Consider the following 53,282-nt stretch of genomic DNA (forward strand, 5'->3'; position numbering starts at 1 on the left):
AATTCTTACAAGAATCTCGACAGCGCCTTGATCAACACGCTGATCAACGGCATCTGCTACCGGCCGCGCTTTCCTGCGGGCCGGTTGGTGCTGCAAGGTTTGCTGGGGTTGGTCTACAGCATCCTCGCCTCGCGGCTTAAGAACTATGTCACCAGCTATGGGCCCGATTTATTGGTCGCCACCCAGATGTACCCCAATGCCCTCCTCAGCCGCTCCATCCAGAAAGGCGTGATAACGCAACCCATTATTGGCGTACCCACCGACTACGGCGCCCACGGCGTCTGGGTCCGGGATACCACGCATCTGTACTGCGTCGGCCATGAGCGCGTTGCCCAGTCCCTGATCGAGCAAGGCGTATCCGCGGGGCGCATCCAGGTGACCGGCATTCCACTGATGCCCGCGTTTGAAAACCCACCGTCCCAGGCCCGCGCACGCCAAAACCTCGGCCTGGACGACCGCCCCACCATTTTGATTACCGGCGGCCAATGCGGTATCGGCACGCTGGATGCCGTGCGCCAACTGGTACTGGATGAGAGCCGCCCCTATCGTGTGCTGGTGACTGCCAGTAACTCACTCGGTGGCCAGAGTGAGCTGGAATACCTGGCGCGCATCAACCCGGACCGATTCAGGTTGTATTCATGGACCGATGATATGGTCAGCCTGCTGCGCGCCGCCGACGTGGTGGTCGGCAAGCCCGGCGGACTCACCGTCAGCGAAACCCTCGCCTGTGGCCGCCCGTTCATCGCCACCTGTTGCCTCGGCGGTCAGGAAGCGCACAACGTGCAATTCCTGAAAGAACACGGCGCTGGTTTACGCGTGGAGCTGCCCGATTTGCCCGGCGCCCTGCACACCCTGTTTGATAATCCGGACGAATTGCGCCAGATGAAAAAACGTGCGGAACAACAGGGCCATCGCTACGCCGCCAAAACGGTCGTGACGCAGATTGAAAATCTGGAACGCGAAAAACGTATCGGCCGCTGGCAACGCCACTCAGCACAGGAATAGACAATGTCAGGGAACTGGTTTAACCGCATCATGACCTGGTACGACACCTTATGGCGCCGCCTGCACCGGGTAGAAAAAATTGATGAGCTGTTGAGCTTGTCTTACGAAGTTTACAAAGGCGAACGCAAGGCGATGAACGACGATACCTGGCTGGAGCCGGGTGACGCGCTGGCGATCCTGCACTTCAACCACGAATGTTTTAATGCCGGGAATAACCCGCGCGAATATGCTCGCGGCGCCTTACGTTTTCGGCGGCTGCTGGTGAAATCGCTGAACCACCTGGCATCACGCATCAACAACGAAAAAAAGTTTAAAGACATTAAAGCGTTACACGGCGTGACCTGGATTGCGCCCCACGGAGAAAAAGTGGGCTTTATGATTGAACGCCTGCCCACTACCTGGGGCAACCGGATGCGCCAGTTTTATTTTCGGTTGTTACTTAAAGCGTTTTTTCCGACCCTGGCCGCACGCGAAAATGATCGTTTGCAACCCCATGCGTTTTGGTTAACTCGCAACAACTTGCTTAATTATTTTTCCGAGGAGTCTCACACTGATGAATTCCGAAATCGCAAAGCGCGTAACAGTGAATCCGGTGGTTTTGAATCCGAGCCAACCCCGGCAGTCCAGCTCGCCGACTATCCTTAAAAACCTCAAGCATGTGTCTGGCTACCTGCACAGTCCGCTGGTATGCCTGACCTTCGACGACGGCCCCGACCCGGTCTACACACCGGCCATCCTCGACCTGCTCGCGCTGCATAAAATCCGCGCGAGCTTTTTTGTCCTGGGCGAAGCCGCCGAACGTTTTCCCCGCCTGGTGGAGCGCATGCTCAACGAAGGCCACACCGTCGGCAACCACACCTACAGCCACCGCCACCCCTGGATGATCTCCCCCAGCCGCGCAAAAGACGAGGTGGCACGCGGCTCCGAAGCGATTCAAAAAATCACCGGCCAGGCACCCCGCTGGTTCCGCCCGCCCCACGGCCGTTTACGCCGCGCCATGCTTAAGCAGGTGCAGGCGGAAAATATGACGACGGTGTTGTGGAGTCATAGCATTATTGATTGGGGGCCGATGGGGACGGAGACGGGTGTTGCGCAGCGGCTGCATGATATTAAGTTCGGGGATATTGTGTTGATGCATGATGGCCAGCGGCAGCATAACCATCCGCATTTGATTGTGCAGCAGTTGCCGAAGTTGGCGGAGTGGTTGGTGCAGCGGGGGATTACGGCGGTGACGTTGGATCAGGTGGCTTAGTTTTTTTGGTTGGTGTTTGTGTTTGGATTGGGGTGGTTGGTTAGTGCCAAGGATTGGGTAGCGGGGTGCGAGACACGCCGTAGATACGTCCCTGTAGGCTCATCACCGACATCCATGTCGGTGATGGTCTCGCACCCCGCTACCCAATCCTGCCGGAACATCAACTGAAGCTGAAAGAGTGGAGAAAGCAAAAGCGCGGCCTTAGCCGCGCTTTTTAGTGCTTATTTAATCAACCACTTGCAGCATTATGCTATGTGAGTTTTGTTTTGCGGGCTTTATTGTGAAACCCTCAAGTCAGGGACGACTTGAGGGAGCTACACGGACGTATTCATGCGTTTTCACAATAAAGCCCGCAAAACAAAACGGTGTACGAAGTGCCTACAAAACCTGATTATTCTTCGTCTTCCACCACACTACGATAATCATCCGCATCCAACGCATTCTCAAGCTCAGACAAATCATCCGGGCGCACACGGAAAAACCAGCCGTCGTCATAGGGAGAAGCATTCACCGTCTCCGGCGCATCCTGCAACTGCTCATTCACCTCAACCACCTCGCCCGACACCAACGAATAAATATCCGACGCCGCCTTCACCGACTCAACCACACCCGCCTCTTCACCCGCGGTCACCGTGCTGCCGACTTCCGGCACTTCCACATACACCACATCGCCCAGGGCATCCTGTGCGTGGTCAGTAATACCGATGGTCACGGTGCCATCTTCTTCCACCCGCGCCCACTCGTGACTGCTGAGATATTTGAGTTCTTTGCGAATTTCGCTCATTGCTAAAGTCCTGTGAAAAATAATGGATGACGTAATCTTGTTCGACGTTACACCAGCGGCTGACCGTGGCGTACAAAGTTTGGTTTAACCACTTCAACCGTGACCAGCTTGCCGCGCATTTCAACCTGGCAGTGGCTGCCGATGCTGACCGGGACACGGGCTAAAGCAATAGAATAGCCCAAGGTTGGCGAGAATGTGCCGCTGGTAATCACACCGCGCGCGTCGGTGCCTTCGACGACCACAACCTGCTCAGCACGCAACACGCCGCGCTCGCGCAGGACAAGTCCCACCAGTTTCTGTGGAACACCAGCGGCTTTTTGCGCTTCGATCACCGGGCGGCCGATAAAATCGCGGCTCGCCGGTTCCCAGGCGATGGTCCAGCCCATGTTGGCCACCAGCGGTGAGGTATCTTCGTCCATCTCGTGGCCGTACAGGTTCATGCCGGCTTCCAGGCGTAAGGTATCGCGGGCGCCGAGCCCGCAAGGTGCGACGCCGGCGTTGGCCAGGGCTTGCCAGAAAACGGGGGCTTCGCCGTTGGGCAGCATGATTTCGAGGCCGTCTTCACCGGTGTAACCCGTACGCGCGATAAACCAGCTACCGCTCTCTTTGCCCTGGAAGACCGCCAGTTGGTCAATCAGTGTTGCGCGCGGCTCACCAACCAGCTGCTTGGTTAATGCCATGGCGTTGGGGCCCTGGATGGCAATCATGGCGAGGTCGTCGCGCTCTTGCAGCTCTACGGCGAAGTCGGCGGCAATCCGGTTCATCCAGGCCAGGTCTTTTTCGCGGGTGGAGCAGTTGACCACCACGCGGAACCAGCCACTCATGTTATATGCGATCAGGTCATCGATAACCCCGCCCGCCTCATTAAGCATGGCGCTGTAGAGGGCTTTGCCCGGCTGGTTTTCGATGCGGGTTACGTCATTGGCGAGCAGGCGTTGCAGGTAGGCTTTGGCATCGGCGCCGCTAACATCCACCACGGTCATGTGGGACACATCAAACATACCGGCGGCACGGCGCACCTTGTGGTGCTCTTCCAGTTGCGAGCCGTAATGAAGCGGCATGTCCCAGCCGCCGAAATCCACTAACTTGCCGCCCATGGCCTGGTGCAGGGTAAAAAGTGCTGTCTTGTGTCCCATGAGGTTCGTCCTGTTCGGAATGCAACCGCCGTTCAAAAGGCGATCTGGAGGCATGTCGTGATCGGGTGATAAGGCCGCGTATTCTAGCGGCGAGGGCGGGTTTCTGCCAGCGCCGGCGACACCGGCAGAAATTGGAGGTGCTTAGATGCCCGGGATAATATGGGCGGTTTTTTCCAGGGTAGCTTCGTTGTTGTCGATAAATTTGAACTGATTCCAGGCGATGCGCACCTGGTCGTTGTGATGCAGCCGCTGGGTACCATTGATGCGCTGGTCGTTGATAAAGGTTCCGTTAGTGCTGTTAAGGTCGATCAGGTAGTACTCGTTGAACTGCGGAAAATGTTCATTGGGTTTTACCAGCAAATTCGCGTGGCGCGCGCTCACGGCGGAATCATCGATCTGGATATCGCTGGCAGGATGACGGCCAATCTCCAGGGTGCCCTGGCGCAATTCAAATTTGTTGGCGACCACGTCGTCGATCAGTTGTACGAGCATTGCCATAAAGAGTCCTCGCGGGTTGTAAAAAGAGTAAAAAAATCAGGCAAAATCTTTTTGTAATGCCTTGCGTAGCGAACGCGCCATATCGGCCGCATTGCCGTAACGATCACCCGGTTCCTTTTGCAGTGCCTTGTTGATTATACGGCTGGCACTGGTGGGAATTTGTGAACGCAGATCACGAATGTTTTTATGTTTGCCGTGAATAATTTGATAACTCAAACCGGCAATATTATCGCCGTGAAACGGCAGCTCACCGCTGAGCAATTGAAAGAAGGTCACCGCCAAACTGAATATGTCGCTGGCCTCGCCGACCTTCTGCCCTTTCACTTGCTCGGGCGACATATACAACGGACTGCCGACAATCTCACCGGTTTGCGTGCGCGCGTCGCTTACAATGCGCGCGATACCAAAATCCGTTACCGTCACTTTTTTGCTGTCGGGATGATAGAGAATATTGCCCGGCTTGATATCGCGATGGACAATTTGCCGGCTGTGCGCATAGGCGAGTGCTTCGGCCACATCTGCCACGATGCGATACACCTGGGCCATCGGTAATAAATTTTTCGGCGTAATAAAATTACTCAAGGGTTGGCCCGCCACATAATCCATGGCGATAAACGCCAGATCATGCTCTTCACCCACATCGTAGACCGTCACAATATTCGGGTGACGCAAACGCCCGGCGGCTTCCGCTTCACGAAAAAAACGCGTTTTTACCGCAGCAAGTTCACCCGTGTCGTAACGGGAATAATCCAGGGTTTTAATTGCCACCCGCCGCGCAATCTGCGGATCGTGACCGAGATACACCACCCCCATGGCACCGCGCCCTATTTCACGCTCAATGTTGTAACGGCCAAATTGCGGGCGACTGTGGGGATCGGCAAGCACCACCGTTTTACTCAGTGTCAGTTCGATATCTTCGGCGGGCGAATGTTGTTTGTCGGTTAATTGTTTTAACCGTTTGGTCACGTCTTTAAATGAACGATGGCGTTTGTACAACACGCGATAAACCGCCAGCGCATCGCTCAGCCGCCGTTTGCGCTCATGCTGCCCACCAATGTCATACAGCAATTGCAAAACGCGTTCAGACGTTGCGCAGTCCTCCAGGGCTTTTACCGCTTGATCGAGTTGCCCCTGCTGCATCAGTTGCTGACTTAACTGGCAAGCCACATCCTGATGGCGTTGCTGCAAACGCTTGTGCGGCTTTTGTTGTTGCCGCCACAACGCCATCACCAAAAATCCCCACAGCACATATTGCATGGTTAATCCCAGCGGCAACCAACGCGACTGGGTAATTTGTCCACCCAACTGCACCACCAGCAGCAACAATAAACACAGCAGGGTGGCCAGCAAAGCGACACCACCGCTCATACGCGGCAAGATCCACAACAGATAAACCAGCATCAACAACAGCAAGATTTTTTCTGCACCGTAAAACCACCAGGGCGAGGTGTGATAATTATCGGTGTACAGGCTTTGCATTAACCCCGCCAGGGACAATAGCGATTTATCGTCGGCAGTACCGATCAGCAATAAGGGGGGAGATTCTTCACTGGGCTGCTGCAGGAAACGCTGCAAGGTGTAATGACGGGTGACCGGCGGAAAGGGACCCTGTGCCTGGAATACCGGTATCACGCTGCCGTCAATATTCGTGTACAAACGCCCTTGGGTTGCGCCATGTAATTCGCTTCGGCCACGCCAGGCCAGGTTGTCCTGTAACGGCAACAATGCCAGCGCCATACTCGGATACCAGGCGCCCTCGCGAAACCAAAGCAACGCCTGCTGTAAATTATTTTCCTGAGAATTTATGACAGGTGCTGGAAATATTTGCCACGGCAGGTTAGCGGATTCCAACAGCGGCGCAGCGGGAAATAGCAGCGGTTGCATACTGGCAGGCAACCATTGGTAGTACATCGTCCAGCGCGGCTCCCTCGCCATCACCTGTTGTGTTGGCGCAAGCGTGGTCGATAATGTTTTGCTACCAACAATGACGTCCGGCGAGGTAAGCCAACGCTGTAATCTTTGCTGCGCTGCAAGGCGCGTTTGCCAAGCCGCATCGGCAGGTGGCGGCGTGACATCCGAGGGTGGTGTTTCAGTAACTGGCAAGGCAACAGGTGGGACAAGCGGGCGCGGTAAATCGTTGAGGATAATGCCAGTGCGTTGTTGTTTTTTACTCAAGTACTCGATCAGTGACAGCACGTCCGGGTCCTGGCCTGGATCATCCATCAACTGCTGCATCTGCGTCGACGAAAGTTCCAGAATATCGATAACCGGGGGGCGCTGGATGCCGCGCGATAAGGACGCGCCAGTAAAAAATAATTGTCGATCAAGCTGGGTCAGAAGTGTTGGCGTAACCGCGCTCAGGATAAGCCACAGCCCTGGCACCCACACCAGTAAACGCAAATCAAAAAAATTAATAATCGATTGTAAAAGAGATCGCATGGATTCAGCGCATTAGCGGTCCGTGTAATAAATACCGGGAATCCAGCTTTTCTTAATGCGCACGGTTTTTTCCAGCTCGTTGGGCAAGCTATCCACCACGCGCAAATTATGTGTACCGATCACAATATTATCGGCCGCCTGAATGGGGCTGATGGTTAACCGTTTGCCGTTCACAAACACACCGTTGGTGCTGTCAAGATCGCGAATCTGATATCCGGATTCGGTTTTCTCAATAATGGCGTGTTGCGCACTGACCGTCGCGTCGTCAATCACAACCTGATTACTGGTGCTGCGTCCGATGGTGATGTGTTCGGCGAGTTCGTAATGAGAAATATTCGACCCGCGCAACTCATGCAGAATATAAGGCATGATGTATTCCCCAAGTTTATGGTGGTGTACTGCCCTGAGCGGACATTCCCTTGGTGTCGCTTGTGTGTCACAGCAGGTCTACCCTGGCGACTGCGATCAAATTTTGAACCACAACGCAGAATAGCACAGCCTCCCCATACAAATTGTGACGCCAATCCGCTCTGTCAGTATGGAATACCCAAAAGGGCTCCTATCCGCCATGGCAAACAAAACTTTAGGAATAGCTTTGCGTATTTTTATACTCAACTCCCCAACTGGCCTCGACTGATTCATTGGTGCCGGGGCACTTTCGATTTACACTGGACTCTACATTTTTCAAGGCGCTATCTGATTATTTACGTTGCGATCCAGTTATTTAAGGTGCTATCTAGTGCCCCCTCTACAAAAAACCGGCTTATTGCCATTGTCATTTAATGAGTTGCCGCTGCTGGCGTAAGGAGCCCGTTGTGAAGTTGTTACTCAAAAGTCTTGCTGTGCTGATCGGATTGGTATTGCTGGCGCTGATTCTGCTGGTATTGTTGTTCGATCCCAATGTCTTTAAACCGCGGATTGAAGCCCTGGCGCGCGAGCAAGGTGTGGCCTTGAGCATCAACGGCGACCTGGGCTGGACCTTATGGCCCAGCCTCGGAATTGATGTCAATGATGTACGCCTCGCTGCGCTCAATACACCAAATCAACCCATCGCCCGGCTGAACGAAGCCAGTTTGTTACTGGCAATCAGACCCCTGTTCAGCGGTGAGGTTATTGTGCATCACGTATTGGTCGATGGTGCCGTTATTGATCTCAGTGTGGATGAACAAGGCACCGGCAACTGGGAAGCCTTGACCACCGACGACAGCACAACCGCTGAGACACCGGCTGTGCCGGGCGCTAGCACAGCAACTCCCACTGGCGACACGGCAAGCACCGCTGATACGGGCCAGCAGATGCAACTCGCCATTGAAAAAATCAGCCTGAACAACAGCGCCCTCACCTATACGGATGCCCAAAGCGGACAGCAGATCGCCGTCGAGGATATCGCACTGATCGTCGAACAGTTTAATTTGCAAGGTGACCCGTTTGACCTGCAATTGTCCCTGATGACCCGCATCAGCCAAGCCGAGCAACCGAGCCAGACGTTGAATTTGGAAACCCGTATGCAACAGCAAGTGTTGTTGTCCGAAGACTTCAATAATCTGACGTTACGCGCTGGCCAACTTACCGTGAACATTAAAGGTCCACAAACCGCCGAGCTGCGGGCCGATTACCAGGTCGCATTGAGTGATCTGCAAAACGCACCACGCGTTGAAGGTGACATCACTGTTCCCTCATTTAATGCACGCAAACTGTTGGCCGCGTTAGGTACTGAGCTGGAAACCGCTGAGGCTTATGCCTTGAGCGATGTTTCACTCGAGACCCGCTTTACCGGCAGCCCGGAGGCGATCACCTTTGAGCCATTGACGATCAAACTGGATCGCACCACCATCAAGGGGCGTGCGGCGATAACCGATATCACTACTAGTGCCATTAACCTGGTACTCACTGGCGACACTATCAATGTTGATCACTATCTTGCCCCCGCCAGCGACACCGAAACGTCTGCCGCCGCCGATAGCACAAGCGGTGATGAAGAACTGATTCCACTGGAAACCGTCAAGTCTTTGAATGCAGACATCAGTGTCGATTTTGCGCAGGTTACCGTCGCCGACATGCCACTGAAAAATATCAGTCTGCGCACGACAGCACGCGATGGCCTGGTCAAAGTCAGCAAGGCACAAGCGACAGCTTATGAAGGCATCATCTCGGCCACCGGTACACTCGATGGCCGTGGCGACACAGCTGCAATCAAGTTCGACGGCAAGGTCGACAGTTTTCAGCTGGAACCCTTCCTGAGCGATATGGCGCTGAATGAAAAAGTGAATTTCACCGGTGCGATCAACGCCACCACCACCGGCACCACACGGGGGGTTACGATGAACCAATTGTTGGACACCCTAGTTAACGAAACCAACATTACCGGTGCACAGGTGCGCTTTTTCCCGCTAAATATTGAACAGAAATTCTGTCAGTTGGTGAACCTGGTCAACCGGGTGGATGACCCGCAAAAAGCCTGGGAAGATTTTACCGAGATGGAAGATCTTTCCGGCAAGATCACCATGGCCAACCGGGTGGTTACTGTTGAATCCTTTAATGCAGGCATCGAGCAATTGATGCTCGGCGTCAATGGCAAGCTTGATTTGGGTGATGACCGCTATGATTTCCGCCTGCCTTTAAAATTAATCCCCACGGCCACTACAACTGAAACTACCAGCGACGGCACTACGGTAGCGGCAACCAGCACGGAAGGGTGTATCATCGGCAGCAACTACTGGTTAAACCGCAGCCTGTCGCTCTTGCGTTGTCATGGCTCGCTGACCGATTTAAACCCGGTGCGCGACTGCCGCCTGGATAGCAAGGCCCTGGCTTCGCTGACCAAGGATTTTGCAGAATATAAATTGCGCGAAAAACACGGCGCCAAGATCGATGCCGCCGAGCAAAAGGTGGATGCCAAAAAAGACGAGTTGCGGAAAAAACTCGATGAAAAACTGGGCGGTGAAGGCACCGGAAAAAAAGCCGAAGACCTGTTAAAAAATATCTTCAACAAAAAGAAACAAGATGAGCAATGATTTTTCCCGCGCAGTCCTTACCTGGTTTGACAAACACGGTCGCAAAACCCTGCCCTGGCAACAGGGCATTACGCCTTATCGCGTGTGGTTATCCGAGATCATGTTGCAACAGACCCAGGTCACCACGGTTATTCCTTACTTTGAACGTTTTGTGGCGCGTTTTCCGGATGTAGCCAGCCTCGCAGCCGCACCGATTGATGACGTATTGCATTTGTGGACCGGGCTGGGCTATTACGCCCGGGCGCGCAACCTGCATCGCTGTGCTCAAACGATCGTGCACGATTATGCTGGTGAATTTCCTGACAGCGTCGAGGCATTGGCGGAACTACCAGGCATTGGCCGCTCTACTGCCGGCGCCATTGTGAGTATTGCGTTCAAACAACGCGCCGCAATCCTCGATGGCAATGTCAAACGCGTACTGGCTCGCCACCATGCGGTCGCCGGCTGGCCCGGCGAAGCCAATACCCTGAAAACCTTATGGACCCACGCCGAAACACATACTCCCGAAAAACGCGTCAATGATTACACCCAGGCGATGATGGATCTCGGCGCTACCCTGTGCACACGCAGTAAACCCGCCTGCGAACGCTGCCCGGTGATGACTAGCTGTTTGGCCTATGCAACGGGCAAAGTGAGCGTGTATCCCGGTAAAAAGCCGAAGAAAACCTTGCCAGAAAAAGCCGTGCAACTGCTGATGCTGCGCAATCCGTCCGGCGAGATCTTATTGCAACAACGCCCGCCGCAGGGCATCTGGGGTGGGCTGTGGAGCTTTCTGGAGATTGCGTTGGATATGGATGCTGAAGGCTACGCGGAGGACCGTTTTGGCAAGGTTGTCGCCAGTGAAACCTGGGATGCTTATCGCCACACCTTTAGCCATTATCATCTCGATATTACCCCGGTCTTAATACAATTAAAAAAAACACCCACTAATATTGCCGAAGCGCACCAGACGCTCTGGTACAACCCGCACCAACCCGGCACCATCGGATTGGCCGCGCCGGTTAAAAAACTTCTGGAAAAATTAGCGGAGTTTGACCCGCGACGATAATTTTTCATCCTCCAGCGGACTGTATTTATGGACTCAACCCTACCGGCGCCGCTCTCCCGCCGACAGATTTTGCTGGACCTGCTGCGCCCCTATCGAGGGCGCATCGCGCTTGCGTTGATTGCACTGGTCGTCGCGGCGAGTTGCATCCTGTTTATCGGCCAAGGCTTGAAGCAAGTTATCGACCACGGCTTTATTGCCGGCAGTGAAGCGTTATTGGATTACGCCCTGCTCGGGTTGCTGGGTGTGATAGTGGTGTTATCTCTCGCGACCTTCAGTCGTTTTTATCTCGTGTCCTGGCTAGGTGAACGCATCACCGCCGATTTACGTCGCCGCGTGTTTGCCCACCTGTTAACCCTGCCCCCGGCCTTCTTCGAACAAAACCGCACCGGTGATGTGCTGTCGCGCTTAACTAACGATACAACGCAATTGGAAACAGTGATCGGCTCCAGCGTTTCCATGGCGTTGCGCAACGTTCTGTTGTTGATCGGCGGCTTGATCATGCTGGCGATCACCAGCCTTAAATTAACCGCGCTGGTGTTATTGGCTATCCCGTTTGTCTTGGTGCCCATCATTACCTTCGGGCGTCGATTGCGTAAGTTGGCGCGGGCCAGCCAGGATCGCGTCGCGGATGTCGGTGCCTACACCGATGAAGTCATCCACGAAATTCGCACCGTGCAAGCCTACGGTCATGAAAGCGCATCCACAGCAGAATTCAACGCACGCGTGGAAGATACCTTTAGCACCGCCGTAGCTCGCATTCGCCAGCGCGCCCTGTTGGTTGCCGCGGTGATTACACTGGTCTTCAGTGCGATTGCATTAATTTTATGGGTCGGCGGCCACGACGTATTGGCCGGGCGCATTAGCGGCGGTGAATTATCCGCCTTTATTTTCTATGCTGTGGTGGTTGCCGGCGCGATGGGTACTATCTCCGAGGTGATTGGCGATTTGCAACGCGCTGCGGGCGCGACTGAACGCTTGGTTGAACTGCTGACTACACCATCCACCATTATCATTGCACCACAGCCCACGCCTTTACCCCAGCCCGCGCGTGGCGCCGTGAGCATGCACCAGGTGCGTTTTGCCTATCCCACCCGCCCGGACACACCGGTATTCGACGACTTTACCCTGGAGATAGCTGCCGGTGAAAAGGTGGCATTGGTCGGCCCCTCGGGCGCCGGGAAAACCACGGTGTTTCAGCTTCTGCAACGCTTTTACGATCCCTTGGTCGGCAGGGTTTGTATCGATGGCATCGACTTAACAACAGCTGACCTCAATGACGTGCGCCGGCATATTGCCCTGGTGCCGCAAGACCCGGTGATCTTCGGCACCAGCGTGCGCGATAACGTGCGCTACGCGCGGCCGGATGCCAATGACGATGACGTCATCGCTGCATGCGAGGCGGCTTACGCGATGGAATTTATCCAGGCGCTGCCGGAAGGCCTGGATACGTTTCTCGGCGAGCGCGGTATTCGGTTGTCGGGCGGACAAAAACAACGCCTCGCCATCGCCCGCGCTATCCTGGCAGATCGTCCGATCCTGTTGCTCGACGAAGCCACCAGCGCACTGGACTCCAACAGCGAACTCGTCGTGCAACAAGCGCTGGAACATTTAATGAAAAACCGCACGACGCTGATGATCGCGCACCGTCTCTCCACGGTGGTGAATGCGGATCGCATCCTGGTGCTGCAATCCGGGCGGATTGTGGCCAGCGGCACGCACAATAGGTTACTGGCAGAAAATCCCCTCTACCGACAACTGGCGCGCTTGCAATTCCAGTTGGATGCGCCGGCCATATAGGCAGGGATATTACACACTGGTGTACTTGCGTTGCAGCGATGCACCCTTAAGCCGATAGGGGCCCTCATTACGTTGATAAAAATAAGTTTGGTAAAAAAATTTCCCGCCACAATGCCTGAGCTGTTAGGCTTTGTGGCCTATTGATCTCTGCCTAAATTGATACCTGCACAAGCCCCCAGCAGAGGGGCGAGAACATCCGCACAATAACCCGATAATAATGGGAGACTCACTGTGAAAAAAATCATTCATAGCCTGGGGTGGCTTGCCGTGTTGTTCAGTGGCATCGCGAGCGCTGCAGACACCGCGCTACAGGTTTATACACGCGACACCCACTCACTCAATGGCGAGTGGCGCATCATTGTCGATCCTTACGAGAACGGTTTTTATAACTACCGTTATGAGCCTTTTGATCAACAGGAAAACCCCTCCGTTAACGCCTTCTTCACCGACTCGAAGATGCAAAAGTCCACCGACCTGGTGGAATACGATTTTGATAAGGCCCCCACGCTGCAAGTCCCCGGCGACTGGAATACGCAAAACGAAAAGCTCTATTACTACGAAGGCAGCGTCTGGTATCGCAAAACATTTGATGCGCCGGCGATGCAAGATACCGATCGCGTCTTTGTCTATTTTGGTGCAGTTAATTATCGGGCCGATGTGTATCTGAATGGAAAAAAACTCGGCGTCCACGTCGGTGGATTCACGCCCTTCCACTATGAAGTTACCGACAAGATAAAAGCGCAAGGCAATTCGCTGATCATTAAAGTCGACAACAAACGTCACGCTGATGCTGTGCCCACATTGAACACCGACTGGTGGAACTACGGTGGCATTACGCGCACCGTGCAATTGGTGGTTGTGCCGGAAACATTTATTCGCGACTACACCATTGCACTGACGTCATTGGAAAATAAAACCGTGTCCGGTCGCGTATTACTTGACGGTGCCAAAGGCGGCGAAACTGTGCAGCTGACACTGCCTGAATTGAACATCAAGCAAACACTCACAGCGGATAAAAGCGGGCAGGCAAGTTTCCGCTTCTCGGTACCCGATGCGCAGCTCTGGTCACCGGAAAACCCCAAACGCTATACCGTTGAATTTCAGTCAGATGCAGACAAGCTGACCGACAAGATCGGCTTGCGCACCATCACCACCAAAGGAAAACAATTGCTGCTTAATGGCGAGCCATTGTTCCTGCGTGGCATTTCCGTACACGAAGAATATTCAGCCGAGAACGGCGGGCGTGTGCGCAACAAAGGCGAAGCAAAACAATTGCTCCTCTGGGCCAAAGATCTGAACGCGAATTTTGTACGCCTCGCCCATTATCCGCACAACGAAGATATGGTGCGTCTCGCCGATGAAATGGGTTTATTGGTCTGGTCGGAAATTCCCGTGTACTGGACCATCAACTGGACCAACGAAGCCACGTACCAAAATGCCGAAGACCAACTCAGCGCGATGATCGAGCGCGATAAAAATCGCGCGGCTATCATCATCTGGTCCCTTGCCAATGAAACCCCCGTGTCCGCTGCGCGCAACCGTTTTCTCGAGCGCCTGGCTAAAAAAGCCCGCTCACTGGATAACACGCGCTTACTCAGCGCCGCGATGGAAAAACATTACCGCAGCGACAACCCCAACATCGCGGTGGTGGAAGATCCGCTCGCCGAACTTGTCGACCTGGTGAGTTTTAATCAGTACATCGGCTGGTACGATGGTCTGCCGGAAAAAGCAGAGCGCGTCACCTGGGAAATCCCTTACAACAAACCGGTGTTTATCAGCGAATTCGGCGGCGGCGCCAAGCAGGGTTACCACGGCGATGCCAACACCATCTGGACCGAGGAATACCAGGAAAGCATCTACCTGAAAACCCTCGCCATGCTCGATAAGATCGACGGCTACGTCGGCACCTCGCCCTGGATTCTGGCAGACTTCCGCTCGCCGCGCCGCCTGCTCAACGGCATCCAGGACGACTTCAATCGCAAGGGTGTCGTGTCCAACAAAGGCATCAAGAAAAAAGCATTTTATGTACTGCGCGATTACTACCAGGCAAAAGCCAAGCCGGTGACGCAGGAATAGCTTCACCTTAAAAGCTTGATTCGTTATCTTTTGAAGTGGTAGCCACAAATCACTTGATGTGAGCCGTACAGTCAGGGCTTTTCATCACAGGAGGATAAAGAGGACCGGTTTACGTCTACGGATGCGTGAAGAGTTGGAGCAACGCTATAACAAGTTGCGGCTTGATGCTCTAAATAGCGCCAATCAAGTGCTTGATGACCCGAACATTCGACTCAAGCTGGTGGATAGCGGCACCTACGCTGCATTTAAGCAATGGGATAAACAGCCAGATCGCATCAAAGATTGGAACTGGCCAAGTGCTCTACAGGAATGGAAATTAAAGTTTCCCAAGCGTTTTGAAGCAGCTGCATGGAAAAACAATAAGCTGGCAGGTTTGTCACTTGGTAGACCCACTTATGCAGGAACAGGCTTGAGGCTGGATTACATTGAAAAAGCACCCGTTACGGACATTCGCCTGGTTGAAACCATGCTGGTGGCATTAACCGCCTATGGTGTACTTCTGGGAGCAAATCACTTAAAAATTATGCATCCAGTGAACACAACCGTAAGGGATTATTATGTGAGCTTCGGTTTTACTTATCTACGTGGGCAGGATTGCTGCATCAGGAGATTATGACATGGGGCATATTAAACACATTAAAGATAAGCAGGATGAAAAGCTAAAGAATAAATCCGATGAAGAAAAAGCCCTCGCGGCTGCGCGCCGTGCCATGGAGGAAATGCGACGGAAACGCCATCTTAAAGAGCCGGATCAGTTGGCCTCCGGCAAGTCGGACAAAGATGGAAATATGGTGATTGAAGAACTGACGCCTGATGAGGAAATAGATATTGATGGCGTTGAGACCAAGGAGTCCAAAGATGACTGAACCCCAAAAAGTGAAAAGCCTGTCACCACAAGAAAAGCAATATGCAGTACTACCCAATGAAGCTGACCCAAAATCTTCCTTACCCAAGGCAATGGCAGCAGCACTCAAAGCCAGCGGCATGGCGAAGAAAGCCAGAAAGGCTAAATAGACAACATCACGTTAATTGGATGGCGCAGATAATATAAAGCAATCGCTGGCATCCACCGGGCTGCGCCGTTATCCTGCGCGCTCCCGAATGTAGCAGGAGGATTCACCATGCCTCGTACCGTTTTCTGTCGCAAATACAAGCAGGAACTGGAAGGCCTTGACCAACCGCCGTACCCCGGTGCCAAAGGCCAAGACATCTACGACAACATCTCCAAAAAAGCCTGGCAGGAATGGATGACACACCAGACCATGCTGATCAACGAGAAACGCCTCAGCCTGATGGACATGGGCGCCCGGACGTATCTAGCGGAACAAATGACACGCTTTCTCTCCGGGGAAGACTATGATCAGGCGGAAGGTTACGTGCCGCCGAGCAATAAATAACCAACCGGCATAAAGATCGCGGAGAAAGAGGACAAAATTGCTGCCGCAGGCTTGACTCGCTCTGGCCGAGCAGGTTTAATACGCGCCTCTTGCGCAAGCAAGATTCCAAGCCCAGATAGCTCAGTCGGTAGAGCAGTGGATTGAAAATCCTCGTGTCGGTGGTTCGATTCCGCCTCTGGGCACCATACAGAAAACCGATACAGTCCGATATCGTCCAAAGGCCCGCGTAATTGCGGGCTTTTTCGTTTATAATCCGTCCATTACTGTCCTATCCAATCCATACGAATCCGGCGTTTTTTTGGGGTACATTTCGGGGTACATCAGATACCCCAACTACCATGTACCCCAACCGGCGTAAGAGGTAGACGCAATGGCACTTACCGATACCAAAGTCAAAAACGCAAAGCCAGCCGAGAAGGATTACAAGCTCTATGATGAGCGCGGCCTGTTCGTATTGGTGAAAGTGAACGGCGCAAAATACTGGCGCCTTAAATACATGAAGGACGGCAAAGAGAAGTTGCTCGCCCTGGGTGTATATCCTGAAATTACCCTCAAGGATGCCCGCGATCTACGCGATAGAGCACGCACCCAAGTAGCCAAAGGCATCGACCCCAATGAAGCCAAGCGTGCAAGCAAAGCCACTCAAAACGGTATCGACAGCTTTGCGGCAATTGCACGGGAATGGTATGAAAAACAGTTGCCAACCTGGGCACCCGCTACCGCTAAAAAGCGCTTGGCTCTGCTGGAAAATGATTTATTTCCCTGGATGGGCAACCGCCAGATTGATGAACTTACTTCAAGGGATTTATTGACTGGTTTGCAACGAATCGAAAACCGGGGAGCAAAAGACACCGCCCACAATGCCCGCCAAGTACTCTCACAAATATTCCGCTATGCGCGCGTAACCCAGCGCACCACCAATGATCCGGTACAAGATTTAAAAGGCGCACTCGCTCCCAAACTTGCAAAGCACCGCCCGGCCATCACCGACCCGGCAGAGCTGGGGCGTATGCTGGTAAAAATCGAGCAGTACAACGGCAGCTATATTGTCCGGGCACTTCTCGCCCTGTGCCCGCTGCTATTCCAGCGCCCCGGCGAAATGATCGCCATGCAATGGAGCGATCTTGACCTTGAGGCCGGGGAATGGCGTTACACACCCCCAAAGACCATCAAGAAAACAACCTGCCCCGACGGCACGCCGCACACGGTCCCGCTCAGCAAACAAGCCATAGGCATCTTGCGCGAACTGCATCCGCTAACGGGACAAAGCCCTTTTGTGTTTTCCAGCCAGCGGCGACAAGGCAAACACGCCAGCGAAGGCACCATTAATAAAGCGCTGCAAATCATGGGGTACGACACCAGCAAAGATCATTGCGCCCACGGCTTCCGCTCCACTGCCCGCACCATACTTGATGAAGTGTTGGGCTTCCGCGTGGAGTGGATCGAGCACCAATTGGCGCATGCGGTGCGTGATGCCCTGGGCCGTGCATACAACCGCACTACTCACTTACCCCAACGCAAAGAAATGATGCAGAAATGGGCCGATTACCTTGATGGCCTGCGCCTGCAAGCCCAATCCCCCAACGTCATTACCGCGAACTTCGGTAGAGCTGGGTAAAACGTTTCGGCTACGGCGGTTTTGCAGTGGGGAACGTGGGGACACTGGGGAACGATTACTCTCTCACGTAAGAAAATCAAAGAGTTATAGATAGTTTTATGGGTAATAGTCGTTCCCCACTTACTTTTCGTAGAGCGGGGAAAGCGGGGAACGTTTATGAGCTGGGCCAACGGTCCGCACCCCAACGAATGATAATCATTATTGATTAAGTGGCCGTTTGTGCATTCACCGTAGAGGTCGTACCAGCATGACTGAAAAGAAAATTCAAATTAAGCGTTATCGCCCATTGTGGGGAGTGCTAGATCCTATCTGGGATGAAAACTGGGACGAACTCAGAAAAATGGTGGCCATCCTTACGGGCGGCGACAATGCAAACCATATTAGGCATTGCGTTAAATATGATTTTCTTAATGTCGAATTGGTTTTAGATCGAATAAGAGAATTTACAGATAAGAAAGCTCCTTTTCCTTATCAAATAAAAGATGGCGACGCAGTTTACGATGACTTGAATCGCACTATAGTATTTTGCAAAGAGGGGCTAAATAAAATTACTGACAGATCAAAACCTGTCGAGGAACTTTTGCTCTTGATGTTTGAGCTAGGAACTCAAGTCGGGGCTTTAAATAATCAGGATCTTATTCAAACAGGCCGTACGTCTATAATTGACAAACATCGCGCCGGCGCAAAGGGAGCGGAGCAGAGAGAAAGGCAAGGTAAAGCGCGACAAGCTGCGTACCTGGCATTGATGCATACAGTCAAAGAATCAGGTAACAAACCGACAACAAAGCACTTAAAAGCTTATCTTAAATCAAATACAGGGTGCCGCTTTCAAACAGGCATTGAAGAGTGTCCTGAAATCTGGATAGAGAATAACGGTTTTGTTGACTCCATTGGCAATTACAGTGATTCAGCAGTATCTAAATTAAAATTCAGTGAGTAATTTTTTGCAGTAACCATGCTTCTTGCATAATTTCTTGCACTAAGCATGGTTACTGCAAAAAATTATTGTTCCCTACTCCAAATTCAACCTATTAAATACATAACCATCTAAACAAAGCCTATGGAGGCCGATAGATGGTTAATTCCTCTAACATTCAAAACCAAGCCATTGGTTTTTACCGCGTCCAGCAAATCACAGAATTACTGTGCATCTCCAAAAGTACCTGGTGGTTATGGGTTCAGAATGGGCGCGCGCCCAAAGGCCGCAAGCTCTCCCCTGGCGTTACCGTCTGGAATAGAGCCGACATTCATGCCTTGATTGAGAATCCACCCGGCGAAGCTTCACATGGTGGGCCAGATTCACCGGAGGCAGCTTGATATGACCTCCCGCACCCAATCCCATTACACCCCCAGCCAAATCATTGACCGTTGCGCCCGTATTACGCTGGATGATCTTTTGTCACGCGGTTCCAATGTCCGCAATCCTATGTTTAAGCACCTTGCAGGCTTTATGCACAGTACGACTGTTGGTGCGCATTTGTTGGAATGGCCTGACGGTACTTTGGTGCTTGTAATAAGCCGGCGCGCGTCCGAGTTTTCACAATTGACAGCCGAGGTAATCACCGCCGCCTACCGTTGGGCAGCGAATGGCCATGGCCTTATCTATCGTGATACCGGGGGAGAATGCCGTGGACAGCATGCCGTTATTTGATCTGGAATTGCTGGAGGTTGAAATGGCGACCCCCTACTTTTGTTCAACCGTGGCCGAGTTGAAGCACTTGCTTAAACAGCAGGGAGTATTTCCTACATCACAGCAAGAGCTTGGTTGCCAGATCGCCTGCCGCAGATCGCGATCACGCGCCCCATTTACCACAGTTCTTGCCGCCTGGCGGGATGGGAATTGGAGCTGCCTTCATGAGGAATTTAACCGTGATACACCTATCGCACCGGGACAATACCAAAAGGCCTATTACGCCAGCCGCGATGAAGGAAAGCATTTTTACCACCTGGAGACAGACACAGCCCGTGATCTGCTCTTGCACGCATAGGGGTAAACAAATGCCTACCGTTATTCCACCAATGGAAGCAAGGTTTTATTTTCATGAAGTAACGCCCCACATGATGAAAAACCCGGCCTTTCCACAATCAATTGCCCTGGCTTTTCGTCGAGCTATCCAAGACGACTTTTATCAAGAAAAACACCTGGCGTTTGCCAGTTTTAGCGGCATGCACTTTGTTTTATTAACAAGTTTTTTTGAATTTTCCCCGTGTGATCTAAGCAATTCTGAGCTGATAAAAATACTCGATATTTGTCAAAACGACATGTGTTATGCAGGTGGCTCACCTTCGGAAATAGATTTGGATCGGTTACACAAATACCGCTTGGAACCGGCTTAGGCCGCGCGCTGAATGCCGCTCTTATCGGGTGCGGGAAATACGCTTTTTAATTTGAATTAATGAGTTTTTTAGAATGGGTAAAAAACTGGATTTCAAGAGAATAAATTCACTGGCCTTGGCGCAAGCCGAATCCATCGTGAGCCACTACGCACCGGACGGGAAACTAAACGGGCGTGAATGGGTGGCCCGTAACCCCAACAGGAACGACAGCAACACCGGCTCCTTCTCCATCAATGTAGATACCGGCGTTTGGTGTGATTTTGCCACTGACGACAAAGGCGGCGACCTGGTGAGTTATGTGGCTTATGTCTTGCGCTTAAGCCAAGGGGATGCTTGCAAAACCTTGGCGTACTATCTGGGGGTGAGCAATGAAACCTTGGGGGAATTTGAGCATGTGAATACCACCACTCCGACACCCCCAAAGGCTCCCAAAGAACCCACCTTTAAGCCGATATTTCCACCTCCACCCGAGGCTGCCAAAAGCTGCCCCTTCAATTTCCCGCAATTCGGCAAGGCATCACGCTACTGGGATTACAAAAGCGCCTCCGGTGATTTGCTGATGCGCGTGTGTCGCTTTGATCGCACGACCAGTGCAGGCGAACGTGCAAAAGAATATCGGCCTGTGGTGTACGGTACGGGCATCAGCAAAGGCAAAGAGCGTACCGGCTGGCATTGGCGGCAATTACCGGGCAATCGTCCACTCTATGGGCTGGATTATCTGGCCGCTGCGCCAGTATCTGCCCCTGTGGTATTGGTTGAGGGGGAAAAGGCTTGTGATGCGGCGCGCGGACTGTTCAATGGTTACCCCTGCATAACCTGGAGTGGTGGCAGTAAAGCGATTGGAAAAACCGACTTTGCGCCCTTGGCTGGCCGCGAGGTGTGGTTGTGGCCGGATAATGATTTGGCCGGTGATAAAACCGTTGATGCGCTGCGCCCTGTGCTGAATGCAATAGGCGTTAAGTCTTTCCGGGTATTTGATTTGGGGGTGTTCTCCCGCTTTGCACCTGGCGAGTCTGGCCAGTTGATTGAATCCGCCACAGCATGGCCGGAAAAAGCCGACGCCTTCGATGCGGTCGCACTGGGTTGGAATGTGCAGCACCTTACCGCCCTGGAAACACAACGGGCGCTTTTGCAGCCCTTGGAAGGCGAAGCACCGGCACCTATGCCCAACATCACCCCCAATGCTGAAACGGCCACCAGCGATAAATCAAGCGCAGTACCTTACGGTTTTAAAGTGGATGATTCCGGGGTTTGGGCCTATGACGCCAAAGCGGAAAAGCACCGCCGAATATGTTCGCGTCTTGACGTGCTGGCCTATTGCCGCGATGCAGACGACATTGGTGATAACTGGGGAATATTGGTGCGGTTTAAAAATCGCGATGGAAAAGAAAAGCACCTCAATTTTCCGTTGGAATTATTCGGTACCGATGGCGGCACAGAAGTCACAAAACGCCTGCTGAAAACCGGGCTGGAGTATGACGCGCACCGCGAATCAAAACGCAAAGTGCTGGAGTATCTGCAAGGCCATAAAACCCAAGAGCGTATCGGTTTGGTACACAAAACCGGCTGGCATAAAAGCGCGTTTGTGTTGCCAGATCGCATTATCGGAACGACCGATGAACAGCTTCTGTTTTACACAGAAGGTGCAACGCTATGCAAATTATCTGAACGCGGCACACTGGCCGATTGGCAAGAAAATGTAAGCCGCTATTGCATTGATAACCCTCTGGCGTTGTTTGCTGTAAGTGCTGCCTTTTCCGCGCCCCTTGTTGATCTGCTGGGCGTTGAAACCATGGGCTTCCATTTTTACGGTGATAGCTCTTGGGGTAAGTCCACCCTGCTAAATATTGCATGCTCGGTGTTTGGTAAGCCAGATGAATACAAAAAAGCCTGGCGATCTACCGATAACGGAATGGAAAGCCTCGCCGCCTCCCATTCTGAAATGTTGCTGGCACTGGATGAGATTAACCAATTCGATCCGCGCAAACTGGGCGATGCAGTTTATATGCTGGGTAATGGCAGTGGTAAAACCCGCGCTAATGATCGTGGGGGCGCTCGTGATGATATGCACCGCTGGCGCTTCACCTTTCTGTCGAACGGTGAAAAAACATTAGAGCAATACATGGGCGAGGCAGGTAAAACCCAAACGGCAGGCATGGAAATGCGCTTTCTGGAGATACGCGCAACTTTGCATGATTCAGAAGCCGATATTAAGCGAATGGGGGTGTTTAATAACCCTCATGGCCTCATGGGCGGAGCGGCGCTCTCAGAGCTGCTTAAAGGCAATATGGCGCAATATCACGGCACCGCATTTCCCGCCTTTTTAAATGCGCTGGTGCGCGAGCTGGAGGGCGATAAACGCGATAAATTTATCTCGGTAATGCTGTCACGTTTGGATAAATTCAGAGGCCGATACCTCACCGACAATGCCAGCGGGCAGGTGCATCGAGCTGCTGTAAAGTTCGCATTAGTGGGGTGGGCAGGTGAGCAAGCTACCCACTGGGGAATTACCGGCTGGCCACAAGGCGCAGCCATGCACGCGGCGGCGGCCTGTTTTAATACCTGGCTTCGTTCGCGTGGGGGTGATGGTAACTTTGAGGAACGGCAAATGCTGGAGCATGTGCGCCAGCAGTTCACTAAATACAGTGAATCACGCTTTAAGCGATGGGATGAGCCGGAAGAAAGTAAACACGCCGTAATAGATTCCCACGTGCCCATTACGGCGGAATGCTGGGGCTTTCGGCGCGAATTGCGCACAAAGGATTATCTGGAAGGCGACTCTTCCGACGTGGTTTTTTATGTGTTCAAAGAATCCTTTAAAAACGATATCTGCAAAGGCTTTGATCACAACCGCATAGCAAAGATGCTGCGCACCCTGAATGCCCTACAGCCCACCGTTGACAAAGAAGGCAAGGAACGTATGGACAGGAAAGAGAAACTACCAAAAATGGGAAATAAGCGGGTTTGGTGTTACAAGGTAATTCTCTCGGCGCTCTTTGCGGATAGTAACGAAGATGGTGGAGACGAATTACAGGAGGCGGCGGGTTTTTAGTGGCTCTCAGCAATAAAAAGCCGGTATCTTTTAGAGCCGGCTTTCCTTATTTTTATAGATTAGTTGAATTCGCTATCCCCGCTCTGGGCGTCCAGCATTCCCAAATGGTCTGATATTGCAAACAACCGTGCAGTAGCTGACTCCACAAGTTCAAGCCCGGCCTTTAGATGTTCTTCATAATCCTTGATTTGTTCCATAAGTGCAGCCATCCCCTTAATACCCCCATCTTCATCAAATGCCGTTAAAAGCTCATCCGATGAGCGTGATAGCGTCAGCATTAATAATCTCCTTTTTGTTCCCCAGTTCGCATTATAGTTTTGTTCAAACTCGGCAAATTGCGCTTGCGTAAAGACTGGTGCGAAGGAAATAGCGGAGGTGTCATTTTGTGTTAATCGGCTCATAGCATTTGTCCTCGGTGAATAATATGGATAGTTAATCATGAATCTAAATTCAACCAATAAGTCCAGCACTGGCAAAACTGAACGTTAATTCTTTTCCGACCACGATATGGTCCAGCACTCGAACATCAACCAGCCTTAATGATTCTTGCAACCTTTGTGTTATCAGCTTATCGGCGCTACTTGGCTTAGGACTGCCAGAGGGATGATTGTGGGCAACTATGACCGCCGCCGCATTAGCAGCGAGCGCTGCTTTCACCACCTCTCGCGGATACACAGACGCGCCATCAATAGTTCCACGAAACAGCTCTGCCACATCAATAAGGCAATTCTGGCTATCAAGGAACATCACAACGAAGACTTCCTGTTCTTTTTGAGCAAGCATTAAATTTAGATAGAGTCTGGCCTGTTCGCTTGCTGCTTCTGGCGAGGTGATAGCAGCACCACTTTCACATAAGGAAGACATTCACTAATATGTTTAACAGCGTTCATATTCTTCTCCCTGTATCAGGCAAAGCAAGGCTTTGCAGTTTTGATAAATGGCTTGATAAATGCTCTTGCCAACACCGTTTTTGCGGTAAGTGCCGCGCTTAAATCACTGAAATAAATTTCTACCGCAAGTTGATCGCGCAGCTTGGTGGAGGGGGTAAGTTTTTCATCAACACAAACGGTATAAACGGCTTGTATTGGCTCGTTGGTTTGTGGGCATTGGCGGCACACCTGGAGCGCTCTAAATCGTGCCCACGCTTGTTTAAGCGCATGGGCAATAAAATCCTTTGCAGGGTGGCCGTAACGCTTGGAGGCTTTGCGACATATGCGCCATGCGTCCAGCATGACACGCCGGGCGGTTGTATGTGATAAAGTGAGTTCGGTCATTAGCTGATTCCCATTTAATCGGTTAATGGTGAAGCCCGACGGTGTTGCCGCACTCTCGGGCTTTTTTATGGCTTCCACATAAGCTATTATGGCTCATCCACAGAATAATACAAGCTATTTTAATCTTTTAATGTGCTTTTTTGGCTCACGAGGTGACAATGACGATATCTGGTGTTCAATCCAGAATGGCGCGGGCCGCACTTGGCTGGAGTGTCAAAGAGCTTGCCGACATATCCATGGTGAGCATTACCACCATTAAGCGGATAGAGGCATCTGATCAAGTTTTAGAGAGTGCGCAAATAGGAACCTTGCAAGCCATAACCAAGGCTTTTACCGATACCGGTAAGGTTCGATTTGAGGGCATGGACGGGGTTTTTGCAGTGATGGCCACGCCTGAATGAAAAAATACTTACTCATGATTGAGCAGTGGGGGCTTTGGGTGCGTTGCAGCCGTAGCGTAGATCTAAAAGCGCGCAGCTCCATGTTGGAAGTGATGCAATTGGTTAAACCTAGCCGATCTATTTATCCTTCAATTACTGATGACGATGCTTTAAGGGTTGATCGTGCAATAGCGGCACTGGGTAAAGCCGATCAACAATTGGAAGAAATTATTTTCTTGCGGTTTGTGTGTGATTACAGCATGCAGCAAATTGCGGCTCGTTTTAACGCCTCTCGCGATTCTGTGACAAAGCAGCTCGGCCAAGCAACTGGATTTGTTGCTGGAGTATTGGCAGCAAGAGATTAGCACACGTAGTTACGCTGGGCGCAGCTCGCGTAATGTTTCTGGGTGGCGCAATGCAATTTGTAGCAGCGTTTTGGCTGCACCAGATGGCTGCTTCCGGCCTTGCTCCCATTCTTGCAACGTACGTTTGCTCACCCCCAAAAGCTCAGCAAATGCAGATTGCGATAAGCCTACTTTGTTGCGAGCTTCTACGGCGGTGGATACTTCTACCTGGTGAATGCGAGCAGCTTTACCGGCCTTCATTTCTTTTACTGACTGCAGCAAATCGGCCTGGAATTTTTCAAGCTCTTTATCCATGGTGAATGGCCTCTTTAAGTTGATTTAAAAATACAGCGGGCAAGTTGTCATACTTGGCTTTGGTGTAGGCAATAAGCAGCCATATTTGTCCGTCATCAAGCATGTTGTAATAGACAACTCTTGCCCCTCCACGCTTACCCATTCCAGATCGTGACCAGCGTACTTTGCGCAAACCACTTGTGCCGGGAATTACATCACCTGCCAGCGGGTTTTCCGCTATCCATGCAATGAATGCTTCCAGTTCGTCGTCTTGCCAAATATCGGCAGCATGCTTCTGAAAGGTGGGGGTTTCGATAATGGTATACATGGGCGAAGTATACGCCCAAAGCGTATAGCGGTAAAGCTTTTATAATATGTTCCACGGCATCTAAAAAGTTTGGTGCCGCTTGGGGGTGAGTGTGCATGTTAATGGTATCGCCAAAATAATGGCTTCCCCACGGTCTTAATTAGACTGTAGTCCCCATTCCTGCATACCAGTGGGGCACGGTGTTTGGGGAATTTTTAGCAATTAAATATTAATAAAATCAATTACATAAAAATCGTTCCCCACTTTCCCCGCGTTCCCCACTATAAAAAACCACCTAACCGTTATCCTGAACAAAATAACCTGTCCCCCGCCCCCTTAAATTGGCGGGCTTAGCGCGCAATGTTCCACGGCTTGGCAAGCGCGAAGGATCGCATTCAGATGTATGGTGATTAGCTTTTTTTGTTGGTGCTGACACCTGCTGCCCGGTGGCCAGTTTTGGTGATGGAGGGGTGGGTTCAAACCTTGGGGTATTTCTACCGGACACCGCACCCCTAATGCAATTTTTACACGGTGCGAATTGAAAAGAGATTCACCATTTTTATGGTGAGTTCAATTACGGTGGGGGGTATTGAAAGTGCAAGGCAAATATCCACTACAACAGCCGCTCCCTGCACGCCATTTGCAAAAGCGGGAAATTCTGGAGGGGGGTACCCCCCGCCCGTTAGGTTCTTCCTTGGGAAAAAATCCTTACGGAGACGAAGCCCGCAAATTCTCGCCAATTACACGTTGGCTAAGGGGGTTGTGGTGGTAGACCTGGCACACCAAAAGCCAAAAATGGAGGGTAAGTTAATTTTATTGGGGTACATTTTGGGGTACCTCAAAAAACCAAATTGCCAACAGCACCGGAAACAAAGGCTTTCAATAAATCTTATCAAGATGCCTCTGGCACCATACAGAAAATCGATACAGTCCGATATCGTCTAAAAGCCCGCGTAATTGCGGGCTTTTTTTGTTTATGCTCCATCCATTACTGCCCTATCCAATCCATACGAATCCGACGATTTTTTGGGGTACATTTCGGTGTACATCAGATACGCAACTACCATGTGCCCCAAACGGCGTATGAGGTAGACGCAATGGCATTTACAGATACCGATACTACCGATAAGGTTCGATTTGAGGGCATGGACGGCGTCTTTGCAGTGATGGGCACACCTGAATGAAAAAATACTTACTTATGATTGAGCAATGGGGGCTTTGGGTGCGTGGCAGCCGTGGCGCAGATTTAAAAGCGCGGAGCTCCATGTTGGAAATGATGCAATTGGTTAAGCCTAGCCGATCTATTTATCCCTCAATTACTGATGATGATGCTTTAAGGATTGATCGTGCAGTAGCGGCATTGGGTAAGGCCGATCAACAATTGAAAGAAATTATTTTCTTGCGGTTTGTGTGTGATTACAGCATGCAGCAAATTGCGGCTCGTTTTAACGCCTCTCGCGACTCAGTGACAAAGCAGCTCGGTCAAGCAACTGGATTTGTTGCTGGAGTATTAGCGGCAAGAGATTAGCGCCCGTAGTTACGCAGGACGCAACTCACGCAACGTTTCCGGGTGGCGCAATGCAATTTGCAATAGCGTTTTGGCTGCACCAGACGGCTGCTTCCGGCCTTGCTCCCATTCTTGCAAAGTACGTTTACTCACCCCCAAAAGCTCAGCAAACGCAGATTGCGATAAGCCTACTTTGTTGCGAGCTTCTACGGCGGTGGATACTTCTACCTGATGAACGCGAGCAGCTTTACCGGCCTTCATTTCTTTTACTGACTGCAGCAAATCCGCCTGGAATTTTTCAAGCTCTTTATCCATGGTGAATGGCCTCTCTAAGTTGATTTAAAAATACAGCGGGCAAGTTGTCATATTTAGCTTTGGTGTAGGCAATCAGCAGCCATATTTGTCCGTCATCAAGCATGTTGTAATAGATAACTCTTGCCCCTCCACGCCTACCCATTCCAGACCGTGACCTGCGCACCTTACGCAAGCCGCTTGCACCGGGAATTACATCACCTGCCAGCGGGTTTTCCGCTATCCATGCAACGAATTCTTCCCGTTCCTCGTCTTGCCAAATATCGGCGGCATACTTCTGAAAGGTGGGGGTTTCGATAATGGTGTACATGGACGAAGTGTACGCCCAAAGCGTATAGTGGTAAAGCCTTTTATAGTATGTAAAACGGCCTTTAAAAGGCTTGGGGGAGCGTTCGTCGATTAAAATCTATTGAAATCAACTACATAGTAATCGCTCCCCGCGTTCCTCACTGTAAAAAGCGGATCGGGCCTTTTTGGTTTTTCGGGCATGCAAAAAGACCATCCATTGATGAACGACAGAAAAACTAAAAGCGGAATTGCTGAGTAATTTTTGAAGCGACCAGGAGAATGTTCTAAGCAGGCAAGTATCGTTTAATCAATACTGATTCGGTTCAATATCGCGACGACAGGCGAGGATGTGTGTGGCGATTTCGCGGGGGGTTTTGCCTAGGTTGAGCAGGCTTTTGATGATGGTTTTTTCTTCGATAGTGAGCGTCTTGCCGTTGAGCATGGAATCCACCCAGTCCACCGTTACCCGGTAGGACAATCGCAGAGCTTCGTCGAGGATCAACTCAGCCGGCACGCCGAAGCGTTGGTAATACTCAACGAGGGATTTTTCCCAATCGTATAAGTCCCGGTGCAGTAATCGGCTCGTCGCTATTTTTTCGCATTCGTCCATCAGAATTTGTTATCCGATTGTGTTATTTAAAAAGCATGTTGCCGATACGGCTGAATATATAGCACATCCTATCAGTGGGCACAGGGTATCGATATGCGATATCTGTTGAAAAATGGTTATTCATCACTGTAAAGATTCGTTTATGCCAAGGTGCTGTATGTCTGCTGCTCCCTCTCAAATAAAGCAGCCCGCATATATCGATGCTTTTCTCTCATCAATACAGTGTACACGCTAGTTCTCACCTTGTTCGAGCTTCTTTAGAAGGCGCTGCCCGCCATTTTTATTTTCAATTAGTTTTGCATCACTAATAGAAAATAGATGCATGAAGGGCTAATCATCCTGTTGCGGCGAGTCTTCGGGCCCGGCGCCTTCCTCCAGTTCGTCCGGGTCTATTTCTTCCTGCTGTGCTTCATCCAATCCTGTCTTCATCTTCTGGACCTGATCCATAAAGGCGTCTATGGAAATGTTCGGACTTTGTCGCAGTGCAGGCGGCATGAGATCGTGCATGTACAGCTCACCTGCCAGGCGGCCGGTGTTTTGATAACTGTTGATCACACTGAGGCCCATCGCCCCCACCGTAAGCAGTACTGCCAATACACCCCATTGCCAGCGCCGCCGAGGCATCACAGTCACCATGTGGAAAAATAAAACCACGGCGATGATCACCGTATCGAAATGCGTGGAATAACGGGTAAAAAACTCCAGCGAGAAAGCAAAGGCCAAATAACTGCTTAACAGACTCCACAACTCGCCGAGGATCAGCCCGCTGGCGGCAATAAATAAATGCCGTCCAAAGCGTAATTGACCGCTGAAAAGATGGGTAACCAGCGCCCAGGCACCGCTCCAGAACACCATGCTGATGACCACGGTGGCGATCTCGCTCAGGTACTCCAACACCTCGGTTTTGCCGGTCTGGTTTAACCAATGGGCGAAGGATGCCTGGAGCGCAATCAGCACCAACCCCGCCAGCAGCGGCGGCCAACCTTCCCACTGGTGATTGGTGGAATCAGCCAACTCGTCGGCAACCACAAAATCGCGCTGCCGCAGGCGTATCGTGGTGTGGCCGAGGCGAACGCTGGTATCGCCATCCAGTCGCTGCTGCGGAACGCGCTGGCGCTGATAGACAATGCCATTGCGTGATTCCAGGCTGCGAATCTGCACCTCACCGCCCTCGGTGGTTTCAATGACGGCATGGTGCGCTGCCGTGTGCGGATCATCCAGGATAATGTCGTTGTCGTAGGCGCGCCCGATACGAATGGGCAGATCATGAAAAGGAATGCGTTGTTTCACATCGCCGTTGCGCGCAAGAATTTCTACAAAGAACACGTGACTCATTCGGCGGCGCTCCCTGTTGTTTTATCTGTAGTTGTTTTATCTGTGGTTGTTTCACCTGCTGCTGCGGCTTCATCGGTTGCGCGCGTGACGGCGTTTAATAATTGTCGGGTTATTGCCATGCCGTTGTCATACGAAATGCCGCGCAATTCATACAGACTTTTGACGCTCATAAGCGGATCATCGGTGGTGATCGTCAGCAGCGTGAAATTGTATAAGCCAGCAAATTTGCGATAGGCCGATGCACACAACACAGCCCGCATCGGCAGATGGTCGTTGGCCACAAACTCTTCGGTGCATTGTTGCGCGGTCACTTCTTCACTGCGATGGCTGCTCCAGATTTGATGACTGAAACTGTCGCTGACCAGCCGCGAAAAACGCAACGGGTTGTTTTTTTTACTGCTGATCAGCTGATGATCGAAAGACACACGACCGGTCTGCAAGTTGCCGGAGATAAACACCACCGATTCCATGCCGCAATAGATACTGTCGGTGGTGTAATTTTCCTGGGTGTGGTCTTCCGAGCTACCCCAGCAACGCAATTGTTCTGATTCCCGCACGGGGATTTGATAGGGACCTAGCGTCTTGTGGGTAAGGGGTTCGCTCAACAGGTGATCCATCATGACTTGTTGATAATCCAACAGCTGCTCGCCGATGATGGGTTTGAAATCCGCTGGCGGTGTTGCCTGGCCTTGGGCGAGTGTGACCAACTGCTGCAAATAGCGGGCGGGCACCAGAAAACTGACCAGTTCCCCGTCGCGTCGATGCGATACATTAACCCCGGCAATGTCGCCGGCAGCGGTGATGTTAGGCCCACCACTCATACCGGGATTCAGGGGCCCGGTAAACATCAAATGATCGGAAAACCCTCGCCGACTGATGCCGTTATAGGTACCTTCAGAGATGGCAAAACCCAGGTCCAGCGGGTTGCCGAGCGAATAAAGATTCTCACCTTGCTCCAACACCGGCAACTCGTCCGGCAGCTGAAAAGAACCGGTACCGGCACGATCTACGCGCACTATGGCCAGATCGCGCAACACATCAAGAGCGATTAACTCCACCGCCCCTTTTTTGCCATCGGTATCCACGTATTCACCGATATATGTCTCGGGTTCCAGTGCAATCTGGGAAATGACATGGTAATTGGTCACCGCCAGGTTGCCTTCGCCCAACAAAAAGGCTGAACCCGTCGTGGATTGGCTGCGCCCATTGCGCAGCAACACGCGCAATTGCAATAAGTCTTTCTTGGCCGACGCATATAAGCGTTGCGCACTGGATGAGGGGGGAGCGATTTTTTCGGTGGTGGTTTGTGCCTGCAGCGGAAGCACTGCCGTCGCACAGGCGATCAACACCATCCACCGAGCAGCGCGTGCCGACCTGCGGCATAACGTCGATAACAAGGGAAGCCTTCCTTTCAATCAATAGAACATAACGAGCAAGACGGCACAACACCCACTCGATCTACAGGTGACGCGGTGTTCGAGTCTACGTGACCCATCAACGGGCGCCAAGCAGGTTTTGTGGACCTATAAAGATTCCTGCACGACGCATCCACCTACTTACTAAAATAACCGGGTGACCTGAATCCAAAGCGCACTCCGGGTGCGTCACAGCAGTAACCGGCGCTTTCTTCGCGATAGCAGCCGCACCTTATGACCACGAGGATTTTGTTATGGAGTTAATTACCTCCCGAATGTTTCATAGCGGTTCGATCAACCCGGCCGGACTTTTGCTGTGCGTGTTGCTGTTGTTGGCGATGCATGCATGGGCGGAAGATCCTCAAATGCCAGACGTTGCGCCGCCGCAAACCCAGGCGCCGATGCCAGAGACACCGCCGGTGCTGCCGTCTATCCCGGAAAAGCCGATGGCGGTACCGGCCATTCCCGGATCGGCGCATCCGAACATCAATGACGAGGTGCTGGAACGTCACATCGCCGAACAAATCTCGCGCAATATTGAACAGGAGTTGGGGCAAGCCTTTGGCTCCGAACACAACGTGGGTCGCGCGCTGCTGATCCCGCTGTTTGCCATCTTCTTTATCTTCGGCGGCCCGGTCATCCTGGTGATCTTCCTGGTCCTGATGCACTACCGGGCCAAGGCGCGCCGGGAACGCCTGCAAAGTGAGAACATTGCGCAGTTGCTCGCCGCCGGTAAAGACGTTCCGCTGGAACTGTTGCGCGGCGACGAAGCCAGCAGCGCGGTGGCCGAAGACAACCTGCGCAAGGGCGTCAAAAATATTGGCATCGGTACCGGCCTGCTGATATTTCTGACCTTATTCCTGGGAATCGGCATCGGCTCTGTGGGTTTCATCATCATCGGCCTGGGCATTTCACAGCTCGTCGTCTGGAAGTTGGCTGACAGTAAAAACGCACAACTCAAAGCCCAGGACTGAACACCATGTCGGTCTCCGATCAGGACCTGATTGCACGGGTCGTTAGCGTTAAAGACCAGCATGCCTTTGCGCAGCTGGTCTTGCGCTATCAGTCGCAACTGCGCCTGTGGGCGCGGCGCCTGTGCAACGGCGATGTTCATCTTGCAGATGACCTTGCCCAGGAAACGTTTATCAAGGCGTATGCCGCCTTGGCAGGATTTCGCGCAGAGGCGAAGTTCTCCACCTGGCTGTATCGCATCGCCTTCAACATTGCGGCCAATCGCTGGCGCGCCAAAAAAATCGACTGGTGTGAACTGGAAGAAAATGAGGATGCCGAAACGGAGGTGTGCGAGCTGCAACAATTCGCGGCTAAAAAGGATGTGACATCCGCCATGGAGCAATTGAGTCCGGCCCAGCAACTGGCCATTCGCCTGTGCTATGAAGACGGGTTTTCCCACGACGAGGCGGCAGAGATCATGAGCCTGCCGCTCGGCACGGTTAAAACCCACATCGCCCGGGGCAAACAAAAACTGCAAAAGCTCTTGTCATCCTGGAGTGAAGTCGTATGATCAAACCCACTGACACTCATCAGCCATTTACCATGAACTCACCCGACGAATTCGATCAACTGCTGACCCGACAGCTGCGCGACAGCCAGGACTACCTGGCCGATGACGGCTTTACCGCTGGCGTTATGGCGCAGCTCGATAACCGGCCGGCCCTCAGCCGCCGGGCGCAATGGCTGATCACCGGTATTCCGTTGGTGCTGATCAGCGGAATAGTCTTTAGCCAGTTACCCGTGCAAGACATCGGCCTGATGGTCGGCAATAGCCTGGAAACCCTGGCCCCCGTTACGGTGATCAAGCTGGGTGCGATGTTATCCGGCGGTATCATCCTCGCCAGCCTTGGCTGGCTCGCGCGGCAGGCACGCCTGCTGTAGCCCCCTCCACAGTCATTACTTCCATTCGAAATAATAATGGCCGACCTCATGCCGCATTAACAGTTGTAACCGGTTACTTAAATACGAATAATGCAAAAGCTAATTAGCTGAAATATCGATAAAAATAAATGTAACCGACTACAAGTCTCCACTCTACTCGTCATAATAATGAGGACATAACAATGAGTATCGTTAAATATCTTGCCGTTATATTTTCACTGTTGCTGCTCAGCACTGGCAGCCTTGCGCAGAATTACCCGACCTGTTCCAGCGCCGCCGCCGATCCGGACGGTGATGGCTGGGGCTGGGAAAACAACCAAAGCTGTATCGTGTCATCGGGCGGCTCCGGGGGTTACCCGACCTGCAGCAGCGCTGCATCTGATCCGGATGGCGATGGCTGGGGTTGGGAGAATAACCAGAGCTGCCAGGTTGCCGGTGGTGGATCTTCGGGCGGCGGCAGTAGTTGTGGCACCGGTAGCTGCCCCGGCTCATTGAACTGCCCCAGCGGAATGAGCTGCGGTTGTTATACCGTGTCCGGATTGGGCGCCAACAAGCAAGCCTACCTGAATGCCGGCGCGGATCGCCGCTTCCTGGCCTCCGCGATGATGGAAACCGAGCGGATGGATACCAACTATGCCTATGGCGATAACAAAACCGGCGACGCGTTTAATGCCGGCGCCACCAAGCAAAACTGGGGCATGATGCGTCAGTGCCATGCGGAATGGCGCGGCTACAGCGCCAATGACTATGCCGTGTCCGCCGCGATGAACAGCAGCCGCAGCCTGGACGTACAGGTATACAACGAATGCCGCAACTACTACGGCAACCAATGGTTTGCTGGCCACCGCAATGGCTCCAGCGGTCTGGCAAACCCCAATACGCAAGACATCAACAATTTCCGTACAGGCTATGAATGGACCTACAACCAACTGGCAGGGCACGAATGCGATGATGTGCGCTTTTGGGTAGATATCCCGGCCATTTAATTCGGAGATGCCCGCTGTTAAACAGCGGGTATGTTTATCGGATCAGAAAAAGATGAGGTAAATCAGCAGCGCATAAAGACCGTATTGAATGCCGTAATACAAGGGCGAACTAAACGCTTTAATCTTCTTGCCCAGCACACGCAATTTATACACATGGGCAAAAGCCCGATTCAAAAAGCCGACCTTATCCCCTTCAATATTCTTGGTTGCCGCCGCGGCCAACACCACGCGCGAAAACAGCCGGTTAAACCAATCCACCAAAAAGAAATTTACCGGGCGTTTTACATCCAGAAACAAAATAATCCGGTTTTTATCAGTGCGATTCTCGGCGTAATGGATAAAGGTTTCATCAAAGATTACCGCTTCACCATCGCGCCAGGAATATTTTTGCCCGTCCACATCAATGTAGCAGTCATCGGAATTCGGCGTCACCAGGCCCAGGTGATAGCGCAATGAACCCGCGTAAGGATCACGGTGTTTTACCAGCCGCGCGCCTGGCGGCAGCATGGTAAACATGGCGCCCTTGATACTGGGAATTTTATTGATCAGGGCAACTGTATTCGGGCAAAGCTGGTTCGCCGATGTCAGGGTAGCGCCGTACCATTTAAGGTAGAAACGCTTCCACCCCGTGCGAAAAAAAGAATTAAACCCGAGATCATCCAGGTCATCGGACGCTTTTATACGCGATGCCTGATTAAGACCAACCGCTTCATCGCGAATCATTTCCCAGTTATCTTGCAACAACTTCAACTCCGGAAAATGGTTAACGTCAACATATGCTGTGTTCTTTATGCGTGAAAAAGCATAGAACAGGCAATTAACCGGCGCCATGATGTTGGAGTGATCAGAAATTCTACGGGTGAGCTTGGTGTGTTGAACGACGCCACGCTGCTGAACATAAATGGCGCACATAATAAAAATGGCGAGCAGGGTCAATCCCATGATGACATCTCAAACCTATTCCAGAAAATAACAACCTCAAGGCGGAAAACAATATATCCACCCATGCGTCTTTTCAATGGGCGTTTGAAATATTTTTTGTAAGAAATTATTCAGGATTACTGACAAAAAGTGTCAGGATATGGGTGCTTGTACAGCCAGATATTAAGAATTTTTTAAGAGAATACTTTTATACCGCAATATCAAAATGCATAACATCTTCCCGCACACCTAATTTGGTATAGAGCGCTACCGCTGGATCATCACCATAATCTGCCTGCACAAATATCACATAGGCACCGCGCGTGGCGGCGATAGCGCGCAAGGACTGGATCATCGCTGTCGCAATACCTTCGCGGCGATGGGCTGCGTCAACCGCCAGATCATAAATGTAAATTTCACTGCGTTCCTGCTCAAATTTATGCAGTTCATACGCTGCCAACGCACCGACTACCTTATTATCCCGGATGGCAACCAGTGCAATAAAAGAATCGCTGCCCAACAATTTCCGCAAATACGCGTTTCCGGGGCGCCGCGCCGTATAGGTTTCCGTCTCGTTGAAAGCATCCCCGAAGAGCGTCAACATTGAATCCATCAACTCCAGGTCAATCGCGGATAGTTGTTTAATAGAGCAAGAGGTTGGCATTATTCAGTTACCTTTGTTTTTTCCACTAGTGGGTCGACGTCAGCGCCAGCACGCCGTCGTTTCGGACACGCGCTTTTTACGCTGATGGAGTGTTGAACATGGTAAATGTTACATAGCGACTGGATGCAATTGCCTGCGTATCGACTTTCATATCTCAGATGAGTCCCTTCATTTTCAGCAACCCAAAGGCTGCTACCGTGGTGGCGTCCTTGATCTGTCCGGCAAGGATCATCTGTTCAACATCATCCACAGTAAAAGGCTGGGTAACCAACCCATGTTCTTCCGGTTCAATTTGCGCAGAAGATTGGGTCAAATCCGTAGCGAAGAAAATGTCGTAACCTTGTGTTGAATAGCCGTACGCGAGAAATAAATGGCCGACGTGACGGATGTCGTTGGCGATTAAACCTGTTTCTTCACGCAATTCTGCTGCCGCCAGAGCCGCAGGCGCGATAGCAGAAGATTCCCATGAACCCTGCGGCAACTCCCAATAGCGCCCGGCCACTGGATAACGATACTGCTCGACCAAATACATCTGTCGATCCTGTACCGCTGCAATGACGGCAAAGTCGGCTTTCTCTACGACACCGTAAATACCCGTATGACCCGATGGTCGTTCGATAGCATCTTCACGTACCGTCATCCAACGATTGGCATACACCGTTTTGCTGCCAAGGGTTTTAATCTCTGCGGACATAATGCAACCCGTTAAAATAATTAATACGCGCGCCCATCGTAGTGCTGTACGGGAATTGTCGTCAGGTCGATGTTCTCAATGCAGCGGATATTGATGGCTGCCATCACATTGCCATTGGGGTCTGTGCCTTCACCAAAAGGATGAATACCGCAGTCGGGACAAAAATGGTGTTTGATGACGTGCTTGTTAAAAGTGTAGGTGCTCATCGCGTTTTCCGGTGTTAACAGGTTAAGTGCGGTGCGCGGCATAAACCACAGCAGTGAACCCTTGCGCTGACATATTGAACAATTACATGACAACGCGCCGTCGATTTCGCCCTCTACCTCAAACGCAATTTTTCCACAATGACAGCTGCCTTGGTATTTCATATCCATAACCCTCGATTAATGTGAATAAACGAAGCAAATTTTTATAAACCGGCAAACACAAAGGGTTCGGCAACCTTGAAAGACGAAAGCGCATCGGCCGCATAGACTTTATGGTTTTCAACACCTAAGCGCTTGACTGGCTCACCTTTAGCAAAGTTAACCTGCTTAAGATCAACCCAGAATGTATTGGGTGTTAACGCCGTTTCAAAATAATAAACCAGATTCTTTTGGTCTGATACCGAGCGCCAGCGGGTTGACGAAATATTGGGTTCGGTTTCTGAGGAAATACCGAAGGGAACAGAAGCGTTTCGGATAACACTGAAGACACTGGCAACCGCTACCCTAGCGTCGCTCGTTCTGGGAATGGCATTAATATAAAAGGACGCACGCACAAACCGATCAGCCGCGCGATTGGTGCCGGGCAACATGGTCAAACCACCGATTTGCTGCCAATAGGCACTGAGCGCCAACTGCTGCTCAAAAATTGGCGAGTTGGTCATAACCGTGTGCGACATATCATGATGGATAACCAATTTGCCGTCTACATATTCAAAGATCGCATTATCACCTTTTGCATCCGATATAGATAAATGCAGGGTAGCAAAACGATCTGTGCCGGGGATGTTTGATGACACTACCACAAACGGCTCTTTCTTTAATGCAGCAACGGCATCGTTAACCGTGGCAAAATTGTCCAGTACATACTGCGTCCAGGCCGCAACGCTCAAGCCTTTTTGTTTGGGACCGTATTCAGGGTAACGGGATTCCGCCAGCCACAACAGATTTGCTACCAGACCTTTTTCATTCATCCCATCGCTACTGGCTATATCAAACGCGCTGGTGACAATGCTGCCGTAACGGGACGTCCAACTGATGGAGTTCGGCCCGACCGCACCGTGGCGCCGCATTCCTCGGGGAAACAGCCACAGATTTGCCGGAATTTCATCGCGCCAGTCCATGGATCGACCGGTAATAATCAGGCCATCCGGCCCCTGGTACACCGCGCGCGTACACGCGAAGGCTGAGGTTGCCGCTATCGCCAGGAAAATACTTAATGTAAGAATAAAACCGATAATGCTCTTCATCGCAACATCTCCTTTTTAGGTGAAAGAACGCTTTACAGTTATAGCCTCTCAATATGGATTGCGATAATGAATTATTGCGTCTTTCTGAATCCAACAGCTTGATCCGCGTCTTCGCTCAAGCGATAGAATGCCAATGCATTTTTATATAAAACCTTTTGCGCACCCTCTTCACCCACCGCATGGATGATCAGGTCAATATCCTCATCCTGAAAAGGACGAGGGGCGCGGGTTGAGGGGAGATCGGTACCGAACATCAAGGTGTCGGGATTGGCCGAGTAGAGTGTCGACAAGGCGTCGCGAACATCGAAATCTGTGCGGCCGAAGCCGGTGGCTTTTACGCGAACGCCTCGCTCAGCCAATTTAACCAGCGTGGGAAAACCGCGTTTGGAGAGTCCGAGATGATCGATGCTGACCGATGGCAAACCAAGCAGGGTGTTGAACAATCCGGACAGCTCAGCAGAGTCAACATACAGTTCAACATGCCAGCCCACGAGCTCATAAACACGATGCGCCATTCGCTCGAGCTGATCGACGTCTGCTGAACCTCCGCGTTTCAAATTAAACCGGAGCGCGCGTACACCTGCGGTATGCAAAGCAATCACCTGCTCATCAGACACGGATGCTGGCAATTGCGTTACACCAACAAAAGATGGCCCTAACTGCTGCAATGCGGCCAGCAGCCAGGTTTGATCAAAGGCCTGGAATGAGCCGGATACAAGGGCGCCACCCAGCAGATGATAATCCTTCACGCGCGCACGATAATCGGCACAGGTAAAAGCATCCGGCACATAACCGTTGTTGGGCACCAGTGGAAACCCAGGCGCGATGATGTGCAGGTGCGAATCAAAGATGGTTATCGTATTCAAACTTCACCTCTTGATCACTTATCATGACTTCAGTGAAAGATTATTTTCGTGCCGCCGCTTTATCACAAGAGATGGTGTTACTGCTGAGAATGTCACCTGATTGAATATCCTGCTTTTTGCCGTCCGGAATATATAAAGTCACATAATCCCCGATATACACTTCACCATTGAAATTATCCGGGTCTTGCAGATCTTTCACGTTCAATACTCTGACGGTGTTTTGGTGAATCTCCTTGCCGTTCCTGGTTACCACAAACGCGTCGTCATTCGCGATACAACCCGTCTCTACTGTGCCTGATATTGATATACCTTTGAGGATCATGCCATTGAGTTCATCGACCCTATCGATTGTCATTTGAAAGCGGTTGGATTGTTTATCGCACCCGGCCATAAAAAAAATCGAGGCTGACAGTAACATTAGCGTAACGCCTGAGCGCCAACTGCGGCTAAAATTTTTGGTGGGGCGTTGCATGACCTGGTCTCCGTTATTATTAAGATAACGGGGATTGTAAACCTGAAAGGGAACAGGGGGAGAGCCGCAGGCCAGAGATGTGACCTGCGGTATAGCGGGTATCAGTTAAAGCGGTATCTCAGACTGAGTGTGTAATTGCGTGGTGTGCCGTAGCGGTATGAACTGAAATACCCCACCTGGGAATAATATTTTTCATCCGTCACGTTAGCCGCATTGAATTGCACATTGAGGTCGTCAGTAAAGTCGTAGCGTGCCATCAGGTTGACCAGTGCGTAGGCGTCTTGTGTGAGCCTGTCGGGCTGACCAACCGGATTGATGCCGGCGGAGTAGGTCTCGTTTTGCCAGTTTACGCCGCCGCCCAACGTCAAGCGATCCAGCGCTCCGCCAAATTGGTAGGAGGTAAACAGCTTGATCGACTCGGTCGCAATATCGGTGTTCAGGTCGTTACCCTGGGCATCTTCAATGGAAAATTGTGAAACGCCCGCGCTGATATTCCAGCCATCGACAGGTTGGCCAACCACTTCTATTTCGAAGCCTTTGCTCTGCGCACCCTCGGCACCGATGTAGGCATACAACTGCTCTGGCGTCCCCTCAAAAGAGGTATCGAGCTGAGCCAGATTGTCCTGTTGGATATCAAAGTAGGCAATGGTGGTTTGCAGACGGTCGTCAAGGAAACGGCTCTTTAAACCAATCTCTGCACTTTCACCGATCAGCGGATCAAGGAAATCCCCATTGGCATCGCGATTATTTTGCGGCTTAAAGATTTCGGTATAGCTGGCGTATAACCGGTGGGCGTCGGTCACGTCATAAAGGGCGCCTGCGTAAGGAATAAATTGATCTTTATTGCCGTAATCAACGATACCGCTCCAATCAAAACCGTTGCGCTCCCAGGTTGCTATGCGTCCGCCCAGAATAAACTTGAGCTTGTCGGTGGCGGAAAGACGGGTAGCGGCATAGTAACCGCGCTGTTCGGTTTCGCTACCCTGAGATTGGGTGCGAACATCCGACCATTCCGGCTCGTGCAAGTCGCCCCATTCGTAGAAGTTTTCTACCGGAACGCAGTCGTATCCGAAGCACAAGTCGCCACCCAAGGGCAATTGAGTAAAGGTTTTCGCTGATTGATCTGCATAAAGAGCACCCACTACAAAGTCATGGGTTTGGTTAAACAGATTGAAATCGCCCTTCAGTTGGATATCAAAACTGTCTTGTTTTGATTCGCCGTCACTGCGGTAACGTTGTGCCAACAAACCACCACCGGTCGCCTTGTCCAGCGTGCCGTAAACGTAAAGCAACCGCGCCTCTGTTTCGTAGTGCAAATTGTTGTAGTTAGCGAGCAGTTCCCAACCATTGGCAAAGGCATGGTTGATGCTGACGAAGTAATTGGTGTTGGTTGACTCCCAGCGGTTCCAGTCCATCGCCGTGGTTTTGGAAACGTCCCAATCAGGTCTGGTGCCATCGGAGAAGAAGCCGGGCAGTACGCCCCACACCGTTGAGGTCGGGTTATTGTTTTGATAACTCGCGCCTACGCGCAGTAAGGTTGCGTCGGTTACGTCAGCTTCCAGCACACCGTAGAGTGTTTTTTTGTCGTCTTCATAAAAATCAATGAAGGAATCACCTTGCAGATAACGACCCACGACGCGACCGCGCAGGCTGCCGCTCTCATTTAAGCCGGTAGACACATCGGCTGCCAGGCTCCTTTTATCCCAGCTACCCGTGGCGACATCGACAAAGCCGGTGAGATCGGTGCTATTGGCGTGCTTGCGCACCAGGTTGATAGAAGCAGCGGGGTCACCGACGCCCGTCATCAAACCCGTGGCCCCACGGACAAATTCAATACGTTCGTAGATAACGGTATCGGCCACGGTTTCACCTGAATCGCCACCCAGGCTCCAGGAAGTCGGTACACCATCGATTTGATAGCTGTCGATCTGGAAGCCGCGCGAATAAAAGCTGTTACGCACATTGTCGACTTCCGCAGAGGACACACCGACGGCGTTATTCACCGCATCCAGAATACTGGTGATGTTCTGGTCCTGCATCCGTTCAGCGGTCAGGATCGATACTGACTGCGGCGTTTCCTGGACAGTCAGCCCCAGGCCAGTCGCCGTATCCAATGTCTTGGTTTGCTCGACACCGTATTTGCCGGTAACTCTGATTTCTTCAAGGGAGCCTTCCTGTTGGCGTTTCTGCGACGGGGTACTGCTGGCAGAGTCCTGAGCCAGACCTAACTGCGGGAAGAGGCAAAGCCACACAGCCGCAGAGAGAGGAAGTAGGGTAGTTTTCACGAAAGCACTCCAAAACGGGGGTTAGGTGTCAGAATTGGAGGCACACAATAACACAAACAACAATCATTATCATTAGCATAAAGGAGGCATTCTCCATTAGATTACTCCCCCCTCTCTGCGGACCTAACCCACCCGCACCACTGCCTAACCACTACCTTCTGAATATTTATTGATCGCCTCCTCCAAAACAGAAAATTCAAGCGGCTTGACGAAATGGCGAGCAAACCCGACCGCGATGGCTTTCTCTATGTACTCTTTGTTACCCCAGCCGGATTGCGAGAAGAATGTCGTGTGTTGTGCTTCAGGCAATGCGCGTAAGAGCGTACAGAGTTGGTAGCCATCAATATCAGGCATACCGATATCCAAGACGGCAAAATCGGGTTTGAATCTTTTAAAGATTTCAATGGCCTCTATCCCGCTTGAGGCGGTCTCGGTCTGGTGTCCGGCGTTTTGTAACAATATGGCGAGCATTTCCGTCACATCAGCGTTGTCGTCCACAACCAATACTTTGCTGGATTTAACTGCACCGGTTATTGAATCGCTTTTATGCGCTCCAGTACTGCGCGCTTCTACACAGGGCAATATCACTTCAAATTCGCTGCCCTTGTTCGCTCCCTCACTGCGGGCGACGATCTCACCGTCGTGCAGTTTTACCAGCCGGTCCACCAGGGTTAAGCCGATACCCAGCCCTCCCTTTGTATGAGTGGAATGCGCTTCTACCTGCATGAACATGGAGAATATATCGTCGAGTTTGTCAGCGGGAATTCCCAACCCGTTATCTTTTATCAGAACGGATACCTGGTTATCGGTGCGAGTGACGATGAGCTCGATAACCCCATTGTTATCGGTGTACTTAACCGCGTTATTGATAATATTTGAAAATATCTGCGACAAGCGCGCAGCATCACCGTGCACATGGATCGGCGCCTTGGGCATATCGATGCGCAGCGAGTGATTTTTTTCGTTAATAAGCGTTTCGACAATTTCAATAGCATTGCGAATAATTTCCTGAATCTCGACGTAACGCTTTTCCAGCTTCACCTTGCCCTGGGTGATACGTGACACATCCATAAGATCGTCGATCAGTTTGGTCATATAACCGACCTGACGCTTTATCGTATCGGTAACTTTTTTCCGCACCTCGGCCGAGTCAGTATATTCAAGTAATGATACGCCATTGCTAATCGGGGCCAAGGGGTTGCGAAGTTCATGGGCCAATGTGGCCAGGAATTCATTCTTATGGCGATCCTGCTGCTCCAGGTCGAACATATTTTTGCGCATCTTATCCTGCACTTCCAACGCGTGCGCAAGGAACATGCGGTTGAAGCGGCTGGCCATATCCACGTCGGTCTGATCAAATTCCTTGCAGGTGCCTTTAATTTCTTTAACGTGTACCTGAAAAGAAGAACGCGGCATTAAACGCTCGCGCTTGGAACCGCTTGCCGATTTTTCATTGGGCAAGCCCGCCCATTTTTGTTCATAGACATGTTCTTTTCTAAACCACGCGGTGAAGTAACTCCGTTTTTCAAATAACGGAATTAACATCACACCCACAATGCCATTAAGCTGTTCTTCGCTTCCCCATTCGTTGGACATTCGGTCGGTGATAAAGGGCTTTCCCTGAGGCGTATTGATACTGTCGTAGATATGTTGAACCACGGATAAATCAGGCGTGACACCCAAAGATATAACTTCCTGGTCAGAATAGAATACAAAACCATCGGCATCCATCAACCGCAACACTTCCTGCTCATACTCGGCAAACACTTTAACAATAGGGTTATTGGGCGAAATCTTATCCAACATCGATTCAATAGATCGATCAGCTTTTTCTTTCTTCTTGAAAAACAACTCCTCTTCTTTCGCATACAGGTGCCAACTGAACAGCTGACTGAGGTTTTCACACTGCAAACGCACATCCTGGGGAATATAGTTTGCTTTTCTACTGTGACAGGATATCAACCCCCATAAACGATCATGGGTAACTAACGACATTGAGAATGAGGACAGTAACCCCTGGTTACGAATGTATTGCCGATGGATGGGGGAAAGGGTTCTAAGTAATGAATGTGTTAAGTCCAGGGGTTCGCGACCACTCTCTTCAATCGACGGAATCAGTCGGGATGACTCCAGGTCCACATTGGGCGTCAAGCGCACCCAGTTCTTTTTGTAAAGCTCTCTCGCCTGTGGGGGGATGTCGGAGGCAGGATAATAAAGATCCAGATACGACTCCACATCGTCATTTCGCGCTTCTGCTATCACCTTGCCTGAGTTGTCTTCATTAAAACGATAGAGCACCACCCGCTCCATACCGGTGATGTAGCGAATAGTCTCCACAATCTCTTGCGCCATTTCGTCAAGCGAGTGAAACGCTTTAAATTTCGGCGCAATGCTCATTGCATAAATTTTAATATAATGCTCAGCGGTGTATGCCTGCCGGAACTTTGCCGCAGGCTCGAGCTCAATAATCAAACGATCATCACTGTCATACACAACAGCAAAAAAATTGAAATCCACTTCGTTATTTATGACGGATTTATCAAAGCGAAGTTTAATGGGCAGGCGGGTATGTCGGCTTTTGGCTCGGCGATAGGTCTCCTGAAAAAAATCTACCTCCTCCTCATCTTCGTCAAGCAAATCAAAAAAGTTACTGCCAATCAATGGCCCTTCGGTGGTAAAAAGATCCAGCACATTCTCGCTGATAATCTCAATAACGCCGGTACTATGATTTAGCGCAAAAAGATAACCGTAGCTTTGTATGGATTCTGGAATATGTATTTTTTCATCTTCGCAGCGATCAAAGGGGAGCTTATCAATATCCAGTTTCATAGAATTTTCCAGGTAATTTTTGGTAGTTTATTAAGCAATCCATCGAAACACAATTCGAGCAAGCCTTATCTGTGTGTATTCTCACGTATCATTTATCTATAAATAAAAACAGCGCCCTATTAGCCATAGGGCGCTGTTTTCAGATTACCTGGATTAAACAGCCGGTTTAGAATCGACTGAAGAAACTCCACACGGCGGAGGAATAGAACGAGGGCGTCGAGTGCCCGCCGTTAAACGAACACCAGACCACCGGATGCCCCGCAGCGCAGCCTTGATACTCTACGCACGGAGATGGCTGGATCGGAACCGTAGTGTTTGAGCAGCTATTAGCCGAAACGAAAAGGTTTCTCGCTTCCACACCGGCATTGTGGCCGACCACGTTGTCGCTGGTGCCGTGGGATATCCAGGCAGCCATTGGCAATCCGCTGTCAGTGTATGGCGTCCAAAGCGCGCCAGATGCCGGGGCAATCGCGCGGAAGGTGTCAGCCATCTCACGACCCACAGCGAAAGACATCATCCCACCGTAACTCCATCCTGCGGAGAAAATACGGTCCTCATCGATACACAGCGAATACTTGAGTTCGTCGAGCATCGCGCGCAAAAAGGCCATGTCCCGGCCATTGGTATTGGTCCATCCGTCTGTACCTGGCGCGCGGTCGGGCGCTACGAAGATGGCACTGTTGTTCGATAACGCTTTCAGACCGTAATAGCCCTGACCAACCACATCATTGGCACTACCACCACGCCAATGCCAGCCAAAGACGAGCCGGTAGGGGTTGTTCATGTTGTAGTTACTCGGAATATCGAGCACATACTCACGATTCAGCCCACCAACATTAATGGTACGGCGACCGTTGCTTAGTCGCGCTCCCGATCCACATCCGGCCGAACCGGAGCCATTCCCGACTGAACTTGATGATGAGCTGCTTGATGTTGGCTCGCCCGACACGCTACCGAAATTAATATAACCGTTACAGTGCAGCCATTCGCTGTTCGAACCGCCACCGCATTGGTTATTGCCCCAGGCACCAGTATTCTCGCTCTGATCCTCGGCTTGGCGGGTCCCACCATTAACGATGATGTAATCGACCTGCACATCCGCTTCACCATCGTTGTCATTGGTAAACACCACGTGGATATCGCCACTCAGGTTGGTCGTGGCGCTGTAATCCATCATGAAGGTGCTCAAGGTCCAGCTCTGCACAGCCGTACCGCCGACACGCAAGGTAATGGACTCTGTACCGGTGGTGCCGCTGGCGCGCACAGTGATGCTGTTGTTGCCAACGCCAACAGAGCTAGAGGAGCTCGAAGAGACACTGGAAGATGAACTGCTGGGAATGCTTATGCTTGAAGAACTGGAACTCGCCGACGAGGGGGTTGGACCGCTACCCGTTGAGCATGTAGGTAATACGAAATTGCCACTGTGCGTACCCTGAAAACCAAAGCTTACACTTTGCCCGGCAGCCAGATTGCCATTCCACGACACATTGGTTGCGGTGACTGTGTTACCGGACGTTGAAATGGCGGCGTTCCAGGAATTCGTCACGCCAGGACTCTGATTAAAATTCAACGCCAGCTGCCAGCCGTTGATTGCAGAATTACCATCGTTCGTAACCGTCACATTCACCACGTAACCGTTATTCCAGGTATCCGCGTTAGCGGAGCAGGTGAGTGCGTAAACATTATGAGTGATCATCGGCAGAAGAAATAACATCGCCGATGCAAACATGCATCGTCTTAGATTGATCATAGTGTTGTCCCTTTAAAAGTTATTGGTTTGGAATATCTGGAGAGCGAGATTTCGCATTTATCTACCGCTGTCGAATGCGCGCTTACTCCGACCAACAGCATAATAAAATTATTATTATATGGTATGACGAATCATATAGAACTGACTGAAGATCAACGACCAGATGCGGGAAAGACGCGCCGCTGAACGTGATTTTATTGAGGAGCGTCACAAACCGATTTTCATTGGTCGCAGGAGCAAATTGAAATCTGATGGTGGGTAACGTCTGTTTATAGCGGATTGCTATTTAGTGCTGATAATGATTGAGGATGGGGAGGGGCGCGAGTTTAATCATTTTTTATGGGTGATTTTCAATTAGCATATAAAACTTCAGAAAGGGGCACTTTTAACCTATTCAATATTGAGTGCTCACCCGATACTTGAAAATGCATTGGATATAGCTTCAAAAATACAAGAGAGCACAAATACCACCGCTGATATTGCATTTACAATACGAAGCAGTATCGGCCTTTCCTTTCTTCTCATAAATCATTCCTAAATTGCTTTCCTGACGTATCTCGACATAGCGAGGAAGATTAAAGGCTTTTCATTTCTATATCTTAAATTGAATTAACGATTCAATTAGCCAACGCACCGGAAGTCGATTGAATCGATCTATTTTTTCTCGTGCTCAAGCAAGATGAGCATTTCCTTAGCCACTAGTGCTGCTGATGGCAGGAACATTGAGGAGACTATGCGTTTGTCGATGATCACTTCATGTTTATCAGCAATGCTGTCTTTGTTGACAACAATTGCCCCATTCTTCCGAAGCTGTTCTTCAACAAGAAATGGCAGCAATGTACCCTGCTTAGCCCAAGACTTTTCTCTTTCTGTCGAATTCGGAAAACCGGCAACTCGTTTTCCCTGGACCATAAAATTGCCGCTTTTTAGTTTTGCATTCGCAAAAGCTCCCGCTCCGTGCCCACAGCTACCTATCACGCCACCGTTATCATAAATCTTCGCCATAATATCAAGCAGCTTTTGATTCGAAGCCACGTCGAACAGAGTTCCATAGCCTCCACCAATAAAAACGGCTGCGTAGTTCTCGGGTTTAACCTGGTTTGGAGTCAGTGAACGATTGGCCCGATCCAAAAAACCTTCATATTTAATCGTGTAGCTACTGATACCCAGAGGCTCCATCATAAACGGCACTACACCTCCAGCTGGAGAGGCAAATTCCACATCGTACCCATGGGAAACAAAAATATGATATGGCGGCGCGTATTCCCAGAGATTATTTCTGGCATCGTGCTTATCTGGATCGCCCATATCTTCAATATTTGAAGCGATAATCAGGATTTTTTTAGTATCGCTAGCCTGTGCTGGCAGAAAAAATCCGAGCGAAATGATGCTCAATAACAGAATGCGTTTTATCATTTTTTATTCCTTTCAATTAACTCCAATCAAATAAAGCCAAATGCCGACATTAAATGCAGCACGAGGCGCAACCGGAGAAAATATAGCGCGTATTCAATGAGAGATACAGCGAGGATTGCAGGATATACTTTCCGGAATAAGTTCGCTCTGTGCGTCGCATTGCTCACAGAGCGAACCATTTTCTACAGAAACATACCGCCAGAGGCTTCAATTCGCTGGCCGTTAATCCAGTAACTGTTTTCTGCCACCATTGCCGCAATAACGCCACCTATGTCATCTGGCAGGCCCACGCGCCCCAGAGCAGTTTGCGCGGCAAGAAAATCGTTTAACGCTTTGTTGTCCCGCACTGCACCGCCGCTAAAGTCAGTCTCGATAGCCCCAGGCGCGACCACATTGACACTGATACCGCGCGGACCGAGTTCCTTCGCCATATAGCGGGTCAAGACTTCCACACCACCTTTCATTGCAGCGTAGGCCGCATAGCCGGGATAGGTGAATCGCGTAAGGCCGGTGGAGATATTGATAATGCGGCCACCGTCCTTGATCAGCTCAAGCAGATTGATCGTCAGAAAAAACACCCCCTTGAGGTGGATGTTCATCAGCGCATCAAACTGCGCTTCTGTGGTTTCCGCATAGGGAACATGGATGCCAATGCCAGCGTTGTTGATCAGAAAGTCAAAATGCTCCCGTTGCCAATGTTGTTGTAGGGCAGATTTAACGTCCTGGGCGAAAGCAGGAAAACTTGTGCTGTTACCGACATCCAGCTGTAAAGCCACGGCGTTGCGCCCCATAGCTTCAACCTGTTTCTGGACCTCAGCGGCCTCCATCTGGTTGCAGTGGTAGGTAAAGATCACATCAATGCCCTGGCGCGCCAGATGAAGCACGGCGTTTCTGCCCAAGCCACGGCTGCCGCCGGTTACGATCGCGATGTTGTTGCTCATGGTGAACCTCCTGTGGATCAGTGATGATGTGAATCCAGTTTATTGAGCAACTCACGCAGGATAAACCTGACAGATACGGATACACTGTTCATAAAATCCGAACAATGAGGTGACCTGTGGACAGAGTGGAAGCCATGAATATCTTCGTGCGCGTGGCAGAACTGGCGAGCTTTACGCGCGCCGGCGACAGCCTTGGATTGCCGAAAGCCAGTGTCTCCGGCGCCGTGCAACAACTGGAAACCCAGTTGGGAACACGGCTGCTACATCGCACGACGCGTAAGGTTCAGTTGACCCAGGATGGCCAGATTTTTTACGAACGTTGCAAAGACCTGCTGGCAGACATGGATGAGCTTGAATCCCTTTTCCAACAAACGCCCGCTCATATCAGCGGACGCATTCGTATTGATATGCCCACCGCCATGGCCAGAAATTTAGTGATCCCCCGCTTGCCGGACTTTCTGGCCAGCTACCCGGCAGTGGAAATCGAATTGAGCAGTACAGACCGGCGCGTGGACCTGGTGCGCGAAGGGTTTGACTGCGTGGTGCGGGTGGGCCAGTTGGCGGATTCAGGTTTGATCGCCCGGCCGTTAGGGCAGCTCCGCATTATCAACTGCGTCAGCCCGGGCTATCTGGAAAAATTTGGCGAACCGCAAACACTGGAAGAACTGGCTGAGCACCATTGGCTGGTGCACTACGTGCTTACCCTGGGCGCCAAGTCCAGCGGCTGGGAATATTGGGACGGACAGTCTTACCGTAACCTGCCAATGAACGGCCCGGTGACAGTGAACAATGCCGATGCCTACACTCAGGCTTGCCTCGCGGGGCTGGGGATCATTCAGGCACCGGAAGCGGGGCTGCGCCAGTACATTGAGAAAGGGCAGTTAGTAGAAATTCTGAAAAACTTCGCCGCCGAACCCATGCCGATTTCCCTGATCTACCCCAACCGTCGTAACCTGTCCAAACGCGTGCAGGTATTTATGGATTGGGTGGCGGGGTTGGTGAAAGATTATGCATAGTTTTATTAATCGATGCGGCCCCTTGAAGCTCCTTATCGACGATGGCCTTTATCTTCATGGCGAAGTTAATGTGTACACTCCCCATTCCAATAAGTCGACGCTAAATTAATTGTTAGGCCTATTTTTCCTGACCACTTTTTTGCACTTCATAACGCAACTCGGCCATACCTGCCCCCATCTGGCGAACGGAGATGAGCCGCAAAGCTGGGCTCAAAACACGGCGCGGAAAAAGTGGCTTACCTTTACCAAGGGTTGCAGAGCCCACCTGAACAATGAGCTCATCCAGTAAGCCTGCGTCGTAGAACTGACCAGCCAAATCACCACCGCCCACAATCCAAATATTTTTATCTTTAGCAGCGATGCGCATTTCTCTGTGGATTTCATCGACATCTCCATTTGCAAAATGGAGATCTGCGCCCTCAATCATAGGCAGCTTGCGGCTTGAGAATACCCATGCGGGTTGGTTATACGGCCATGGTGAGCCCGTCTCCTTAGCTACCTGATCAGCATTACGTATCATCCATTCATAGGTCGCTGACCCCATAACCAAGGCACCCACTTCAGCTATGAATTCCGGATAACTGGAATTGTTAAGTTCGCCAAGAGTAAAAAGCCAATCAAGAGAATCATCTTCCGTCGCAAGAAATCCATCAAGGCTTGTGGCCGTGTAATACTGAGTTTTCATTGCTTATCTCACCTACTGATTATGTTCACGTAATATTAAGCACAACGACAACTATATGCCTTGCGCCAGCACCTCGCTTGACAGCGTTCCAGAGCACACGCTCGTCACTGGGCCTTCCATAGTAACTGCATTATTTTCATCAATTTTTATCTCAATTTCCCCACCGGGCATACGAACTGTAATTTTACTATCACAGTAACCCAGCCTCTTTGCCACTGAGGCAGCCGCGCAACTGCTGCTGCCCGATGCTAAGGTATAGCCCGCTCCGCGCTCCCAAATTTCTATTTGTATGCGATTCCTATTGATGACTTTTGCAAATTGAACATTTGTTCTGTTAGGAAAAATGGGGTGATTCTCTAATAGTGGCCCCAGCCTATTTGCGAGCGCTCTGGAGGGATGATCGGTGAAAATCACGCAATGTGGATTTCCTATGGATACTGAATTGAAAGCTATCACCTCGTCATCTATGACAAGTTCTTTATTTAGCACTTCACCCGAAACGTTTGATACTGGAATTATCTCACCGTCAAACGTCGCCGTCCCCATCTCAACCTTAACTCTTCTGCCAGAGTCGATTATTTGGCAATTAACAGCGCCGCCTTTTGTAAACACCGTGAAGTCTTTTTCATCTACAAGCCCGCTATCAAAAAGGTATCTACAAAAAATTCTTATTCCATTTCCACTTTTTTCAGCTTCACTACCATCCGGATTGAATATCCTTAAACCGAACCCAGGCCGACTAGAATCCACCAACTTTAACAAAATACCATCTGATCCGATTCCGAAATTTTGCGAACAGATAATAGTGATTATCTGTTTCGAAAGACTCACCGCGAGATCTTTCTCTTCAATCACCAAATATGAATTTCCCAGTGCATTATATTTTCTAAATTTCACATAAACTCCATATGGGACCAGATTACGCAATGTTGTTATCAGACACGGCTTACTTCGTGTGCACTAGCCAAAAAAGCACGCGTTTACATCCTCCTTAACCAAGGTGAGGAATTCCTCAAAATGCCGTACCTGCGGAGCAGGAGGATAGCTATACCATTTTAGGTCTTGACGCATCCAGTAAACCTTCCAGAGTTTCTGGGACTTGATATAGGTTGCTTTAGCAACCGCTATTTCTATCTTCTCGCCAGGGTTCCGAAAATGGGGGCTGACCTCGAATATTTCGACGCTCTGGCCTGTAATGCGATACCCCAGATCAACCTTTGCTCGAACATGAGCAGGGGGTCGCTTTTCGTCCAGGAACTTTTCGAGTTCCTTCTCGCAGCGTTTTATTTCAAATTCGCTTATGGCCATGCTCTAAGCTCGCTTATTGACTTTACATAACACCGCGTAAATTTTAACAGGTGCAGCTTTTGTAGTGGAGTCGAAGTAGCAACGAAAAATCTGTGGCTGTGCCTGGCCATGTTAGTGCAATATTTTTTTGACACCTTGAATATCGCTTGTGACTACGCCTATACCGTTTTCAATGTCTAACTTATGACTTCGCAAAGATGTATGTTTTGTCCACAGATATACTCGACTTTCGTTATCCTGAGCTCGTGCTGCGAACCTTCCTGGATACCCCCAAAGGTATTTCGCTTTGTCTGGCGGAATCAGTAGGGGGCGATTCGAACACGCGTCCGGGAATATTCCACTCCACCCGTATAACATATAGTCCTTAAAACATTCTTTAGTCGATTCCACGCTGATCGCCTTTAATTCCGGAGCTTCCCGTCGAAACCAGTTCGAACCTTTTTCACTTGAAAAGATAACGAAGTCAGATAAGCGACCCCCATAACCAGACCTTAGCATCTCGTATAGAGCTGCAAAAGATGCCTCATCATTGTTCTTGAGGTTAAGCCAGAACGTTCTATTCGGATACTCATCCAGAATCGTGGTTAAATTGCTAATGCGATACCCTTTTCCCCTAAAAGGGAAGTGCTGGCCATCATCAAAAGTATAACCGTAACCTGCATCTAGTTCGGCTAGTAGGCCAGCGGTGCTCGCCTTTACCTCTCCCGTACCATTCGTAGCACAATCTAACGTCCAATCGTGAAACAGAACAAAGTTATTATCTTTTGACCGATGAATATTGACATGGATAACGTCAAATCCGGCGCTATCAGCATCCCTGATGGACTCCAAGGTGTTCTCGATATGTGCATTTTCCGATTGAATGATAGATCTAGCAGTACAACTATTTTCTCCAAGTTTTTGGTAGTCAATAAGTTGCCCGCCACCCCGGTATGCTACTAACTGGCCTGGTTCTCGCAATTCTGGTTCATCCATAAAACCAAGAACAATAAACCCGCTTATAAGAGCGATCAGGATTAAAGAGAAAGTTTTTGACATTGGGTTTATTACGCCTTGCCGTAGCACAGTATTGGAAACTAGATATTTGGAAATCTTAATTTAACCCAGTTGTTAAATTCACTAGCAGTATGAATTTCAATTTGTGTTAGTGAATCAGGATCATATAAATAAAGTGATTTTTTAAGCTTGAGCCTTGAGGTTAATACACTGAACTTTGAGTTTAACCAACCAATTGTGCTAGCTGCGTCATAACTGTAAGCCCCCTGCAAACTCGCATATAATTCTGAATCAACGATACCAGTTGCTAAAAGATATGCGTCTAGCCTTTGATTATACTCTTGAACACTTTCAGTTAAATTAGGATCAGGTTTTGAAATTGATTTTTTCCATTTAAAGATATTAAACAATTTCATTCTCCGATTGGGTAAATCTAACGAGGCTGTAGAAAAACGATATTAAGAAATCGCTATCTCCAGCCCTTAATGAATTTAAGTTCTGTTTCGTATTTAAGCAAAACTATTTACTACAATCACGCAATATTTGAAATTGAACAATATCTTTTCCCAGGAAGCCATTTATCACGCT

At 50.7% G+C, this 53,282-nt stretch carries 58 protein-coding genes and 1 tRNA gene (1 of these 59 only partly in view); 27 read left to right on the plus strand and 32 right to left on the minus strand.

Annotation, left to right across the window (positions count from 1 at the left end; translation table 11 throughout):
* The 3 genes in view from ACSV5M_RS06110 to ACSV5M_RS06120 are tightly spaced (at most 3 nt apart) and all read left to right on the plus strand, a layout consistent with a single transcriptional unit that may run on beyond the window.
* Positions 1–1,005: the 3' portion of an MGDG synthase family glycosyltransferase gene (locus ACSV5M_RS06110; protein WP_439174734.1), read on the plus strand. Its footprint begins 342 nt before the window's first position; only the last 1,005 of its 1,347 coding nucleotides appear in the window; the start codon falls outside the window, past its left edge; it ends in the stop codon at positions 1,003–1,005.
* Between the two features lie 3 nt (positions 1,006–1,008).
* Positions 1,009–1,650: a YkoP family protein gene (locus ACSV5M_RS06115; RefSeq protein ID WP_439174735.1), complete on the plus strand. Its 642-nt coding sequence runs from the start codon at positions 1,009–1,011 to the stop codon at positions 1,648–1,650.
* A complete protein-coding gene (locus tag ACSV5M_RS06120) occupies positions 1,559–2,257 on the plus strand; it encodes a polysaccharide deacetylase family protein (RefSeq protein WP_439174736.1) in 699 nt (232 codons plus the stop codon). Before ACSV5M_RS06115 ends, ACSV5M_RS06120 begins: the two co-directional genes overlap by 92 nt.
* Before the next feature lie 391 nt (positions 2,258–2,648).
* Here the strand turns inward: ACSV5M_RS06120 and gcvH are convergent, their stop codons facing one another.
* From gcvH to ACSV5M_RS06145, 5 genes are all read right to left on the minus strand, one after another.
* Positions 2,649–3,041: a glycine cleavage system protein GcvH gene (gcvH, locus tag ACSV5M_RS06125; protein WP_087467776.1), complete on the minus strand. Its 393-nt coding sequence runs from the start codon at positions 3,039–3,041 to the stop codon at positions 2,649–2,651.
* 47 nt (positions 3,042–3,088) lie between these two features.
* Positions 3,089–4,177 (minus strand): glycine cleavage system aminomethyltransferase GcvT, encoded by a 1,089-nt coding sequence (gene gcvT / locus ACSV5M_RS06130; protein ID WP_439174737.1) that lies wholly within the window; start codon positions 4,175–4,177, stop codon positions 3,089–3,091.
* Between the two features lie 141 nt (positions 4,178–4,318).
* Positions 4,319–4,675, minus strand: a complete 357-nt coding sequence (locus ACSV5M_RS06135; RefSeq protein ID WP_439174738.1) for an FHA domain-containing protein — start codon at positions 4,673–4,675, stop codon at positions 4,319–4,321.
* Positions 4,676–4,711: 36 nt separating this feature from the next.
* Positions 4,712–7,114 carry a protein kinase domain-containing protein gene (locus tag ACSV5M_RS06140; RefSeq protein ID WP_439174739.1) on the minus strand — a complete coding sequence of 801 codons (2,403 nt, stop codon included), beginning with the start codon at positions 7,112–7,114 and terminating at the stop codon, positions 4,712–4,714.
* A 12-nt stretch (positions 7,115–7,126) separates the two neighbouring features.
* Complete coding sequence (locus tag ACSV5M_RS06145; protein ID WP_439174740.1) at positions 7,127–7,483, minus strand: FHA domain-containing protein; 357 nt, start codon at positions 7,481–7,483, stop codon at positions 7,127–7,129.
* A gap of 446 nt (positions 7,484–7,929) precedes the next feature.
* On the opposite strand from ACSV5M_RS06145, the gene ACSV5M_RS06150 reads away from it, so the two are divergent.
* From ACSV5M_RS06150 to ACSV5M_RS06225, 16 genes are all read left to right on the plus strand, one after another.
* Positions 7,930–10,128: an AsmA family protein gene (locus ACSV5M_RS06150; protein ID WP_439174741.1), complete on the plus strand. Its 2,199-nt coding sequence runs from the start codon at positions 7,930–7,932 to the stop codon at positions 10,126–10,128.
* Positions 10,118–11,176, plus strand: a complete 1,059-nt coding sequence (mutY, locus tag ACSV5M_RS06155; protein WP_439174742.1) for an A/G-specific adenine glycosylase — start codon at positions 10,118–10,120, stop codon at positions 11,174–11,176. The genes ACSV5M_RS06150 and mutY overlap by 11 nt, the downstream gene beginning before the upstream one ends.
* Before the next feature lie 27 nt (positions 11,177–11,203).
* Entirely contained in the window at positions 11,204–12,973 is a 1,770-nt protein-coding gene (locus tag ACSV5M_RS06160; RefSeq protein WP_439174743.1) for an ABC transporter transmembrane domain-containing protein, read from the plus strand.
* Positions 12,974–13,204: 231 nt separating this feature from the next.
* Positions 13,205–15,049, plus strand: a complete 1,845-nt coding sequence (locus tag ACSV5M_RS06165) for a glycoside hydrolase family 2 protein (protein ID WP_439174744.1) — start codon at positions 13,205–13,207, stop codon at positions 15,047–15,049.
* 121 nt (positions 15,050–15,170) lie between these two features.
* Positions 15,171–15,665, plus strand: a complete 495-nt coding sequence (locus tag ACSV5M_RS06170; RefSeq protein WP_439174745.1) for a hypothetical protein — start codon at positions 15,171–15,173, stop codon at positions 15,663–15,665.
* Between the two features lies 1 nt (position 15,666).
* Positions 15,667–15,915 carry a hypothetical protein gene (locus tag ACSV5M_RS06175; protein WP_439174746.1) on the plus strand — a complete coding sequence of 83 codons (249 nt, stop codon included), beginning with the start codon at positions 15,667–15,669 and terminating at the stop codon, positions 15,913–15,915.
* A complete protein-coding gene (locus ACSV5M_RS06180) occupies positions 15,908–16,063 on the plus strand; it encodes a hypothetical protein (RefSeq protein WP_439174747.1) in 156 nt (51 codons plus the stop codon). The genes ACSV5M_RS06175 and ACSV5M_RS06180 overlap by 8 nt, the downstream gene beginning before the upstream one ends.
* A 107-nt stretch (positions 16,064–16,170) precedes the next feature.
* Positions 16,171–16,446, plus strand: a complete 276-nt coding sequence (locus tag ACSV5M_RS06185) for an oxidative damage protection protein (RefSeq protein ID WP_439174749.1) — start codon at positions 16,171–16,173, stop codon at positions 16,444–16,446.
* A 109-nt stretch (positions 16,447–16,555) separates the two neighbouring features.
* A tRNA-Phe gene (locus tag ACSV5M_RS06190) sits at positions 16,556–16,631 on the plus strand.
* Positions 16,632–16,816: 185 nt separating this feature from the next.
* On the plus strand, positions 16,817–18,064 hold the full coding sequence (locus ACSV5M_RS06195) for a tyrosine-type recombinase/integrase (protein WP_439174750.1): 1,248 nt from the start codon (positions 16,817–16,819) through the stop codon (positions 18,062–18,064).
* A 247-nt stretch (positions 18,065–18,311) separates the two neighbouring features.
* Positions 18,312–19,004, plus strand: a complete 693-nt coding sequence (locus ACSV5M_RS06200; protein ID WP_439174751.1) for a hypothetical protein — start codon at positions 18,312–18,314, stop codon at positions 19,002–19,004.
* Positions 19,005–19,138: 134 nt separating this feature from the next.
* Complete coding sequence (locus ACSV5M_RS06205; protein WP_439174753.1) at positions 19,139–19,381, plus strand: helix-turn-helix transcriptional regulator; 243 nt, start codon at positions 19,139–19,141, stop codon at positions 19,379–19,381.
* 1 nt (position 19,382) lies between these two features.
* Positions 19,383–19,715, plus strand: coding sequence for a hypothetical protein (locus tag ACSV5M_RS06210; protein WP_439174754.1), 333 nt, complete (start codon positions 19,383–19,385; stop codon positions 19,713–19,715).
* On the plus strand, positions 19,693–20,052 hold the full coding sequence (locus ACSV5M_RS06215) for a hypothetical protein (RefSeq protein ID WP_439174755.1): 360 nt from the start codon (positions 19,693–19,695) through the stop codon (positions 20,050–20,052). The genes ACSV5M_RS06210 and ACSV5M_RS06215 overlap by 23 nt, the downstream gene beginning before the upstream one ends.
* Before the next feature lie 10 nt (positions 20,053–20,062).
* Positions 20,063–20,401 carry a hypothetical protein gene (locus ACSV5M_RS06220; protein ID WP_439174756.1) on the plus strand — a complete coding sequence of 113 codons (339 nt, stop codon included), beginning with the start codon at positions 20,063–20,065 and terminating at the stop codon, positions 20,399–20,401.
* Between the two features lie 73 nt (positions 20,402–20,474).
* A complete protein-coding gene (locus ACSV5M_RS06225; RefSeq protein WP_439174757.1) occupies positions 20,475–23,453 on the plus strand; it encodes a DUF927 domain-containing protein in 2,979 nt (992 codons plus the stop codon).
* 59 nt (positions 23,454–23,512) lie between these two features.
* Here the strand turns inward: ACSV5M_RS06225 and ACSV5M_RS06230 are convergent, their stop codons facing one another.
* The 3 genes from ACSV5M_RS06230 to ACSV5M_RS06240 are packed head-to-tail and all read right to left on the minus strand — an operon-like array spanning position 23,513 to position 24,727.
* A complete protein-coding gene (locus tag ACSV5M_RS06230) occupies positions 23,513–23,854 on the minus strand; it encodes a hypothetical protein (protein WP_439174758.1) in 342 nt (113 codons plus the stop codon).
* A 49-nt stretch (positions 23,855–23,903) separates the two neighbouring features.
* Positions 23,904–24,317 carry a RadC family protein gene (gene radC / locus ACSV5M_RS06235; RefSeq protein ID WP_439174760.1) on the minus strand — a complete coding sequence of 138 codons (414 nt, stop codon included), beginning with the start codon at positions 24,315–24,317 and terminating at the stop codon, positions 23,904–23,906.
* A 41-nt stretch (positions 24,318–24,358) separates the two neighbouring features.
* Positions 24,359–24,727 carry a hypothetical protein gene (locus ACSV5M_RS06240; protein ID WP_439174761.1) on the minus strand — a complete coding sequence of 123 codons (369 nt, stop codon included), beginning with the start codon at positions 24,725–24,727 and terminating at the stop codon, positions 24,359–24,361.
* Between the two features lie 158 nt (positions 24,728–24,885).
* Between ACSV5M_RS06240 and ACSV5M_RS06245 the strand changes: the two genes are divergently transcribed.
* Both ACSV5M_RS06245 and ACSV5M_RS06250 read left to right on the plus strand, forming a co-directional pair.
* Positions 24,886–25,128 carry a helix-turn-helix domain-containing protein gene (locus ACSV5M_RS06245; protein WP_439174762.1) on the plus strand — a complete coding sequence of 81 codons (243 nt, stop codon included), beginning with the start codon at positions 24,886–24,888 and terminating at the stop codon, positions 25,126–25,128.
* Positions 25,125–25,472, plus strand: a complete 348-nt coding sequence (locus ACSV5M_RS06250; RefSeq protein ID WP_439174763.1) for an antiterminator Q family protein — start codon at positions 25,125–25,127, stop codon at positions 25,470–25,472. Before ACSV5M_RS06245 ends, ACSV5M_RS06250 begins: the two co-directional genes overlap by 4 nt.
* A 9-nt stretch (positions 25,473–25,481) precedes the next feature.
* On the opposite strand, the gene ACSV5M_RS06255 is transcribed toward ACSV5M_RS06250, so the two are convergent.
* The gene (locus ACSV5M_RS06255; RefSeq protein ID WP_439174764.1) at positions 25,482–25,766 is read right to left on the minus strand and encodes a helix-turn-helix domain-containing protein; all 285 of its coding nucleotides are present in this window, start codon (positions 25,764–25,766) and stop codon (positions 25,482–25,484) included.
* The gene (locus ACSV5M_RS06260; RefSeq protein WP_439174766.1) at positions 25,759–26,073 is read right to left on the minus strand and encodes a hypothetical protein; all 315 of its coding nucleotides are present in this window, start codon (positions 26,071–26,073) and stop codon (positions 25,759–25,761) included. Before ACSV5M_RS06260 ends, ACSV5M_RS06255 begins: the two co-directional genes overlap by 8 nt.
* Positions 26,074–27,232: 1,159 nt before the next feature.
* Between ACSV5M_RS06260 and ACSV5M_RS06265 the strand changes: the two genes are divergently transcribed.
* A complete protein-coding gene (locus ACSV5M_RS06265) occupies positions 27,233–27,580 on the plus strand; it encodes an antiterminator Q family protein (RefSeq protein ID WP_439174767.1) in 348 nt (115 codons plus the stop codon).
* 9 nt (positions 27,581–27,589) lie between these two features.
* On the opposite strand, the gene ACSV5M_RS06270 is transcribed toward ACSV5M_RS06265, so the two are convergent.
* From ACSV5M_RS06270 to ACSV5M_RS06290, 5 genes are all read right to left on the minus strand, one after another.
* Positions 27,590–27,874, minus strand: a complete 285-nt coding sequence (locus ACSV5M_RS06270; protein ID WP_439174768.1) for a helix-turn-helix domain-containing protein — start codon at positions 27,872–27,874, stop codon at positions 27,590–27,592.
* Positions 27,867–28,181, minus strand: a complete 315-nt coding sequence (locus tag ACSV5M_RS06275) for a hypothetical protein (RefSeq protein WP_439174769.1) — start codon at positions 28,179–28,181, stop codon at positions 27,867–27,869. The genes ACSV5M_RS06270 and ACSV5M_RS06275 overlap by 8 nt, the downstream gene beginning before the upstream one ends.
* A gap of 285 nt (positions 28,182–28,466) precedes the next feature.
* Positions 28,467–28,769 (minus strand): hypothetical protein, encoded by a 303-nt coding sequence (locus ACSV5M_RS06280; protein WP_439174771.1) that lies wholly within the window; start codon positions 28,767–28,769, stop codon positions 28,467–28,469.
* 330 nt (positions 28,770–29,099) lie between these two features.
* Complete coding sequence (locus ACSV5M_RS06285) at positions 29,100–30,104, minus strand: FHA domain-containing protein (RefSeq protein ID WP_439174772.1); 1,005 nt, start codon at positions 30,102–30,104, stop codon at positions 29,100–29,102.
* Positions 30,101–31,501: a S1 family peptidase gene (locus ACSV5M_RS06290; protein WP_439174773.1), complete on the minus strand. Its 1,401-nt coding sequence runs from the start codon at positions 31,499–31,501 to the stop codon at positions 30,101–30,103. The genes ACSV5M_RS06285 and ACSV5M_RS06290 overlap by 4 nt, the downstream gene beginning before the upstream one ends.
* Positions 31,502–31,773: 272 nt before the next feature.
* Here ACSV5M_RS06290 and ACSV5M_RS06295 point away from each other — a divergent pair, with 272 nt between their 5' ends.
* The 4 genes from ACSV5M_RS06295 to ACSV5M_RS06310 all read left to right on the plus strand — a co-directional run bounded on the left by ACSV5M_RS06295 (position 31,774) and on the right by ACSV5M_RS06310 (position 34,398).
* Positions 31,774–32,493 carry a DUF6249 domain-containing protein gene (locus ACSV5M_RS06295; protein WP_439174775.1) on the plus strand — a complete coding sequence of 240 codons (720 nt, stop codon included), beginning with the start codon at positions 31,774–31,776 and terminating at the stop codon, positions 32,491–32,493.
* A gap of 5 nt (positions 32,494–32,498) precedes the next feature.
* Entirely contained in the window at positions 32,499–33,041 is a 543-nt protein-coding gene (locus tag ACSV5M_RS06300; RefSeq protein WP_439174776.1) for an RNA polymerase sigma factor, read from the plus strand.
* Entirely contained in the window at positions 33,038–33,412 is a 375-nt protein-coding gene (locus ACSV5M_RS06305; protein ID WP_439174777.1) for a hypothetical protein, read from the plus strand. The genes ACSV5M_RS06300 and ACSV5M_RS06305 overlap by 4 nt, the downstream gene beginning before the upstream one ends.
* Positions 33,413–33,594: 182 nt before the next feature.
* On the plus strand, positions 33,595–34,398 hold the full coding sequence (locus ACSV5M_RS06310) for a carbohydrate-binding domain-containing protein (protein ID WP_439174778.1): 804 nt from the start codon (positions 33,595–33,597) through the stop codon (positions 34,396–34,398).
* A gap of 42 nt (positions 34,399–34,440) precedes the next feature.
* Here ACSV5M_RS06310 and ACSV5M_RS06315 read toward each other — a convergent pair whose 3' ends face one another.
* The 12 genes from ACSV5M_RS06315 to ACSV5M_RS06370 form a co-directional block, all read right to left on the minus strand.
* Positions 34,441–35,340 (minus strand): aspartyl/asparaginyl beta-hydroxylase domain-containing protein, encoded by a 900-nt coding sequence (locus ACSV5M_RS06315; protein WP_439174779.1) that lies wholly within the window; start codon positions 35,338–35,340, stop codon positions 34,441–34,443.
* A 187-nt stretch (positions 35,341–35,527) separates the two neighbouring features.
* Positions 35,528–35,983 (minus strand): AAC(3)-I family aminoglycoside N-acetyltransferase, encoded by a 456-nt coding sequence (locus ACSV5M_RS06320; protein ID WP_439174780.1) that lies wholly within the window; start codon positions 35,981–35,983, stop codon positions 35,528–35,530.
* 154 nt (positions 35,984–36,137) lie between these two features.
* Complete coding sequence (locus tag ACSV5M_RS06325) at positions 36,138–36,677, minus strand: NUDIX domain-containing protein (protein ID WP_439174781.1); 540 nt, start codon at positions 36,675–36,677, stop codon at positions 36,138–36,140.
* 20 nt (positions 36,678–36,697) lie between these two features.
* Entirely contained in the window at positions 36,698–37,045 is a 348-nt protein-coding gene (locus ACSV5M_RS06330) for a GFA family protein (RefSeq protein ID WP_439174782.1), read from the minus strand.
* A 41-nt stretch (positions 37,046–37,086) separates the two neighbouring features.
* A complete protein-coding gene (locus ACSV5M_RS06335; protein ID WP_439174783.1) occupies positions 37,087–38,130 on the minus strand; it encodes a linear amide C-N hydrolase in 1,044 nt (347 codons plus the stop codon).
* Between the two features lie 71 nt (positions 38,131–38,201).
* Complete coding sequence (locus ACSV5M_RS06340; protein WP_439174784.1) at positions 38,202–38,996, minus strand: amidohydrolase family protein; 795 nt, start codon at positions 38,994–38,996, stop codon at positions 38,202–38,204.
* A gap of 40 nt (positions 38,997–39,036) precedes the next feature.
* Positions 39,037–39,468 carry a hypothetical protein gene (locus ACSV5M_RS06345; protein ID WP_439174785.1) on the minus strand — a complete coding sequence of 144 codons (432 nt, stop codon included), beginning with the start codon at positions 39,466–39,468 and terminating at the stop codon, positions 39,037–39,039.
* A 101-nt stretch (positions 39,469–39,569) separates the two neighbouring features.
* Positions 39,570–41,753 carry a TonB-dependent siderophore receptor gene (locus tag ACSV5M_RS06350; RefSeq protein ID WP_439174786.1) on the minus strand — a complete coding sequence of 728 codons (2,184 nt, stop codon included), beginning with the start codon at positions 41,751–41,753 and terminating at the stop codon, positions 39,570–39,572.
* Positions 41,754–41,897: 144 nt separating this feature from the next.
* A complete protein-coding gene (locus ACSV5M_RS06355; RefSeq protein WP_439174787.1) occupies positions 41,898–44,582 on the minus strand; it encodes an ATP-binding protein in 2,685 nt (894 codons plus the stop codon).
* 166 nt (positions 44,583–44,748) lie between these two features.
* A complete protein-coding gene (locus ACSV5M_RS06360; RefSeq protein ID WP_439174788.1) occupies positions 44,749–46,332 on the minus strand; it encodes a cellulose binding domain-containing protein in 1,584 nt (527 codons plus the stop codon).
* Positions 46,333–46,986: 654 nt separating this feature from the next.
* Positions 46,987–47,748, minus strand: coding sequence for a type 1 glutamine amidotransferase domain-containing protein (locus tag ACSV5M_RS06365; protein ID WP_439174789.1), 762 nt, complete (start codon positions 47,746–47,748; stop codon positions 46,987–46,989).
* Between the two features lie 182 nt (positions 47,749–47,930).
* Positions 47,931–48,689, minus strand: a complete 759-nt coding sequence (locus tag ACSV5M_RS06370) for an SDR family NAD(P)-dependent oxidoreductase (RefSeq protein WP_439174790.1) — start codon at positions 48,687–48,689, stop codon at positions 47,931–47,933.
* Between the two features lie 116 nt (positions 48,690–48,805).
* Between ACSV5M_RS06370 and ACSV5M_RS06375 the strand changes: the two genes are divergently transcribed.
* On the plus strand, positions 48,806–49,705 hold the full coding sequence (locus tag ACSV5M_RS06375; RefSeq protein ID WP_439174791.1) for a LysR family transcriptional regulator: 900 nt from the start codon (positions 48,806–48,808) through the stop codon (positions 49,703–49,705).
* A gap of 118 nt (positions 49,706–49,823) precedes the next feature.
* On the opposite strand, the gene ACSV5M_RS06380 is transcribed toward ACSV5M_RS06375, so the two are convergent.
* The 5 genes from ACSV5M_RS06380 to ACSV5M_RS06400 all read right to left on the minus strand — a co-directional run bounded on the left by ACSV5M_RS06380 (position 49,824) and on the right by ACSV5M_RS06400 (position 53,104).
* Entirely contained in the window at positions 49,824–50,390 is a 567-nt protein-coding gene (locus ACSV5M_RS06380; protein WP_439174792.1) for a dihydrofolate reductase family protein, read from the minus strand.
* A 51-nt stretch (positions 50,391–50,441) separates the two neighbouring features.
* A complete protein-coding gene (gene dapF, locus ACSV5M_RS06385; RefSeq protein ID WP_439174793.1) occupies positions 50,442–51,287 on the minus strand; it encodes a diaminopimelate epimerase in 846 nt (281 codons plus the stop codon).
* 63 nt (positions 51,288–51,350) lie between these two features.
* Positions 51,351–51,698, minus strand: a complete 348-nt coding sequence (locus tag ACSV5M_RS06390; RefSeq protein WP_439174794.1) for a DUF3024 domain-containing protein — start codon at positions 51,696–51,698, stop codon at positions 51,351–51,353.
* Positions 51,699–51,809: 111 nt separating this feature from the next.
* Positions 51,810–52,736, minus strand: a complete 927-nt coding sequence (locus ACSV5M_RS06395) for a glycerophosphodiester phosphodiesterase family protein (RefSeq protein ID WP_439174795.1) — start codon at positions 52,734–52,736, stop codon at positions 51,810–51,812.
* Between the two features lie 38 nt (positions 52,737–52,774).
* Positions 52,775–53,104 carry a hypothetical protein gene (locus tag ACSV5M_RS06400; RefSeq protein WP_439174796.1) on the minus strand — a complete coding sequence of 110 codons (330 nt, stop codon included), beginning with the start codon at positions 53,102–53,104 and terminating at the stop codon, positions 52,775–52,777.
* Positions 53,105–53,282: the final 178 nt, after the last annotated feature.

Source organism: Cellvibrio sp. ARAG 10.3 (assembly GCF_051846955.1).
In the GTDB taxonomy this organism is placed as follows: Bacteria; Pseudomonadota; Gammaproteobacteria; order Pseudomonadales; family Cellvibrionaceae; genus Cellvibrio.

Excerpts from the sequence above, each read along its gene's own strand:
- ACSV5M_RS06115 (WP_439174735.1), top strand. The coding sequence starts at position 1,009 with ATGTCAGGGAACTGGTTTAACCGCATCATGACCTGGTACGACACCTTA.
- ACSV5M_RS06120 (WP_439174736.1), top strand. The coding sequence starts at position 1,559 with ATGAATTCCGAAATCGCAAAGCGCGTAACAGTGAATCCGGTGGTTTTG.
- gcvH (WP_087467776.1), bottom strand. The coding sequence starts at position 3,041 with ATGAGCGAAATTCGCAAAGAACTCAAATATCTCAGCAGTCACGAGTGG.
- gcvT (WP_439174737.1), bottom strand. The coding sequence starts at position 4,177 with ATGGGACACAAGACAGCACTTTTTACCCTGCACCAGGCCATGGGCGGC.
- ACSV5M_RS06135 (WP_439174738.1), bottom strand. The coding sequence starts at position 4,675 with ATGGCAATGCTCGTACAACTGATCGACGACGTGGTCGCCAACAAATTT.
- ACSV5M_RS06140 (WP_439174739.1), bottom strand. The coding sequence starts at position 7,114 with ATGCGATCTCTTTTACAATCGATTATTAATTTTTTTGATTTGCGTTTA.
- ACSV5M_RS06145 (WP_439174740.1), bottom strand. The coding sequence starts at position 7,483 with ATGCCTTATATTCTGCATGAGTTGCGCGGGTCGAATATTTCTCATTAC.
- mutY (WP_439174742.1), top strand. The coding sequence starts at position 10,118 with ATGAGCAATGATTTTTCCCGCGCAGTCCTTACCTGGTTTGACAAACAC.
- ACSV5M_RS06160 (WP_439174743.1), top strand. The coding sequence starts at position 11,204 with ATGGACTCAACCCTACCGGCGCCGCTCTCCCGCCGACAGATTTTGCTG.
- ACSV5M_RS06170 (WP_439174745.1), top strand. The coding sequence starts at position 15,171 with ATGCGTGAAGAGTTGGAGCAACGCTATAACAAGTTGCGGCTTGATGCT.
- ACSV5M_RS06175 (WP_439174746.1), top strand. The coding sequence starts at position 15,667 with ATGGGGCATATTAAACACATTAAAGATAAGCAGGATGAAAAGCTAAAG.
- ACSV5M_RS06180 (WP_439174747.1), top strand. The coding sequence starts at position 15,908 with ATGACTGAACCCCAAAAAGTGAAAAGCCTGTCACCACAAGAAAAGCAA.
- ACSV5M_RS06185 (WP_439174749.1), top strand. The coding sequence starts at position 16,171 with ATGCCTCGTACCGTTTTCTGTCGCAAATACAAGCAGGAACTGGAAGGC.
- ACSV5M_RS06195 (WP_439174750.1), top strand. The coding sequence starts at position 16,817 with ATGGCACTTACCGATACCAAAGTCAAAAACGCAAAGCCAGCCGAGAAG.
- ACSV5M_RS06200 (WP_439174751.1), top strand. The coding sequence starts at position 18,312 with ATGACTGAAAAGAAAATTCAAATTAAGCGTTATCGCCCATTGTGGGGA.
- ACSV5M_RS06205 (WP_439174753.1), top strand. The coding sequence starts at position 19,139 with ATGGTTAATTCCTCTAACATTCAAAACCAAGCCATTGGTTTTTACCGC.
- ACSV5M_RS06210 (WP_439174754.1), top strand. The coding sequence starts at position 19,383 with ATGACCTCCCGCACCCAATCCCATTACACCCCCAGCCAAATCATTGAC.
- ACSV5M_RS06220 (WP_439174756.1), top strand. The coding sequence starts at position 20,063 with ATGCCTACCGTTATTCCACCAATGGAAGCAAGGTTTTATTTTCATGAA.
- ACSV5M_RS06225 (WP_439174757.1), top strand. The coding sequence starts at position 20,475 with ATGGGTAAAAAACTGGATTTCAAGAGAATAAATTCACTGGCCTTGGCG.
- ACSV5M_RS06230 (WP_439174758.1), bottom strand. The coding sequence starts at position 23,854 with ATGAGCCGATTAACACAAAATGACACCTCCGCTATTTCCTTCGCACCA.
- radC (WP_439174760.1), bottom strand. The coding sequence starts at position 24,317 with ATGTCTTCCTTATGTGAAAGTGGTGCTGCTATCACCTCGCCAGAAGCA.
- ACSV5M_RS06240 (WP_439174761.1), bottom strand. The coding sequence starts at position 24,727 with ATGACCGAACTCACTTTATCACATACAACCGCCCGGCGTGTCATGCTG.
- ACSV5M_RS06245 (WP_439174762.1), top strand. The coding sequence starts at position 24,886 with ATGACGATATCTGGTGTTCAATCCAGAATGGCGCGGGCCGCACTTGGC.
- ACSV5M_RS06250 (WP_439174763.1), top strand. The coding sequence starts at position 25,125 with ATGAAAAAATACTTACTCATGATTGAGCAGTGGGGGCTTTGGGTGCGT.
- ACSV5M_RS06255 (WP_439174764.1), bottom strand. The coding sequence starts at position 25,766 with ATGGATAAAGAGCTTGAAAAATTCCAGGCCGATTTGCTGCAGTCAGTA.
- ACSV5M_RS06260 (WP_439174766.1), bottom strand. The coding sequence starts at position 26,073 with ATGTATACCATTATCGAAACCCCCACCTTTCAGAAGCATGCTGCCGAT.
- ACSV5M_RS06265 (WP_439174767.1), top strand. The coding sequence starts at position 27,233 with ATGAAAAAATACTTACTTATGATTGAGCAATGGGGGCTTTGGGTGCGT.
- ACSV5M_RS06270 (WP_439174768.1), bottom strand. The coding sequence starts at position 27,874 with ATGGATAAAGAGCTTGAAAAATTCCAGGCGGATTTGCTGCAGTCAGTA.
- ACSV5M_RS06275 (WP_439174769.1), bottom strand. The coding sequence starts at position 28,181 with ATGTACACCATTATCGAAACCCCCACCTTTCAGAAGTATGCCGCCGAT.
- ACSV5M_RS06280 (WP_439174771.1), bottom strand. The coding sequence starts at position 28,769 with ATGGACGAATGCGAAAAAATAGCGACGAGCCGATTACTGCACCGGGAC.
- ACSV5M_RS06285 (WP_439174772.1), bottom strand. The coding sequence starts at position 30,104 with ATGAGTCACGTGTTCTTTGTAGAAATTCTTGCGCGCAACGGCGATGTG.
- ACSV5M_RS06295 (WP_439174775.1), top strand. The coding sequence starts at position 31,774 with ATGGAGTTAATTACCTCCCGAATGTTTCATAGCGGTTCGATCAACCCG.
- ACSV5M_RS06300 (WP_439174776.1), top strand. The coding sequence starts at position 32,499 with ATGTCGGTCTCCGATCAGGACCTGATTGCACGGGTCGTTAGCGTTAAA.
- ACSV5M_RS06305 (WP_439174777.1), top strand. The coding sequence starts at position 33,038 with ATGATCAAACCCACTGACACTCATCAGCCATTTACCATGAACTCACCC.
- ACSV5M_RS06310 (WP_439174778.1), top strand. The coding sequence starts at position 33,595 with ATGAGTATCGTTAAATATCTTGCCGTTATATTTTCACTGTTGCTGCTC.
- ACSV5M_RS06315 (WP_439174779.1), bottom strand. The coding sequence starts at position 35,340 with ATGGGATTGACCCTGCTCGCCATTTTTATTATGTGCGCCATTTATGTT.
- ACSV5M_RS06320 (WP_439174780.1), bottom strand. The coding sequence starts at position 35,983 with ATGCCAACCTCTTGCTCTATTAAACAACTATCCGCGATTGACCTGGAG.
- ACSV5M_RS06325 (WP_439174781.1), bottom strand. The coding sequence starts at position 36,677 with ATGTCCGCAGAGATTAAAACCCTTGGCAGCAAAACGGTGTATGCCAAT.
- ACSV5M_RS06330 (WP_439174782.1), bottom strand. The coding sequence starts at position 37,045 with ATGAAATACCAAGGCAGCTGTCATTGTGGAAAAATTGCGTTTGAGGTA.
- ACSV5M_RS06335 (WP_439174783.1), bottom strand. The coding sequence starts at position 38,130 with ATGAAGAGCATTATCGGTTTTATTCTTACATTAAGTATTTTCCTGGCG.
- ACSV5M_RS06345 (WP_439174785.1), bottom strand. The coding sequence starts at position 39,468 with ATGCAACGCCCCACCAAAAATTTTAGCCGCAGTTGGCGCTCAGGCGTT.
- ACSV5M_RS06355 (WP_439174787.1), bottom strand. The coding sequence starts at position 44,582 with ATGAAACTGGATATTGATAAGCTCCCCTTTGATCGCTGCGAAGATGAA.
- ACSV5M_RS06360 (WP_439174788.1), bottom strand. The coding sequence starts at position 46,332 with ATGATCAATCTAAGACGATGCATGTTTGCATCGGCGATGTTATTTCTT.
- ACSV5M_RS06365 (WP_439174789.1), bottom strand. The coding sequence starts at position 47,748 with ATGATAAAACGCATTCTGTTATTGAGCATCATTTCGCTCGGATTTTTT.
- ACSV5M_RS06370 (WP_439174790.1), bottom strand. The coding sequence starts at position 48,689 with ATGAGCAACAACATCGCGATCGTAACCGGCGGCAGCCGTGGCTTGGGC.
- ACSV5M_RS06380 (WP_439174792.1), bottom strand. The coding sequence starts at position 50,390 with ATGAAAACTCAGTATTACACGGCCACAAGCCTTGATGGATTTCTTGCG.
- ACSV5M_RS06390 (WP_439174794.1), bottom strand. The coding sequence starts at position 51,698 with ATGGCCATAAGCGAATTTGAAATAAAACGCTGCGAGAAGGAACTCGAA.
- ACSV5M_RS06395 (WP_439174795.1), bottom strand. The coding sequence starts at position 52,736 with ATGTCAAAAACTTTCTCTTTAATCCTGATCGCTCTTATAAGCGGGTTT.